At 65.4% G+C, this 57,671-nt stretch carries 51 protein-coding genes (2 of these 51 cut by a window edge); 34 read left to right on the plus strand and 17 right to left on the minus strand.

What is annotated here, in order from left to right:
• From ML401_RS34005 to ML401_RS34030, 6 genes are all read left to right on the plus strand, one after another.
• Positions 1-102 carry the end of a sigma-70 family RNA polymerase sigma factor gene (locus tag ML401_RS34005; protein WP_194404933.1) on the plus strand. Its footprint begins 510 nt before the window's first position, so only the last 102 of its 612 coding nucleotides appear in the window; the start codon falls outside the window, past its left edge; it ends in the stop codon at positions 100-102.
• Positions 103-449: 347 nt separating this feature from the next.
• Positions 450-1,148 carry a cytochrome c biogenesis CcdA family protein gene (locus ML401_RS34010; RefSeq protein ID WP_194404934.1) on the plus strand — a complete coding sequence of 233 codons (699 nt, stop codon included), beginning with the start codon at positions 450-452 and terminating at the stop codon, positions 1,146-1,148.
• Positions 1,149-1,176: 28 nt separating this feature from the next.
• Complete coding sequence (locus tag ML401_RS34015; protein WP_285808558.1) at positions 1,177-1,740, plus strand: thioredoxin family protein; 564 nt, start codon at positions 1,177-1,179, stop codon at positions 1,738-1,740.
• Positions 1,741-1,842: 102 nt separating this feature from the next.
• A complete protein-coding gene (locus ML401_RS34020; protein ID WP_285808559.1) occupies positions 1,843-2,817 on the plus strand; it encodes a hypothetical protein in 975 nt (324 codons plus the stop codon).
• Positions 2,818-3,172: 355 nt separating this feature from the next.
• Entirely contained in the window at positions 3,173-3,766 is a 594-nt protein-coding gene (locus tag ML401_RS34025; RefSeq protein ID WP_211415499.1) for a L,D-transpeptidase, read from the plus strand.
• A gap of 86 nt (positions 3,767-3,852) precedes the next feature.
• A complete protein-coding gene (locus ML401_RS34030; protein ID WP_194408492.1) occupies positions 3,853-4,890 on the plus strand; it encodes an amino acid ABC transporter substrate-binding protein in 1,038 nt (345 codons plus the stop codon).
• Between the two features lie 223 nt (positions 4,891-5,113).
• Here the strand turns inward: ML401_RS34030 and ML401_RS34035 are convergent, their stop codons facing one another.
• On the minus strand, positions 5,114-6,253 hold the full coding sequence (locus ML401_RS34035) for an acyl-CoA dehydrogenase family protein (RefSeq protein ID WP_259218014.1): 1,140 nt from the start codon (positions 6,251-6,253) through the stop codon (positions 5,114-5,116).
• Positions 6,254-6,382: 129 nt separating this feature from the next.
• A complete protein-coding gene (locus tag ML401_RS34040; protein WP_285808566.1) occupies positions 6,383-7,582 on the minus strand; it encodes an acyl-CoA dehydrogenase family protein in 1,200 nt (399 codons plus the stop codon).
• Positions 7,583-7,719: 137 nt separating this feature from the next.
• On the opposite strand from ML401_RS34040, the gene ML401_RS34045 reads away from it, so the two are divergent.
• Both ML401_RS34045 and ML401_RS34050 read left to right on the plus strand, forming a co-directional pair.
• Positions 7,720-8,265, plus strand: coding sequence for a carboxymuconolactone decarboxylase family protein (locus ML401_RS34045; RefSeq protein ID WP_285808567.1), 546 nt, complete (start codon positions 7,720-7,722; stop codon positions 8,263-8,265).
• A 110-nt stretch (positions 8,266-8,375) separates the two neighbouring features.
• Entirely contained in the window at positions 8,376-8,870 is a 495-nt protein-coding gene (locus tag ML401_RS34050) for a VOC family protein (RefSeq protein ID WP_285808569.1), read from the plus strand.
• Between the two features lie 88 nt (positions 8,871-8,958).
• Here ML401_RS34050 and ML401_RS34055 read toward each other — a convergent pair whose 3' ends face one another.
• Together ML401_RS34055 and ML401_RS34060 are read right to left on the minus strand one after the other, a co-directional pair.
• Positions 8,959-10,188, minus strand: coding sequence for an MFS transporter (locus ML401_RS34055; RefSeq protein WP_285808571.1), 1,230 nt, complete (start codon positions 10,186-10,188; stop codon positions 8,959-8,961).
• A gap of 140 nt (positions 10,189-10,328) precedes the next feature.
• Positions 10,329-11,576: an MFS transporter gene (locus ML401_RS34060; RefSeq protein ID WP_212065029.1), complete on the minus strand. Its 1,248-nt coding sequence runs from the start codon at positions 11,574-11,576 to the stop codon at positions 10,329-10,331.
• 188 nt (positions 11,577-11,764) lie between these two features.
• On the opposite strand from ML401_RS34060, the gene ML401_RS34065 reads away from it, so the two are divergent.
• On the plus strand, positions 11,765-13,834 hold the full coding sequence (locus ML401_RS34065; RefSeq protein ID WP_285808573.1) for a prolyl oligopeptidase family protein: 2,070 nt from the start codon (positions 11,765-11,767) through the stop codon (positions 13,832-13,834).
• A 109-nt stretch (positions 13,835-13,943) separates the two neighbouring features.
• Here ML401_RS34065 and ML401_RS34070 read toward each other — a convergent pair whose 3' ends face one another.
• Positions 13,944-14,615 carry a DUF938 domain-containing protein gene (locus ML401_RS34070; RefSeq protein WP_211415491.1) on the minus strand — a complete coding sequence of 224 codons (672 nt, stop codon included), beginning with the start codon at positions 14,613-14,615 and terminating at the stop codon, positions 13,944-13,946.
• A 245-nt stretch (positions 14,616-14,860) separates the two neighbouring features.
• Here ML401_RS34070 and soxX point away from each other — a divergent pair, with 245 nt between their 5' ends.
• The 11 genes from soxX (at position 14,861) to ML401_RS34125 (ending at position 24,265) form a co-directional block, all read left to right on the plus strand.
• Positions 14,861-15,208: a sulfur oxidation c-type cytochrome SoxX gene (gene soxX, locus ML401_RS34075; protein ID WP_371746372.1), complete on the plus strand. Its 348-nt coding sequence runs from the start codon at positions 14,861-14,863 to the stop codon at positions 15,206-15,208.
• 25 nt (positions 15,209-15,233) lie between these two features.
• Positions 15,234-15,722 carry a thiosulfate oxidation carrier protein SoxY gene (gene soxY, locus ML401_RS34080; RefSeq protein ID WP_212065026.1) on the plus strand — a complete coding sequence of 163 codons (489 nt, stop codon included), beginning with the start codon at positions 15,234-15,236 and terminating at the stop codon, positions 15,720-15,722.
• 13 nt (positions 15,723-15,735) lie between these two features.
• On the plus strand, positions 15,736-16,047 hold the full coding sequence (soxZ, locus tag ML401_RS34085) for a thiosulfate oxidation carrier complex protein SoxZ (protein ID WP_194404948.1): 312 nt from the start codon (positions 15,736-15,738) through the stop codon (positions 16,045-16,047).
• Entirely contained in the window at positions 16,047-16,910 is an 864-nt protein-coding gene (gene soxA, locus ML401_RS34090) for a sulfur oxidation c-type cytochrome SoxA (RefSeq protein WP_259218024.1), read from the plus strand. The genes soxZ and soxA overlap by 1 nt, the downstream gene beginning before the upstream one ends.
• Positions 16,907-17,212: a hypothetical protein gene (locus ML401_RS34095; protein WP_211415488.1), complete on the plus strand. Its 306-nt coding sequence runs from the start codon at positions 16,907-16,909 to the stop codon at positions 17,210-17,212. The genes soxA and ML401_RS34095 overlap by 4 nt, the downstream gene beginning before the upstream one ends.
• A gap of 117 nt (positions 17,213-17,329) precedes the next feature.
• Positions 17,330-19,081 (plus strand): thiosulfohydrolase SoxB, encoded by a 1,752-nt coding sequence (gene soxB, locus ML401_RS34100; RefSeq protein ID WP_285808577.1) that lies wholly within the window; start codon positions 17,330-17,332, stop codon positions 19,079-19,081.
• Complete coding sequence (locus ML401_RS34105) at positions 19,078-19,536, plus strand: hypothetical protein (protein WP_285808578.1); 459 nt, start codon at positions 19,078-19,080, stop codon at positions 19,534-19,536. The genes soxB and ML401_RS34105 overlap by 4 nt, the downstream gene beginning before the upstream one ends.
• Positions 19,537-19,806: 270 nt before the next feature.
• On the plus strand, positions 19,807-20,844 hold the full coding sequence (locus tag ML401_RS34110; RefSeq protein WP_211415485.1) for an MBL fold metallo-hydrolase: 1,038 nt from the start codon (positions 19,807-19,809) through the stop codon (positions 20,842-20,844).
• Between the two features lie 99 nt (positions 20,845-20,943).
• Entirely contained in the window at positions 20,944-21,126 is a 183-nt protein-coding gene (locus ML401_RS34115; RefSeq protein ID WP_285808580.1) for a hypothetical protein, read from the plus strand.
• Positions 21,127-21,248: 122 nt separating this feature from the next.
• Complete coding sequence (locus ML401_RS34120; RefSeq protein WP_211415483.1) at positions 21,249-22,469, plus strand: MFS transporter; 1,221 nt, start codon at positions 21,249-21,251, stop codon at positions 22,467-22,469.
• An 80-nt stretch (positions 22,470-22,549) separates the two neighbouring features.
• Positions 22,550-24,265 (plus strand): amidohydrolase family protein, encoded by a 1,716-nt coding sequence (locus ML401_RS34125; RefSeq protein ID WP_285808583.1) that lies wholly within the window; start codon positions 22,550-22,552, stop codon positions 24,263-24,265.
• 184 nt (positions 24,266-24,449) lie between these two features.
• Here ML401_RS34125 and ML401_RS34130 read toward each other — a convergent pair whose 3' ends face one another.
• Positions 24,450-25,799, minus strand: coding sequence for an MFS transporter (locus ML401_RS34130; RefSeq protein ID WP_285808584.1), 1,350 nt, complete (start codon positions 25,797-25,799; stop codon positions 24,450-24,452).
• Between the two features lie 144 nt (positions 25,800-25,943).
• Between ML401_RS34130 and ML401_RS34135 the strand changes: the two genes are divergently transcribed.
• From ML401_RS34135 to ML401_RS34150, 4 genes are read left to right on the plus strand one after another with little or no spacing between them, the layout of a single operon-like run.
• Positions 25,944-26,597: an ABC transporter ATP-binding protein gene (locus tag ML401_RS34135; protein WP_211415480.1), complete on the plus strand. Its 654-nt coding sequence runs from the start codon at positions 25,944-25,946 to the stop codon at positions 26,595-26,597.
• Positions 26,594-29,056, plus strand: coding sequence for an FtsX-like permease family protein (locus ML401_RS34140; RefSeq protein ID WP_285808588.1), 2,463 nt, complete (start codon positions 26,594-26,596; stop codon positions 29,054-29,056). The genes ML401_RS34135 and ML401_RS34140 overlap by 4 nt, the downstream gene beginning before the upstream one ends.
• Positions 29,046-30,128, plus strand: a complete 1,083-nt coding sequence (locus tag ML401_RS34145) for a lipocalin-like domain-containing protein (protein ID WP_285808589.1) — start codon at positions 29,046-29,048, stop codon at positions 30,126-30,128. The genes ML401_RS34140 and ML401_RS34145 overlap by 11 nt, the downstream gene beginning before the upstream one ends.
• Before the next feature lie 29 nt (positions 30,129-30,157).
• Positions 30,158-30,547, plus strand: a complete 390-nt coding sequence (locus ML401_RS34150) for an MAPEG family protein (RefSeq protein WP_285808590.1) — start codon at positions 30,158-30,160, stop codon at positions 30,545-30,547.
• 159 nt (positions 30,548-30,706) lie between these two features.
• Here the strand turns inward: ML401_RS34150 and ML401_RS34155 are convergent, their stop codons facing one another.
• From ML401_RS34155 to ML401_RS34165, 3 genes are all read right to left on the minus strand, one after another.
• Positions 30,707-31,900, minus strand: coding sequence for an ABC transporter substrate-binding protein (locus tag ML401_RS34155; RefSeq protein WP_211415476.1), 1,194 nt, complete (start codon positions 31,898-31,900; stop codon positions 30,707-30,709).
• A 315-nt stretch (positions 31,901-32,215) separates the two neighbouring features.
• Positions 32,216-35,386 (minus strand): efflux RND transporter permease subunit, encoded by a 3,171-nt coding sequence (locus ML401_RS34160; protein ID WP_211415475.1) that lies wholly within the window; start codon positions 35,384-35,386, stop codon positions 32,216-32,218.
• Positions 35,383-36,594 (minus strand): efflux RND transporter periplasmic adaptor subunit, encoded by a 1,212-nt coding sequence (locus tag ML401_RS34165; RefSeq protein WP_211415474.1) that lies wholly within the window; start codon positions 36,592-36,594, stop codon positions 35,383-35,385. The genes ML401_RS34160 and ML401_RS34165 overlap by 4 nt, the downstream gene beginning before the upstream one ends.
• A 270-nt stretch (positions 36,595-36,864) precedes the next feature.
• On the opposite strand from ML401_RS34165, the gene ML401_RS34170 reads away from it, so the two are divergent.
• The 7 genes from ML401_RS34170 to ML401_RS34200 all read left to right on the plus strand — a co-directional run bounded on the left by ML401_RS34170 (position 36,865) and on the right by ML401_RS34200 (position 45,303).
• A complete protein-coding gene (locus ML401_RS34170; protein ID WP_285808594.1) occupies positions 36,865-38,019 on the plus strand; it encodes an iron-containing alcohol dehydrogenase in 1,155 nt (384 codons plus the stop codon).
• Positions 38,020-38,036: 17 nt separating this feature from the next.
• Complete coding sequence (locus ML401_RS34175) at positions 38,037-39,587, plus strand: AMP-binding protein (RefSeq protein ID WP_211415472.1); 1,551 nt, start codon at positions 38,037-38,039, stop codon at positions 39,585-39,587.
• 227 nt (positions 39,588-39,814) lie between these two features.
• The gene (locus ML401_RS34180) at positions 39,815-41,413 is read left to right on the plus strand and encodes an ABC transporter substrate-binding protein (RefSeq protein WP_194404967.1); all 1,599 of its coding nucleotides are present in this window, start codon (positions 39,815-39,817) and stop codon (positions 41,411-41,413) included.
• Between the two features lie 40 nt (positions 41,414-41,453).
• Positions 41,454-42,401, plus strand: coding sequence for an ABC transporter permease (locus ML401_RS34185; RefSeq protein ID WP_211415470.1), 948 nt, complete (start codon positions 41,454-41,456; stop codon positions 42,399-42,401).
• 9 nt (positions 42,402-42,410) lie between these two features.
• Complete coding sequence (locus ML401_RS34190; protein WP_194404969.1) at positions 42,411-43,304, plus strand: ABC transporter permease; 894 nt, start codon at positions 42,411-42,413, stop codon at positions 43,302-43,304.
• Positions 43,304-44,311, plus strand: coding sequence for an ABC transporter ATP-binding protein (locus ML401_RS34195; protein ID WP_285808595.1), 1,008 nt, complete (start codon positions 43,304-43,306; stop codon positions 44,309-44,311). The genes ML401_RS34190 and ML401_RS34195 overlap by 1 nt, the downstream gene beginning before the upstream one ends.
• Positions 44,308-45,303, plus strand: coding sequence for an ABC transporter ATP-binding protein (locus tag ML401_RS34200; protein ID WP_211415467.1), 996 nt, complete (start codon positions 44,308-44,310; stop codon positions 45,301-45,303). Before ML401_RS34195 ends, ML401_RS34200 begins: the two co-directional genes overlap by 4 nt.
• Before the next feature lie 74 nt (positions 45,304-45,377).
• On the opposite strand, the gene ML401_RS34205 is transcribed toward ML401_RS34200, so the two are convergent.
• Complete coding sequence (locus tag ML401_RS34205) at positions 45,378-46,163, minus strand: hypothetical protein (RefSeq protein WP_259218038.1); 786 nt, start codon at positions 46,161-46,163, stop codon at positions 45,378-45,380.
• Positions 46,164-46,464: 301 nt separating this feature from the next.
• On the opposite strand from ML401_RS34205, the gene ML401_RS34210 reads away from it, so the two are divergent.
• The gene (locus ML401_RS34210) at positions 46,465-46,986 is read left to right on the plus strand and encodes a hypothetical protein (RefSeq protein WP_211415465.1); all 522 of its coding nucleotides are present in this window, start codon (positions 46,465-46,467) and stop codon (positions 46,984-46,986) included.
• Positions 46,987-47,043: 57 nt separating this feature from the next.
• Here ML401_RS34210 and ML401_RS34215 read toward each other — a convergent pair whose 3' ends face one another.
• From ML401_RS34215 to ML401_RS34245, 7 genes are all read right to left on the minus strand, one after another.
• Positions 47,044-49,020: an acetyl-CoA carboxylase biotin carboxylase subunit gene (locus ML401_RS34215; RefSeq protein WP_285808599.1), complete on the minus strand. Its 1,977-nt coding sequence runs from the start codon at positions 49,018-49,020 to the stop codon at positions 47,044-47,046.
• Positions 49,017-50,633, minus strand: coding sequence for an acyl-CoA carboxylase subunit beta (locus ML401_RS34220; RefSeq protein ID WP_285808601.1), 1,617 nt, complete (start codon positions 50,631-50,633; stop codon positions 49,017-49,019). The genes ML401_RS34215 and ML401_RS34220 overlap by 4 nt, the downstream gene beginning before the upstream one ends.
• 100 nt (positions 50,634-50,733) lie before the next feature.
• Positions 50,734-51,600, minus strand: coding sequence for a 3-keto-5-aminohexanoate cleavage protein (locus ML401_RS34225; RefSeq protein WP_212065007.1), 867 nt, complete (start codon positions 51,598-51,600; stop codon positions 50,734-50,736).
• Positions 51,601-51,752: 152 nt separating this feature from the next.
• Complete coding sequence (locus ML401_RS34230) at positions 51,753-52,553, minus strand: helix-turn-helix domain-containing protein (protein ID WP_194404977.1); 801 nt, start codon at positions 52,551-52,553, stop codon at positions 51,753-51,755.
• Positions 52,554-52,727: 174 nt separating this feature from the next.
• Positions 52,728-53,384, minus strand: a complete 657-nt coding sequence (locus ML401_RS34235; protein WP_194404978.1) for a glutathione S-transferase family protein — start codon at positions 53,382-53,384, stop codon at positions 52,728-52,730.
• Positions 53,381-54,547: an acyl-CoA dehydrogenase family protein gene (locus ML401_RS34240; RefSeq protein ID WP_285808604.1), complete on the minus strand. Its 1,167-nt coding sequence runs from the start codon at positions 54,545-54,547 to the stop codon at positions 53,381-53,383. The genes ML401_RS34235 and ML401_RS34240 overlap by 4 nt, the downstream gene beginning before the upstream one ends.
• 39 nt (positions 54,548-54,586) lie before the next feature.
• Positions 54,587-55,723 carry an acyl-CoA dehydrogenase family protein gene (locus ML401_RS34245; protein ID WP_194404980.1) on the minus strand — a complete coding sequence of 379 codons (1,137 nt, stop codon included), beginning with the start codon at positions 55,721-55,723 and terminating at the stop codon, positions 54,587-54,589.
• A gap of 232 nt (positions 55,724-55,955) precedes the next feature.
• Here ML401_RS34245 and ML401_RS34250 point away from each other — a divergent pair, with 232 nt between their 5' ends.
• Both ML401_RS34250 and ML401_RS34255 read left to right on the plus strand, forming a co-directional pair.
• On the plus strand, positions 55,956-57,506 hold the full coding sequence (locus ML401_RS34250) for a long-chain fatty acid--CoA ligase (RefSeq protein WP_285808606.1): 1,551 nt from the start codon (positions 55,956-55,958) through the stop codon (positions 57,504-57,506).
• A gap of 71 nt (positions 57,507-57,577) precedes the next feature.
• On the plus strand, positions 57,578-57,671 hold the start of the coding sequence (locus tag ML401_RS34255) for an ABC transporter substrate-binding protein (RefSeq protein WP_211415458.1). It continues 1,130 nt past the right edge of the window; 94 of the gene's 1,224 nt are visible here — the first part of the coding sequence; its start codon is at positions 57,578-57,580; the stop codon falls past the right edge of the window.

Genomic DNA, 57,671 nt, shown 5'->3' on the forward strand with positions numbered 1-57,671 from the left:
ATCGGCATCCCCCAGAGCACCGTGAAGACGCGGATGTTCTACGCCCGCAAGCAATTGGCCGAATTGCTTAAAGGCGCCGGCGTCGAGCGTTTCGCCGCCTGAGGCCAACGATTTCAAAGGGTTGGGGCCCGCCAGGCGGCCCCGCCCCGGGACACGGAAGTGTTACCGCCGACGAAACAATTGAAACAAAGCACAACATCAGGCGGAAAAACTTCCTCCCTATAAAGCTCACATACGGTTTTGCTTAAACCTCCCAAGGACCTCCAGCGACCCGGACGGGATGCCCCCCTCCGGGTCGTTTTGTGTTTGGGGGTCGCAGACGCTGGAAGCCACGGCTGCTTCCGCATCGTCATGGCCGAGATTCGACCCCCGTCACGAAGGCGTGACGGTGCGTAACGACCACCCCACCGCGCCCGAACTGCCCTCGTGATCTTCCTCGCGAGTGCGCCATGCTCGAACTGCTCTTCGCTCTCCTTGCCGGCATCCTGACCATCGCCGCGCCTTGCACGCTGCCGATGCTGCCGATCCTGCTCGGCGCCTCGATCGGGCGCGACGGTCGGCTGCGCCCCCTGATGATCGCGCTCGGCTTCGTCGTCTCGTTCTCGGCGGTCGCGCTGCTGCTCGGCGCACTGACGCGGCTGTTCGATTTCGATCCGAACGTGCTGCGCGAGGCCGCCGCGATCCTGCTGCTCGGCTTTGGCCTGTTGATGCTATGGCCGGCGCCGTTCGAATGGCTGTCGATCCGGCTCAATGGCTGGCTCGATCTCGGCAGCGCAGGCGGCGCGCCACGCGAGGGCGCGCTCGGCGGGCTGATCCTCGGCACCACGCTGGGCCTGGTCTGGACGCCCTGCGCCGGCCCGGTGCTCGGCTCGATCCTGACACTGGTTGCGACCTCGAAGAATCTGGCCTGGGCCGGCACGCTGCTGATCGCCTATGCGATCGGCGCGGCGATCCCGATGCTGGCGATCGCCTATGGCGGACAGGCCGCGACCACCCGCGTGCGCAGCCTTTCGCGGATCACCCCACGCCTGCAGCAGGGCTTTGGAATCGTCGTGATCGCCTTCGCCCTCGCCGCCTATTTCCAATACGACACGCTGATCGTGGCGTGGCTCACCGGCTTCTACCCGACCGGCCAGATCGGCCTGTAATCCCTCATCTTCACCGGAGGACTCGCCCATGACGTTCAAACTGCTCGCCGTCTCAGCTGCACTTGTCGGCCTCACTGCCACCGGCGCCGTCATCCCCGGCTTCTGCGACGAAGCCGCGCCCGCCGTGCCGATCACCGTCGCCGCAGCAAGCCAACAGGCGGCGCCCGACTTCGCCGGCATCAACAACTGGTTCAACTCCAAGCCGCTGAGCATGGCCGACCTCCGCGGCAAGGTCGTGCTGGTCGACTTCTGGACCTATGGCTGCGTCAACTGCGTCAACACGCTGCCGCACGTCACCGAGCTCTATGCGAAGTACCGGGACAAGGGCCTCGTCGTGGTCGGCGTGCACACGCCGGAATTCCCGTTCGAGCGCTCGGCCTCCAACGTGCAGGCCGCGCTGAAGCGCCACGGCATCACCTATCCGGTGGCGCAGGACAATGATTCCAAGACCTGGAACGCCTACCGCAACCAATATTGGCCGGCGCAATACATCATCGACCAGAACGGCAAGATCGTGTTCCAGCACGCCGGCGAAGGCCGCTATGACGAGATCGACCGCACCGTGGCCAAGCTGCTGAACGCCAGCAGCTGATGCCGCACGGACGCCGCGCGGCGGGTTTCGGTTGTCGCCCTTGTTGCTTGACTCCACGGACCCGTCCGTGGAGGTTCGCGGCATCGGAATCAGCCGCCCGCGATGGACGACACAACGACCGCTCCCGACATCCGCCTTCGTGAAGGCTCTTCGATCGCGCAGCGGCTGGTCGTAGCCGGCTTCGCGGCAGCCGTTGCGCTGTGCTTCACGCCGGGCCTGTTCACGCACGACACCCTGGAAATCATCATATCGGTGGTGGCGCTGCTCATCGGGGCGGGATTCGTCGTCGGCATCATGATCGCGCCGGCGGTGGTGTGGATCATCACGGCGAACGAGATCCTGATCGGGCGGCAAAGTCCGTTCGGCAGGCTGCGCACGCGGGTCGTCGCGAAAGACGACATCACGGCGTTGCAGGTTCCCGGCAGCAAGCGGGTGAAGGCGCGCTTTCAACTCGTGTTCACGCTGGCCTCGGGAGAGCGCTTGACGTCGCCGCCGATCTCCGACGTCACGCATGTGCGCGACACCGTGGCCCGGATCGCGGCGCAGTTCGAGGTTCCCAATGTCGAGGAGCCCGTCAATCCGCTCGATGCCAGCAATCCGGAGATGCATCTCGGCGAGCCGCTGGAGGCGTTTCCCACGCGGGACATCAGGATCGTCTCGCTGATCGTCGTCACTCTGTCCGCCGTGCCCTACGCCTATAAGCTCTGGCGCGGATGGCCGCCCAGCCATGTCGACATCCTGCTGCTGCCGCTCGGCGTGCTCGCGGCGTTCGCCGTGCATCGCTATGCCAACCTCCTCACCGGCGCGCTCTGGATCATCCGCGAGCGCGACATCCGCGTCGAACGGCTGTGGGGCGACGGCACGCCGCGCGCCGACCACATCGCAGGACCCGACGTGAAGACCATCACGGTCGAGCGCCGCGGCCGGTCCGAGGACGAGCATTGCATCGTCGTGATTCGACTGCATTCGGGGCGAAGGTTTCGCAGCCCGCGGATCGGCTCGCGGGTGGAGGCGCGCGCGGTGGGGGCGGAGATCGTGCGGCGGCTGGGGATCGCGGCGGAGAGCAACAAGATCTGACTGGCTTCCGATGACGATGGTCGATGTAAACATCAACGCGGGCTCGGTCTGAGCCTCTCCCGCTTGCGGGAGAGGTCGCGCGGGTGAGGGTTCTTTCCTCTGGGGGAGAATCCCGTTGCGGAGACACCCTCTCCCCGGCCCTCCCCCGCAAGCGGGGGAGGGAGCGCAGCCCCGTTGCCGCCGCGACCTAAGCTTTTCGCGCCATCCCCTGTTTGTGGCATTGCCCGGCACCGTTAAAAAACCATAGGCATTCTCGTGACATATCAGGGCGGCGCGCCATCAACTTGCCATGAACCTGCCCCTCAGGTTTGATGCTTCTGAATGATTTGCGCTGTGGCAGCGGGGAGAGCTTGAGATGACGGATTTTCGTCGCCTGACCGGGATGTTCATGGCTGCGGTGGGGCTCATTCTGTCCACGCCCTCCGCCTTCGCCCAGCAGCCTGACCGCGGCGACGAGCCGGGCCTGGTCGCCGACGACGGCTACCAGCTCGAGCCGGAATGGCAGAAGCAGGTCGTCTATTTCCGCACCACCGAGGCGCCGGGCACGATCATCGTATCGACCGCCGAACGGCATCTCTATCTGGTGCAGCCGGGCGGGCGAGCGATCCGCTACGGCATCGGCGTCGGCCGCGACGGCTTTCAGTGGCAGGGCCTCGTGACCATCACGAACAAGAAGGAGTGGCCGGACTGGACGCCGCCGCCGGAGATGATCCAGCGCCAGCCCTATCTGCCGCGCTTCATGGCCGGCGGCCCCGGCAATCCGCTGGGCGCCCGCGCCATGTATCTCGGCACCACCGTGTACCGCATCCACGGCACCAACCGCCCCGACACGATAGGCACCAAGGTGTCCTCAGGCTGCTTCCGTCTCGTCAACAACGACGTCGCCGATCTCTACGACCGCGTGCCTGTCGGCACCAAGGTCGTCATCCGTCAGAAGCCTGAACTGTAAGGCTATCGTTGGAGCATGATCCCCGGGGATCATGCTCTGCGCCCTCCTCCCAATTCCTTTTCCCGATTTTTCGAGAGAGCAACATGATGCGCACTTTTCGAGGCGGCCTGCTGATCGGGCTCGCGGTCGCCGTGCTGGTCGCCGTTCTGGCCATCATCTACGAATTCTACGACACCCGCACCCTGAAGCGCACCGTGCGCCGCGGCGAGGTGCTGTGCGGCGTCAACAAGGGCCTGCCGGGCTTCTCGATCCCCGACGACAAGGGCAACTGGACCGGGTTTGACGTCGATTTCTGCCGGGCGGTGGCCTCGGCGATCTTCAACGATCCCGGCAAGGCCAAGTTCGTTCCGCTCGACGCCAACGAGCGCTTCAAGGAATTGCAGAGCCGGAAAGTCGACATCCTCTCGCGCAACTCGACCTGGAGCATGGCGCGCGAGCTCGACTATGACCTCTATTTCCCGGCCGTGGCCTATTACGACGGCGTCGGCTTCATGCTGCCTCGCGCTCGCAACAAGGAAACCTCGCTGGACCTCGCGGACAGCAAGGTCTGCGTGCAGAGCGGAACAACAACGGCACTCAACGTCTCCGACTACTTCCGTGCCAACAACATGAAGTATGAGGAGGTCAAGCTCGACAATCTCAACGACGTCGTGAAGGCCTACGACAGCGGCAAGTGCGACACGCTCTCGGCCGACGTCTCGCAGCTCTACGCGCTCAGGCTGAACCTGACCAAGCCCGGCGACCACATGATCCTGCCGGACATGATCTCCAAGGAGCCGCTCGCTCCGGTCGTGCGCCAGCGCGACGACGACTGGATGATGATCGTGAAGTGGACGCTCTACGCGATGATCAACGCGGAGGAATTAGGGGTGACCTCGGAGAACATCGACGAAGCCCTGAAGTCGAAGAAGCCGGAAGTAATGCGCCTCGTCGGCACCGAGGGCAATTACGGCGAGCAGCTCGGCCTCACCAAGGACTGGGTCGTCCGCATCATCCGCCACGTCGGCAATTACGGCGAGATGTACGAGCGCAATATCGGCGAGAAGTCGAAGCTGAAGATTCCGCGCGGCATGAACCAGCTGTGGAACGCCGGCGGCGTGCAGTACGCACCGCCGATGAGGTAAGGCGGCGATCCAGCCGCGTCATGCGAGCGTAGCGAAGCAATCCAGACTGCCTCCGCAGAAAGATTCTGGATTGCTTCGTCGCAAGCGCTCCTCGCAATGACGGGGCGCGAGCTTCCATCCTCGCGAAGGCCTGTAGCCCGGATGGAGCGTAGCGAAATCCGGGGCAGTCTCGCGGACAGAATCCCGGATTTCGCTTCGCTCCATCCGGGCTACAGGTTCCCGATCAATACCCCCGCGCCCGTGCGAGCTGCTCGGTGTGGTAATTGGCATCGCCGAACAGCTCCTCGCAGACCCTGGCGCGCTTCATGAAGAAGCCGATGTCGAACTGGTCGGTCATGCCCATGCCGCCGTGCATCTGCACGCCTTCCTGCACCGCGCGCGTGGCGGTGGTGCCGGCCTTCGCCTTGGCGACCGCGACGGCTGAGGCCGCCTTCGCGACATCGGCGTCCAGCGCTTGCAGCGCCTTCATGGTGGCGGCGCGGGTGATCTCGATGTCGACATAGAGCTCGGCGGCGCGGTGCTGCAGCGCCTGGAATTCGCCGATCAGCTTGCCGAACTGCTTCCTGTTCTTGAGGTACTCGACGGTGCGGTTGAAGACCTCCTCGCTGAGCCCGACCATCTCGGCGGCGACCGCGCCGCGGCCGATGTCGAGCACGCCTTCGAGCAGGCCGGCCGCCTGATCGACTTCGCCGAGCACGCTGTCGGCGGTGACCTCGACATTGGAAAGCTCGATCCGCGCCGCATTGTGCGCGTCGACCATGATGGTACGCTCGACCGCAACGCCCTTGGCCTTGGGGTTGACCAGGAACAGCGTCAGGCCGTCCCGCTCGCCGGCAGCGCCGGACGTGCGCGCGGCGACGATCAGGAGATCGGCGACGTGGCCGTCGACCACCAGCGCCTTGGCGCCGGAAAGTTTAAAACCGTTGCCGGCGCGCACGGCCTGCAGGCTGGTCTGCAGCGGACGATGTTTTGCGCCCTCGTCGATCGCGAGCGTGGCGAGCAGCGAGCCGTTCGAAATCTTCGGCAAATATTCCGATTTCTGCGCGGCACTGCCGCCGCGGGTCAGCGCCGAGGCCGCGACCACCGAGGTCGCGAGGAAGGGCGACGGCATCAAGGTGCGGCCGATCTCCTCCATCACGATTCCGGCTTCCATGACGCCGAGGCCGCTGCCGCCGAATTCTTCCGGCACCAGCAGGCCCGCAAAGCCCATCTCGGCGAAGGAATGCCAGAGCTCCTTGGAGAAGCCGGTGGGGTCCTTGCTGTCGCGCAGATGCCGCAGGTGCGACACCGGCGCCTTGTCGCTGATCAGCCCGCGCGCGCTATCGCGGAGCATCGATTGTTCTTCGGTGAGGACGAGGGCCATGGTGCTTAAGTCTCTAATATCGCGTGACGCATATTGTTGGTGTCATTCCGGGGCGATGCGCAGCATCGAACCCGGAATCTCGAGGTTCCGGGGTCGATCCTTCGGACCGCCCCGGAGCGACGGAAAGGCTCACGCCCCCGGCAAATCCAGGATGCGCTTGGCGACGATGCCGAGCATCACCTCCGTCGTGCCGCCCTCGATCGAGTTGGCCTTGGTGCGCAGCCAGGCGCGCGGACGAGCGCCCTGCCTGGAGCGCTCGCTCTCCCATTCCAGCGCATCGACGCCGCCGGCCGACATCAGGATCTCGTAGCGGCGCTTGTTGAGCTCGGTGCCGTAATATTTCATCGCCGAGGAAAACGCCGGATGCGCCTGCCCCGCCTTGGCGAGATCGACCGCGCGCTCGGCGCAGGCCGCGAGTGCGGCTTCATCGACGTCGAAGGTGGCAATCTTTCCGCGCAGCATGGCATCGTCGAGCTTGCCCTGCGTATCGGTGCCGACGGAATCCGCCGCGATCTGGCCGAGCGGACGGCCGACGCCGCGCTCGCCCATGCCTGAGATCATCGCGCGCTCGTGCTGCAGCAGATATTTGGCGACGTCCCAGCCGCGGTTGACGGTGCCGACCACATGCGACTTCGGCACGCGGACGCCGTCGAAGAAGGTCTCGCAGAACGGAGAACAGCCGGAAATCAGAAGGATCGGCTTGGTCGTCACGCCCTTCGAGGTCATGTCGAACAGGATGAAGCTGATGCCGTCGTGCTTCTTCGCCGTAGGATCGGTGCGGACGAGGCAGAAGATCCAGTCGGCGTAATTGGCGTAGGAGGTCCAGATCTTCGAGCCCGTGATGACGAAATCGTCGCCGTCGCTCTCGGCGCGGGTCTGCAGCGAAGCCAGATCGGAGCCGGCATTCGGCTCGGAATAGCCTTGGCACCAGCGGATTTCGCCGGCCGCGATCTTCGGCAGATGCTCCTTCTTCTGGGCCTCATTGCCGTATTTCAAGAGCGCCGGCCCGAGCATCCAGATGCCGAAGCTCGACAGCGGCGGACGCGCGCCGATTTTCGCCATCTCGGCGCGCAGCACCTTGTGCTCGGCCGCGCTCAAGCCGCCGCCGCCATACTCCTTCGGCCAATCAGGCACGGTCCAGCCCTTGTCGCGCATGCGCTCGAACCAGATGCGCTGCGGCTCGGAGGAGAATTTTGCGTTGCGCCCGCCCCAGAACACGTCGGCATCCGAGGTCGCGGGCTTGCGCATCTCCGGCGGGCAATTGGCCTCCAGCCAGGCGCGCGTCTCGCTGCGGAAGGTTTCGAGCTCGGTGGAGTCAGTGTCACTCATGGTCGTTTCCATCAATCAAATCGACTTGTTGGGCACGACTCTGGGCCAAGCTCCTGCGGAATTCAACCACTTCCGCGCGCCCGCATTCCGCTATAGTCGCGGCCAAGACGGTGCTTGAAAACAAAGAGGAAACGACGATGCGCCTGAAACTTCTTTCGCCTGGCGAAATGAACGAGAGCCAGCGCCAGACCTATGACGAGTCGATTGCCGGCAAACGCGGCAAGCCGCCGGCGCCGATGATGGCCTGGCTGAACAGTCCCGACATGGCCCGCCACGCCACGCGGCTCGGCGAGGTCTTGCGCTACGACACGATCTTTCCGGCAAAACTCTCGGAGATCGCGATCCTGGTGACAGCGCGGCACTGGACCGCGCATTACGAATGGTACGCCCATAAGCGCCTCGCGCTCGCGGGCGGCATGGCCCCTGAAATCATCGACGCCATCCGCGATCGCCGCACGCCCGAGTTCGACGACCCCAAGGGGAAGATGATCTACGATCTCGCGAAATCGCTGCACGAGGGTCACGGCGTCGAGAAGGGCCTCTATGATGAAGCGGTGAAGCTGCTCGGCGAGCGCGGCGTGGTCGAGGTGATCGGCCTGTGCGGCTATTACACGATGGTGTCGATGACGCTGAACACCTTCGAGTTCGAGCTGCCCGAGGGCGAGGTGAAAGAGCTGGCTTGATTGCCTATCCTGATGCGCAATTGCGCATCAGGAAACGCTGGGTTTCAGGATAGGCCAATAGCAGTGTCCCGAGGTCCACCCTATGTGGAGTGCATCAACGGAGCATTCACATGTCGCAAAGCCCAGCCGTCGTCGCCGGCACCAGGATCGGCCACGTTCACCTCAAGGTCGCCGATCTCGATCGTGCGCTCGGCTTCTATTGCGGCGTGCTCGGCTTCGAGCTGATGCAGAAGATGGGATCCGGTGCGGCCTTCATCTCGGCCGGCGGCTATCACCACCACATCGGGCTCAACACCTGGGAGAGCAAGGGCGGCTCGCCGCCGCCGCCGGGAACGACCGGGCTCTATCACACCGCGATCCTCTATCCGACGCGGCCAGCGCTGGCCGATGCGCTGCACCGGGTGCTCGCGGCCGGCATCGCGCTGGACGGCGCCAGCGACCACGGCGTCAGCGAGGCGCTGTATTTGCGAGATCCGGATGAGAACGGCGTCGAGCTGTATTGGGACAAGCCGAGGGAGCAATGGCCGTTCGGAGCGGACGGCAGGCTTGCGATGTTCACCAAGCGGCTGGACGTGGAGGGGTTGTTGGCGGCGCGGGAGGCCTGATGCCGTAGGGCGGATTAGCGAAGCGTAATCCGCCGCGCTCCAGCACATGCGAAACGAAGTTGGCGGATTACGCTTTCGCTAATCCGCCCTACTGGACCTGCTTTCCCCGCACCATGATCAACGCCGCGGCCGCCAGCTCCAGCGCGATGCAGAGATAGAACGGCAGCGCATAGCCACCGGACCAGTCGCGCAAGGCGCCGACCACGCCGGGGCCGAACGCATACGTCACCTGGTTGATCGCGGTGTTCAGGCTGATCAGCACGCCGAACGCGGCGCTGTCGAACTCCTGTTGCACGATCAGCGACGGCAGCGTGATGAGATTGCCGACCGAGAAGCCGAACAATGCGCAGGCCGCGATCAGCACGTAATCATTGTGCAGGTTGATGACGACCAGAAGCGCCGCGGCCTGGCTGAGGAACGACAGCGCCGAGGCGAGGCGCTGGTTGAGACGGTCGATCACCAGCGAGAACAGCACGCGGCCGACCACCGCCATCGCGGTCAGCACCGCGACCGCCACCGCGGCGCGCTCGCGGCCGATCACGGGATCGAGGAACGAGATCAGGTGCACGATGAAGCCGACCTGCGCGAACAGCACGAGCGCGAATGCAATCGTCACCGAGAGGAAGCCGACGTCACGCAGCGCCCAGGCGCGGATCTGCGCCGATGATTGCACCTTCGTCTTCGTCGCCGCGTGCCGGCCGTGGGACGCGGGCGGCCGGCCGACGACGAGCAGGATCACCGGCAGAAGCAGCACCAGCATGGCGCCGGCCGCGGCGTACATCGCGCTGGCGAAGCCGACATGACCGATCAGGGTGACCAGCAGCGGCACGCCGACGATGCCGCCGAAGCTGGCGCCGTTGAGCGCGAGGCTGATCGCCATGCCGCGCTTACGGTCGAACCACAGGCTGATCGTGTTGGTGATCATGGCGAGGCTGGTGCCGGCCCAGCCGAAGGCGAGCACGGCATCGGCGAGATAAAGCTGCCACGGCTCGCGCACCGCGCCGATCGCGACGCTCGCTGCCGCCATCGCCAGCGTGCCGGCGACTAGGCTGAAGCGCGGACCATATTTTCGCACGGCTTCGCCGACGAAGACGACGAGCAGCGCGCCGAACAGATAGAAGAACGTCGTCCCGGAGGAGATCAGCGTGGTCGGCCAGCCCCGCGCGCGCTGCAGCTCGGCGACATAGACGCTCTGGCCGTAGAAACCGAGCCCCCAGCCGAAGGTCGCGAGCAGGAAGCAGACCGCGACGATGCGCCAGCCTTCGTAACGGAGGGAGGATTCGTCGATGGGCGCGGCGGTGTGGGGATTGTCGAGCATTTGCGCCGGTCTTTCATTCCCCCGCGAGCGCCGTGCTTTCGCGCTCGCTGTTCATGACAAGCATCACGTAACAACCGAGCGTCCGAAAATCACTTCGACGGCGATCGAACTGTCAACGCTGCTGACAACCTCCTGCCAGCTCACACCGCGTCCGGGAACTCGCCCATCGCGGTCTCCAGCCGCGCCCTGCGGCGGCGGGCCCAGGAGACCAACGAGAGCACGACGAGACCGAGAATCACCGGCGGGAACACCACCAGGTTCACCGCCGACCAGCCGTAGCTGGCGAGCAGCTGCCCGGAGGAGAATGAGCCGATCGCCATCATGCCGAACACCAGGAAGTCGTTGAAGGCCTGCACCTTGTTGCGCTCCTGCGCGCGGTGGGTCTCCAGCACCAGCGCGGAGGCGCCGATGAAGGAGAAATTCCAGCCCACGCCCAGCACGACCAGCGTCGCCCAGAAATGCATCGCCGTGAGGCCGGAGAGTCCGATGCCGGCAGCACCGGCTTCCAGCAGCAGGCCGGCGGCCACGACCTTTGGCGCGCCGAAGCGGGCGATCAGCGTGCCCGTGAAGAAGCTCGGCCCGTACATGGCGACGATGTGCCATTGAATGCCGAAATTGGAATCGGACACGGACAGGCCGCACATCTTCATGGCGAGCGGCGCCGAGGTCATCACCAGGTTCATCATGGGATAAGAGATGACGCCGCACAGCGCCGCGGCGATGAAGCGGGGCTGGGTCACGATGGTGAGCAATGGCCGGCCGCCATGCAGATCGGCCGGCGCGGGCTTCGGGATATCGACGCCGGCGACGATGCCCATCGCGACAAGCGCCACAGCGGCCTGCACCAGGAAGCTGAAGGCGAACAGATAAGGCTGCCAGACATCCATGGTCCATTGCACGAGCTGCGGACCGAGCACGCCGGCGAATACGCCGCCCGCCATCACCCAGGACACCGCCTTGGGCCGGTAGGCCGCGCTGGCGCCGTCGGCGGCGGCGAAGCGATAGGATTGTGCGACGGAGCCGTAGAGGCCGCCGAGGAAGGTCGCGAGGCAGAACAGCGCGAACGAGCCGTGCAGGATCGCGAACGAGCCGAGCAGCCCGGTCAGCGCGCCGAGGCCCGTGCCGATGACGAAGGCCACGCGGCGGCCGAAACGGCGCGAGATCGCGCCGGTCGGCAGCGTGCCTGCTGCGAGTCCCAGCACGTACATCGACAGCGGCACGGTCGCGAGCGACATGTCGGGTGCCAGCGTCGCGCCGACGATCGAGCCGGTGGCGAAGATCACTGCCGAGTTGGCGCCGGTCAGCGCCTGTGCGGCGGCCAGGCGCACCACATTGGCGCGCGCGCGGGCGTCGTCGGCGATCTCGTGGGTTGAAGTCACGTCAAGCATCGGCTGTTCCGCCCAACGGGCTTGGTTGATTCCCGGGCACTATGGAGGGACGCAACTGGGCGGGCAACCGGCGCAAACGGGCGCAGGCCATGCCTGTGGCGCAATCGGCTGGATGATAGCGGGCCCGCGCGCTTGACGGCTTGCGCTCGATCAAATCCTATTCTCCGCGACTTCCAGGAGTTTCGCTCATGACCGTCGACGACAGGCCCACGCTCAACGCTCCCGACGACGATCCCTTCCTGTGGCTGGAGGAGATCGAGGGCAAGCAGGCGCTCGATTTCGTCGAGCGGCAGAACGAGCTGACGCTGCAGGCGTTCGGCGGCAAAGCCTACGAGCACGACCGCGATGTGCTCGCGGCGATCTACGATCGGCCGGACAACATTCCCTATGTCACCCGGCGCGGCAATGATCTGCACAATCTCTGGAAGGACGCCGTCAATCCGCGCGGCCTGTGGCGGCGGACGACGCTTGCGGAGTTTCGTAAGGCAACTCCTGCGTGGGAGACCATGCTGGACATCGACAAGCTCGCAGCGAGCGAGGGCGAGGACTGGCTGCTGAGCGGCATCGCCACGACGCCGGGAAGCTCGCGGGCCATTCTGAGCCTGTCGCGCGGCGGCAGCGACGCGGTGACATTGCGGGAATTCGACCTCGGGACGAAGAGCTTTGTGGCGAACGGCTTCACGCTGCCGGAGGCCAAGGGCGGCGTCGATTGGCTCGATGCCGACACGCTGCTGCTGTCGAGCGCCCATGGCGAGGGCATGGCGACGAGCTCGGGCTATGCGCGGACCGTGCGGCTGTGGCGGCGCGGCCAGCCTGTCGATCAGGCCGAGGTGATCATCGAGACCACCGCCGACCACATGGTGATCTATGGCAGCACTGACGACACCGGGCCCGAGCCGCGCGTGTGGATCGTCGACCAGATCGACTTCTTCAATGGCGCGATCTGGCTGCGCGATGCGGCCGGCAGCATGACGAAGCTCGATCTGCCGACCGGCGTCTGGATGCAGGCCCATGGCGACTGGTTCGCGATCAAGCTGCGCAAGGACTGGCAGGTCGAGGGACGGACCTACGCTACCGACACCGTGCTCGGCATCTCGCTCTCGGCGTTCCTTGCCGGCCGCCGCGATTTCGCGGTGCTGTTCGAGCCGGCGCCGCGGCGCGCTCTGCAGGGTCTGTTCTGGGCCGCGGGCAAGCTCGTGCTGTCGATCCTCGACGAGCTGCGCCCGCACTTCGAGATCTGCACGCCGTCGGCCGCCGGCTGGCGCCGCGAGACGCTTGCTGGCCTGCCCGAGATCGGCGTCGTCGACGTCTGGGCGCTCGATCGTCATCCCAGCGAGAGCAACGGCGATCTCCTCGCCAATGTGCAGGATCCGCTCACACCGCCCTCGCTGCTGCTGCTCGAACGCGGTGTCGTCAGCCCGACCGTGCTGAAGCAGGCGCCGAAGACCTTCACCGCCGACGGGCTCGTGGTGACGCAGCACGAAGCAATATCGATCGACGGCGAACGGATTCCCTATGTGCAGACCGGCCCGGCCAAGGAGACCGGCGATGCGCCGGTCTATATGAGCGCCTATGGCGGCTTCGCGCTTGCGGTGAAGCCGTATTACAATTCCTCGCTCGGCAAGCTGTGGCTGGAGCGCGGCGGTACGACGGTGCAGGCGAATTTGCGCGGCGGCGGCGAGTTCGGCACGCGCTGGCACGACGCCGGCCGGCTCGCCGGCAAGAAGCTCTCGCACGACGATTTCGCCGCGGTCGCCGCCGATCTCGTCCGCCGCGGCGTGACGCAGCCGAAGCGCATCGCAGCCCAAGGCGGCTCGAACGGCGGCATCCTCATCACCAACATGCTGGTGCGCTATCCCGAGCGCTTCGGCGCGCTGTTCTGCACCATCCCGCTGATCGACATGCGCCGCTACACCAAGCTGCTCGCGGGCGCGAGCTGGATCGCGGAATATGGCGACCCCGACAAGCCCGAAGAATGGGAGTGGCTGAAGACCTACTCGGCCTATCACAACGTGAAGGCCGACCAACCCTATCCGCCGATCCTGATCGCCACCACGCGGCGCGACGACCGCGTCCATCCCGGCCACGCGCGCAAGATGGCGGCGAAGCTGCAGGCGATGGGCTACGAGGCCTGGTTCTACGAGCCGGCCGCCGGCGGTCACGGCTACGGCAAGGACAACAAGGAGCGTGCGGGATTCGAGGTGCTAGGCTTCCGGTTCTTGAAGGAGAAAATCGGGTGGAGGGATGGTGAGGGCTGACGGCCGCTTGATGCGTAAACGCGAGCGTCGCGGGTGGGGCACCTCTCCCGCTTGCGGGAGAGGTCGACGTGCGAAGCACGGCGTGTGAGGGAGCGCACCTCCCACGTAGCTAGCGCGCAAACACCAGCGTCAGATTGTTCGCGGGCATGTCGGTGGAATCGACGAGGCGGAGGCCTGTCGCCTTCGCGAGCGCCTCGACGTCACTGACGTCGCGGACGCCCCATTCCGGATTACCTTCACGCAAGGAGGTGTCAAACACCGCATTGCTGAGCGCGGTGTGCTTGCCGTCGCGCTTGAAGGGGCCGTAGAGGAACAGCTTGCCGTCGGGACGCAGATAGCGGCCGGCCCCGGCGAACAGGCCCTCGGCCACCGCCCAGGGCGCGATGTGGATGACATTGGCGCAGAACACGGCGGCAAGACTCGTCGGTGCCTGCCCGTTCTTCATCTCCACGCACCAGTCGGGATCGGTAAGATCGATGCGCAGGGGCGGGCGGATATTCGGCAGGCCCGCATACACGCGCCAGGCCTCGATGCTCCTGAGATGGCGCTGATTGAGGTCGCTCGGCCACCAGATCAGGCCGGGCGTGTGGCGGGCGAAATGGACCACGTGCTGGCCGGTTCCGCTGCCGAGCTCGACCACGTTGCCGGTCAACCCGGCGAGGTGCTTTTCGAGCGCCGCCCAGATCGGCACGTGATTGCGATGGAACGCCGGCGCATCGAGCCGCCCGTCCGACTCGACCCGCCCACCATCCCTGCCAAATTCGACGACATATTCAGCCAAGCGAGATCCCCAAAATATGTGAAACAACAACGAAGGCCTAAGGGCCAAACGCCCCTAGAATAATTTGCTAGCGCCAACCCGCTGGATGAACGAACTATCTCATCGGTTGCAATGCGCAGGATATTAACTCCATTTTGCTGCGTGCATAGTCTTGATTGTCAGGCGGTGCCCTTTGTGCTTTGGAACGCCTGTATTTCCACAAACGAGATCATCGACATAACGCTCGGGACGATGCCTTGACCGCCATTCCTTGCAAGCCTGCCATCCTGGTGGCGCTGGCCTTCGCCGCCGCCGCTTCCGTGGCCCCGGCGCAGGCGCAATCCGCTGTGGCCGACGGCCAGAAGCTCGCTTTCGACCGCGGCAAGGGCAATTGCCTGACCTGCCACGTCATCAAGGGCGGCGACCTGCCGGGAACGATCGGCCCGGAACTGAAGGACCTCAAGGCCAAGTATCCCGATCGAAACGAGCTCACCGCGATCATCTTCGACGAGACCAAGCGCAATCCGCAGACCATGATGCCGCCGTTCGGCCGGAACCGGATTTTGACCGAACAGGAGATCAGCGCGATCGTTGATTTCCTGCAGACCCTGTAACGGCCGGCTGCCCAGGAGATTTGAGATGACCACGACCACCGGCCCGCTTGCGACGAGGCGCCTGATCCTTCAGGGCGCGGCCTCCGTCGCACTGCTCGGCCTCGGCAATCTGCCGTTCGCGACGCCCGCGCGTGCCGCAGCCAACGACAAATATCCGGAAGAGGCCTTCAAGCAGAAGAACGAGGCCGATGCGATCAAGGCGCTCTATGGCAAGACCGCCGAGCCCTCCGACAAGGTCAAGCTGGATGCGCCGGAGATCGCCGAGAACGGCGGCGTGGTGCCGGTGTCGGTGACGACGACGCTCGACAAGGTGAGCTCGATCTCGTTCTTCGTAACCGAGAACCCATACGCGCTCGCGGCGTCCTACAAGATCGCCGAGGGCACGATTCCTGCTGTCGCCAACCGATTGAAGATGGCCAAGACCACCAAACTGGTCGCCATCGTCGAGGCGGACGGCAAGCTCTACAGCGCGACCAAGGAAGTGAAGGTCACCGTCGGCGGCTGCGGCGGCTAGGAGGATCGGTCCGATGGCATCAAGCATTCGCGTGCGCGCAACATCCAACGGCGACATCACCGAGGTGCAGGCGCTGATCCAGCACCCCATGGATACCGGCCTCGTCAAGAATCCCGCCGGCGAACTGATCCCCGCGCATTACATCCAGCAGCTGAAATTCGAATGTAACGGCAAGGACGTCTTCGTCGCCGATTGGGGCACCGCGGTCTCCAAGGACCCCTATGTGAAGTTCAGCTTCAAGGGCGCCAAGAAGGGCGACGAGCTCAAGATCTCCTGGACCGACAACAAGGGTGCGTCGGATACGACCACCGCGAAGATCGCGTGATGAAAACCCGCACCTCCTTGCTGCTTGGCTCGCTCAGCGCCGCGCTCGTCGCGTTCGCCCTCACCTCTCCGCGCGTCGTCGCGGCCGACAAGGTCGATCCCGTCGCAGACGCCAAGGCGTTCCAGAACTTCTTCTTCCAGAAGTTTCCTGATGTGAAGCACGAGGACTTCGTCAACGGTCCCTATTCCATGAACGCCGATCTGAAGCGGCAATGGCAGGAGAAGGAAGAATTCCCGCCTTACGAGTTCGCGCTCGATGCCGGCAAGGAGATGTTCGCGACGCCGTTCAAGAACGGCAGGACCTATGCCGACTGCTTCCCGAATGGCGGCGTCGGCATCCGCCAGAACTATCCCTATTTCGACACGAAGGAAGGCAAGGTCGTCACGCTGGAGCTCGCGCTCAACCGCTGCCGCGAAGCCAATGGGGAAGCGCCCTACTCCTACGTCAAGGACGAGATGGCCTCGCTCACCGCGTACATGGCCTACACGTCGCGCGGCAAGCCGATGGACATCAAGATCCCCGATGATCCGCGTGCGCTCGAAGCCTTCGAAAACGGCAAGCGCTATTTCTACACCCGCCGCGGCCAGATGAATTTCTCCTGCGCGAGCTGCCATGTGCAGAGCCCGGGCGAGCGCATCCGCGCCGAGATCCTGGCGCCGGCGCTCGGCATCCTGAACGCGATGCCGATCTACCGCTCCGAATGGAGCGGCATGGGCACGACCAGCCGCCGCTTCGTCACCTGCAACAGCCAGACTCGCGCGGTTCCGCTGGAGCCGCAGGCGGATGAGTATCGCGACGTCGAATATTTCCTGTCCTACGTCGCCAACGGCCTGCCGATTTCGGGCCCGGGAGCGCGGCCATGAAGCGGACACTTGCCTTGGCCATGCTGCTCGCGCTCGGCCTCGCGGCCACGGCGCGCGCGGCAAATGAAGCGGACTACAAGGCGGCCTACACCGCCGCCGAAGCCGCATCGAAGGAGGCTGCCGGCTTGCGCAACCAGTGGACCGTGACCGTCTCTGCGCTGGCCGCGGCCAAGAAAGCGGCGGATGGCGGCGATTTCGACCGCGCCACCGCCGCGGCCAAAGAGGCCGAGGCGCTGGCAAAGGCGTCGATCTTCCAGGCGACGTCCGAAAAAGAAGCCTGGAAGGCGATGGAAATCCGCTAGACTGTTCGCTAGAGCTTCTTTTTGACGCGTTTTCTTCACGCGAAGCGGTATCCACTTCGCTCGAAAACGCTCCGGTGCAACAGCCTTGCGATCACTGAGGGCGCGGAGAATTTTTGGATGGCGATCCGCCGCCGCGATTTCCTGAAGTCTGCCGGCCTTGCCGCCGCATCGCTCAGCCTGCCGCGGCTTGCGCGGGGCACCGAGGCCGTGAGCCTTTACGACCTCGAGCGGTTCGGCAATGCGCGGATCCTGCACATCACCGACACGCATGCGCAGCTCAACCCGGTCTATTTCCGCGAGCCCAGCATCAATATCGGCATCGGCGAGATGGCCGGGCGGCCGCCTCATCTGGTCGGCCGCGCCTTTCTCGACCGTTTCGGCATCCGTTCCGACAGCGCAGATGCCTACGCCTTCACCTGCGTCGAGTTCGAGAAGTCGGCAGGCCGCTTCGGCAAGCTCGGCGGATTTGCCCATCTAAAGACATTGGTCGACCGCCTGCGTGCCGATGTCGGCGAGAAGCGTTCGCTGCTCCTCGACGGCGGCGATCTCTGGCAGGGCACCGGGCTTGCCAATGTCATGCAGGGCCGCGACATGGTCGAGGTTGCCAATCTGCTCGGCATCGAAGCGATGACCGGCCATTGGGAATTCACCTATGGCGAGCAGGTGCTGCGCGACAATCTCGAGCGCTTCAAGGGCGAGTTCCTGGCTCAGAACGTCTTCCTGACCGAGGAGGCCGCGTTCAACGACGCCGCCGCCTTCGACAAGGCCAGTGGGCGCGTGTTCAAGCCATCCATGATCAGGGAGATCGGTGGCCACCGCGTCGCGATCGTCGGTCAGGCCTTCCCTTACGTGCCGATCGCGCATCCCAAGCGGTTCACGCCGGACTGGACCTTCGGCATCCGCGAGGAGGAATTGCAGAAGCATGTCGATGCCTTGCGCGGCACCGAGAAGGTCGATGCGGTCATCCTGCTGTCGCACAACGGCATGGATGTCGACCTCAAGCTCGCAAGCCGCGTCACCGGGATCGATGTCATCCTCGGCGGCCACACCCATGATGCCGTTCCGCAGCCTATGCCAGTGAAGAACGCCGGCGGCACCACGCTCGTCACCAATGCCGGCTCCAACGGGAAATTCCTCGCCGTGCTCGATCTCGCGATCGACAAGGGCAAGGTCAGCGACGTGCACTACCATCTGCTGCCGGTTTATTCCGAGCTGTTGAAGCCCGACCCCGCAATGGCCGAGCTGATCGGCCGGCTGCGCGCACCGCATGTGGCCGACTGGTCGGCGAAGATCGCAACGCCGGACCGCCTGCTCTATCGCCGCGGCAATTTCTCCGGACCGGTCGACGAGCTGATTTGCACCGCGCTGCGCGCCGAGCTCGACACCGAGATCGCGCTGTCGCCGGGATTCCGCTGGGGCGTCACCGCGCTGTCCGGCCAGGCTCTGACCATGGAGGATCTGCTCGCGGAGACGGCGATCACCTATCCCGAGACCTATGTGCAGGAGATGACGGGCGCAGAGATCAAGGACGTGCTGGAAGACATCTGCGACAACCTCTTCAATACCGATCCCTATTACCAGCAGGGCGGCGACATGGTGCGCGCCGGCGGGCTCAGCTACACCTGCACGCCGAACGCCGCGATCGGCAGCCGCATCTCGGAGCTGAAGCTCAATAGCGGCAAGGCGCTCGGCGCCAGCCACCGCTACAAGGTCGCGGGCTGGGCTTCGGTCACCGGCCGGCAAGGCGCTCCGGTGTGGGACGTCGTCGGCAAATATCTGAGCTCGGGCCGGATGTTTCCGGAACGGCTCGGCTCCGGCGTCACGCTGAGGGGCGTCGAAGACAATCCAGGCATTACGGGACAGGGATGAGGCGCGCGCAGATCCTCTCCGCGCTGATGCTGGCGCTGCTCTCCTTCGCCGCCGTCGCGCCGGCCTCGGCACAACAGGTACCGCTGCAGGACAAGCCGTTCGCCGAGCACAGGATCGTGCTGCAGCTCTCCGACGGCGATGCCAGGAAGCAGGCGCTGGTGCTGAGCGTCGCCAACAACCTGCTGAAGGCCTACGACCCCGACAAGATCGCGGTCGAAGTGGTGGCGTTCGGCCCCGGCATCGATCTCCTGCTGTCCGGCAACGAGCGTCGCAAGCAGGTCGAAAGCCTGATCGCGCAAGGCGTGCGCTTCGACATCTGTCTCAACACGGTGGATACGATCGAGCGCGAGACAGGCAAGCGGCCGGAGTTCATTCCCGCGGCGACGCCGGTGCAGGTGGGCGTCGGGCAGATCCTGTTCCTGGCGGAGAACGGGTACACATTGGTGCGGCCGTAGGGCTGTCTGACCGTCCCCACAGTGTAACGCCCCATTCGGGGTCATTCCCCGCGCAGGCGGGAATCCAGTCCTCCGCAGCACCTCCGTATCCCATCTCGGCCTCTGGACGATTGGATCGCCCGCCCCTGTGCGCAATTGCGCACTGGGGGCGACGACAGCACACAACAATAATCTTCCATATTTTGCTCGCCTCGCAGCAAAATACTTCTCTCTCCGACCCCTGTTGTAGTAGAATCCTCGACTATCAGTTCCACTGCCGGACCTCCTGCCATGATCTTCCGTCAGCTCTTCGACAGCGTTTCGGGCACCTACAGCTATCTCCTTGCCAGCCGTCCCGGCGGCGAGGCGCTGATCCTCGATCCCGTGCTGGAGAAGGTCGACCGCTACTGCCAATTGCTGCGCGAGCTCGACCTCAAGCTCGTCAAGGCGGTCGATACCCATCTGCATGCCGACCACGTCACCGGCCTCGCCGAGCTGCGCGACCGCACCCATTGCATGACGGTGATGGGCGACCAGACCAAGGCCGACGTCGTGGCGATGCGGGTCGCCGACGGCGACAAGGTGACGATCGAGGGCCTGTCGCTCGACGTGATGTACACGCCCGGCCACACCGACGATTCCTACTCCTATCTGATGGGCGACCGCGTCTTCACCGGCGATACGCTGCTGATCCGCGGCACCGGTCGCACCGACTTCCAGAACGGCTCGTCGCGCGCACAATACGATTCAATCTTCAACCGGCTGCTCAAGCTGCCTGATGAGACGATGGTATTCCCTGCGCACGACTACAAGGGCGACACCGTCTCCACGATCGGCGAGGAGAAACGCTACAACCCGCGCCTCCAGGTGCGCTCGGTCGACGAATATATCGAGCTGATGGCCAATCTGAAGCTGCCCAATCCGAAGATGATGGACGTGGCGGTGCCCGCCAATATGCATGTCGGCCTGCATCAGGAAGAGCTGGAGAAGGAAGGCCGCGCGCTCAGCGCCGTCGAGGCGATCCGTGCGCTCGGCCGGCCCGACATCCTCCTGGTCGATCTGCGCGAGGCCAACGAGCGCGCCAAGCACGGCATGCTCGAAGGCGCGCTGCACACGCCCTATCCGTCCGTCGAGGACAGCCTCAAGCCCGGCGGCATGCTGCGCGAGGTCGCGGCCGCGACGGGACGCCGCGTGGTGTTCTTCTGCGCCTTTGGGGAGCGCTCAGCGATGGCGGTGGCGGCCGCCAAGGCGGCCGGCCTCTCCAACACGGCGCACATCGCCGGCGGCGTGGATGCCTGGAAGAAGGCAGGCGGGCCGCTCGTGCATTGACGGGCTTGGCCATCGCCACGCGCGGTCCTTGCGCTAGGTCAGGGACCGCTCATATTTCCAGGGTAGGATCGGGTGCAGCATCACCATCCGGGACCAGCCATGACCAAGATTTGCAAACCGGGCGAGCCGCCCAAAATCGCCGAGAAGAACACCGTCGGGAAGAAGCCGGCAGACAACAAGGCGAAGCTCCCCTCGCCTTCTCTCGATGACGACGATTACGAGGACGGCGACATCGCAACGCCCAAACGCGATCGCTACGGTGTCGACGACGAGCCGTTGTGAGGGGTGACCTCAAACTCCGCTGTCGTCGCCACCCGCACTACCTGCCATGCGCCCGCGTTCATGGACAAATAACCGCTCTCCCCGATAGTTTCCGCCTCCATCGGGAGTGAAACGGAACTGCAATGGTCGACGTTCTCGCCGCACCGCAGCAAGGCAAGGCGGACAGCGCGCTGCGCACGCTGACGGGAATCTCGATCGCGCATTGGGTCAGCCATTTCCATCTGCTGGTCCTGCCGATGCTGTTCCCGTTCCTCAAAGCGCAGCTCGGCGTCGGCTATATCGAGCTTGGCTTCGCGCTCACCGTGTTCGCCGTGGTGTCGGGGCTGACGCAGGCGCCGACCGGCTATCTCGTCGACCATTTTGGCGCGCGCAAGATCCTGCTGATCGGGCTGACCCTCGGCGGCTGCGCGCTGATCCTGCTTGGCCTGCATCTCAGCTATGTCTCGCTGATCGCCTGCGCCGTGCTGTTGGGTCTCGCCAACAGCGTCTATCACCCCGCGGATTACGCGATCCTCGCCGAGCACATGGACGAGGCGCGGATGGGCCGCGCCTTCTCGATCCACACCTTTGCCGGCTTTCTCGGCGGCGCGGTGGCGCCCGCGATCGTGGCTGGCCTCGTCACGATGTCCAGCGGCGTCGGCGCGCTGATCGCGTCCGGCGCGATCGGCATTCTGGTGGCGCTGCTGCTGCTCAGCATGAACATTCCCGACGCCGGCGCCAGCAAGAAGAAGCCCGGCGCTGCGAACGCGCCGAAGCAAGCCGTCATCACCCCGGCGCTGATCACGCTGACGGCGCTGTTCATGCTGCTCAGCCTGTCGGTCGCCGGCATCAACAATTTCGGTGTCGTCGCGCTGATGAGCGGCTACGGGACGTCCTATTCGGCGGCCAACGTCATGCTGACGGCCTTCCTCGGTGCCAGCGCCGCGGGCGTGCTCGCCGGCGGCTTCCTCGCCGATCATACCGAACGCCACGGCTATGTCGCGGCGGCCTGCTTTGCCGTCAACGCGGCCATCGTGCTGCTGATCGCGCTCGTGACGCTGCCCGGCTGGATCCTGACCGCAGCGATGACGCTCGCCGGCTTCCTCTCCGGCGTGATCGCGCCCTCGCGCGACATGCTGGTGCGCAACGCCGCGCCCCCGGGCGCAGCGGGCCGCGCCTTCGGCATCGTCTCCACCGGCTTCAATCTCGGCGGCATCGTCTCGCCGCTGCTGTTCGGCTGGATCATGGACCAGGGCGCACCGCACTGGGTGTTCGGCGCGTCGGTGATCTTCATGGTCGCGACCGTGGTGCTGTCGCCGTTCACGGAGCGGAAGCGGGAAGCCAACGCGGCGACGCAACCCTGAGCGCACTTCCCCGCGGTTGACACTGCGCAGGCGCGCCTGAAAATGCGCCCAAGCAAAACAACCATTCGGGAAGAAACACTATGAGCACCCCTGATCTCGTGATCCGCGGCGGCACCGTCGCGGACGGACGCGGCGGCGAGCTGTTCGAGGCGGACGTCGCCATCACCGGAGGGAAGATCAGCGAGGTCGGGAAGGTCGCCTCGAAGGGACACGAAGAGATCGACGCGCGCGGCAAGCTGGTGACGCCGGGCTTCGTCGACGTGCACACGCATTACGACGGCCAGGTCACCTGGAGCCAGGACATCACGCCGTCGTCGCAGAACGGCGTCACCACCGCGATCATGGGCAATTGCGGCGTCGGCTTCGCGCCTTGCAAGCCCGCCGACCACACCCGCCTGATCCAGCTCATGGAAGGCGTCGAGGACATTCCCGAGCCGGTGCTGAGCGCCGGCATTCCCTGGGCCTGGGAGAGCTTTCCGGACTACATGGACTGGCTCGCCAAGCGCGATTTCGACATCGACGTCGGCGCGCAGTTGCCGCATGCCGCGCTGCGGGTCTATGTCATGGGCGAGCGCGGCGCGCGCCGCGATCCTTCGACCGCGGAAGACAATGCCGCGATGGCAAGGCTCGCGAGCGAAGCGGTGCGCTCGGGCGCGCTCGGCTTCTCGACCTCGCGCACGCTCAACCACCGCACCTCGACCGGCGATTTTACGCCGACGCTGAAGGCCGGCGAGGACGAGCTCACTGCAATTGCCGGCGCCATGCATCGGCAGGGGCGCAGCGTGCTGCAATTCGTGCTGGATCTCTCCACCATCCACGAAGACCTGCCGACGATGCTGCGGGTGGCGGATGCCACCAAGTGCCCGATCTCGTTCTCGATCACGCAGAACGACAAGGCGCCGAACCGCTGGCGCCAGACGCTGGACGAGATCAACGCCGCGGCCAGGCGCGGCCTTTCCATCACCGCGCAGATCGCGGCGCGCCCGGTCGGCCTGCTGCTGGGCCTCGAGCTGTCGCGCAACCCGTTCCAGACCCATCCGAGCTACAAGGCGATCGCGCATCTGCCGCTTGGGGAGAGGCTCGCGCGGCTGCATCAACCCGAGGTGCGCAAGGCGATCCTGAGCGAGACGGCGACCGCGACCGACGATCCGCTGTTCTTCCGGCCCAATTACGACAAGATGTTCCTGCTCGGCGATCCCCCCGATTACGAGCAGCCGCCGGAGAACGCGCTGGGGCCGCAGGCGCGCAAGCGGGGGCGCCAGCCGGAGGAGCTCGCCTATGACGCGATGCTGTCGGACCAGGGCCGCGGCATGCTCTACGTGCCGTTCCTCAATTATGCCGACGGCAATCTCGACGCCACGCGCGAGATGCTGATCGACCCGCAATCGGTGCCGGGCCTGTCCGACGGCGGCGCGCATTGCGGCATCATCTGCGATGCGAGCTTCACGACCTATCTCTTGACGCACTGGACGCGCGACCGCACGCGCGGCGAGAAGCTGTCGATCCCGTTCGTGGTCGCGGCGCAGTCGCGCAAGACCGCGCTGTCGGTCGGCCTCACCGACCGCGGGCTGATTGCGCCCGGCTACAAGGCCGATGTCAATGTGATCGACTATGACCGCCTGCACCTGCATCCGCCCAAGGTGCACTACGATCTGCCGGTCGGCGGGCGACGGCTGCTGCAGGATGTCGACGGCTATGATGCCACGATCGTGTCGGGCGTGGTGACGCGGCGGCACGGCGAGGCCACCGGCCGGCGGCCGGGGAAGCTGATCCGGGGCGCGAAGGGGATGAACTAGGTGGAGTTGTGAGGCGCGCAGCGCCTCACTTTCAGTGTCGTCCCTGCGAACGCAGGGACTCACAACAACAGGGAGCGGTGTGCTGGAGGATCGCGGTTCGGTACTGCGATCTATCGTAACCGAGGGATCACGCGGTATGGGTCCCTGCGTTCGCAGGGACGACAGCGACGTGTGAGGCGCCCTCTTACGTCAGCGTCACCGCGCCCTTCAGCTCGGCGCTTTGCGCCGCGGCACCGCGGCTCAACCTCGCCTTTTCCGTGTTCGGCCAGAGCAGCAGCAGGCCGAGCAGGCCGGAGCCGACCATGATCACGGCGTTGATGGTGAAGCCGGTCATGTAGCCGTCGATCGTGCTGCCGGCACGCTGGATCATCGCCCCCATCACGGCCGGCGCGACGATGCCGGCCAGCGTGTAGAGCGCGCCGTATATGGCGAGGATCGCGCCGCGCTGCGACGTCGGCGTGAACTCGCCGAGCATCGGCGGGCAGACGACATAGATCGCCCCGCACAGGCCCGAGCCGACCACGAGCAGCGCGATCTGCAGGCCCGCGCCCTGGACATGCGGCATCATCGCCAGGATCAGCCCGCCGATCACTAGCGGCACCGAGCCGAGCACGCCGCGGGCCGCGCGGGTGTTGTAGCCGCGCGCCATCATCACCTGCGAGATCCATCCTGTGAGAATGACGATGGTGGCGCCGAACACCCAGGGCAGGATCGAGATGAAGCCGGCCTGGCTCTGCGAGAAGCCGAGCCCCTTGACGATGAACGGCGTGAACCAGGTCAGGCCGAGCGACAACGCCCAATAGGCGCCGAAGGTCGCCGCGACGCAGCCGATGAAGGTGCGCGAGGTGAGAAGCTGCAAATAGGGAATCTTCGACTCGGTCGCGGCCAGGACCTGCGTGTCCTCCAGCGGTCCTTCCTTGCCGAGCGCGAGCCAGGCACAAACCCACATCAGGCCGACGACGCCGAGCGCGCCGAAGGCATAGTGCCAGGAATGATTGACGATGACCCAGTTCAGCGCGGGCACGGCGAGGATCACGCCGAAGGCCGAGCCCTGCGACAGGATCGCGGTCGGCAGCGTACGCTTCTCGTCGGGAAACCATTTGTAGATCGCGTGCGCGGCGACCGAGAAGGCCGGGCCTTCGCCGGCGCCCAGCACGATGCGGCAGATCAGGAGCGTCGTGAAGGAGACGGTGCCGACCATCGGAAATTGCGCCAGCGCCCAGACCACCGCGAGCGCCAGCAGCACCCAGCGCGTCGGCACCTTGTTGACGATGAAGCCGACCACGATCGCGGCGATCGAAAACAGGAAGAAGAACGAGGAGCCGAGCAGGCCGAATTGCTCCGGTGAGAGCTTCAGATCGGTCATGATCGGCACGCCGGCGAGGCCGACGACGATCTTGTCCGCGAAGTTCACGACCATGAAGAGAAAGAGGAGAAAAGTGACGGTCCAGGCGCCCTTCGGCGTCGGCTTTGCCGAAGCCTTGGAGTTCCCCGCCGTGCTGCCCGCCGTATCAGGCGTTCCCTGAGCGCTCATCGTTCTCCCCGCATGTCTTTTTGGCACTTTTTTGATTTGGCCGTCTTGGGAGCTAACAACGGCTTCGAGACCAACGCAACCCGGCATTTCTGGAGCAAGTGTGCTACGCAACAAGTCCGCTAATTCCGTCCGGCGCCATTCATCGTGCTGAGCATCCGTAATCTTTCCAAGACCTTCTCCTCGGCCGGCGAACCGGTCCATGTGCTGCGCGGCGTCGATCTCGACCTCGCCGACGGCGAGCGCGTCGCGCTGACCGGCGAGTCTGGCAGCGGCAAGAGCACGCTGCTGCACCTGATCGCGGGGCTCGATGCCGCCGATGGCGGCTCGATCCGGCTGGGAGACGCCGAGGTCACCAAGCTCTCTGACGCGGGGCGCGCCAGCTTGCGGCGCGACCGGATCGGCCTGGTGTTTCAGCAATTCAACCTGATCCCGAGCCTGTCGGTCGCGGACAATCTGATCTTTCAGGCGCGGATTGCGGGCCGTCATGATGCGGCCTGGACCGGCGAGCTGACCGAACGTCTCGGGCTCGGCGCTCTTCTGAAGCGCTATCCCGAGCAATTGTCCGGAGGTCAGCAGCAACGGGTCGCCATCGGCCGAGCGCTGGCGACGAAGCCGTCGCTGCTGCTGGCGGACGAGCCGACCGGCAATCTGGACGAAGACACCGCCGAGGATGTGCTGGCGCTGACGCGCGACCTCGTCGCGCGCACCGGCTGCGGCTTCCTGATGGTAACGCACAGCCTGCATCTGGCCGCTCAGCTCGACCGCCACCTGACCTTGCATGCGGGACGGATCGCATGAGACGCGCGCTGTGGATTCTCGCGGTGCTGCTCAGCCATTGGCGACGTCACAAGATGCAGTTCGCGACGCTGCTGATCGGGCTGATCGCGGCGACCGCGCTGTGGAGCGGCGTGCAGGCCATCAACCAGCAGGCCCGCACCGCCTATGACCGCGCCGCGGCGACGTTCGGCGGCAGCCGCACGGCCATGCTGGTCGCGCCGCATGCCGCAACCTTCTCGCAGGACCTGTTCGTCAAGCTGCGCCGCGCCGGCTGGCCGGTGTCGCCGGCGCTGGAGGGCCGGGTCCAGATCAACGGCCGCTCGGTGCGGCTGCTCGGCATCGAGCCGGTGACGCTCCCGGTCGATGTCGGCAATGCGCCGCGCCTTGGTGCCGCGGATCTCGGCAGTTTCGTTGCACCGCCGGGCCAGACGCTGGTGGCACGGGAAACGCTGCGCGATCTGCGGGAGCAGGAGGGCGCGGCGCCTCCGACCAGCGACGGCGCAACATTGCCGCCGCTGCGCGTGCTGCCGCAGCTGGTGCCCGACGTGCTGGTGGTCGATATCGGCGTGGCGCAGCGTCTCCTCAACAAGCCGGACCAGGTGTCGCGGCTGCTGATCGGCAAGCCACGAAGCAAGCCCGCGCCGCTGGCCAGCGTTGTCGGCGATCAGTTGCAGCTGATCGAGCCGAGCGCAGAGACCGAGCTGGAGCACCTCACCGACAGCTTCCATCTCAACCTCACGGCGTTCGGCCTGCTGTCGTTTTTCGTCGGCCTCTTCATCGTCAACTCAGCCGTCGGCCTCGCCTTCGAGCAGCGGCTGCCGATGCTGCGCACCTTGCGCGCCTGCGGTGCCTCGGCGCGGCTCGTCAACAGCGTGCTGGTGGTCGAGCTGGTGGCGCTGGCCCTCATCGCCGGGCTGATCGGGCTTGTTTGTGGCTATTTCATCGCGGCCGTGCTCCTGCCCGATGTCGCGGCCTCTCTGCGTGGGCTGTATGGCGCGCAAATCCCCGGGCAGCTCAGCTTGCGGCCCGAATGGTGGCTCGCCGGCATCGGCATCAGCATTGCGGGTGCGCTCGTCGCGGCGGCGACCAGCCTGATCAAGGCGATCCGGATGCCGGTGCTGGCAACGGCCCAGCCACATGCCTGGCAGCAGCGGCAGCGCCGCTGGCTGATCCTGCAGAGCCTGGCCGCCTGCGCCGTGTTCGCGGTCGCGCTGTTGCTGCTGCGCTATGGCGAATCGCTGATTGCGGGCTTTGGCGTGCTGGCGGCCCTGATGCTCGGCGCGGCCCTGATCCTGCCGGCCTTCCTCGAACTGCTCCTGCTGGCCGGCCAACGTGCCGCGCGAAAACCGCTGGCGCTGTGGTTCTGGGCGGACAGCCGGCAGCAGCTCTCGGGATTGTCGCTGGCGCTGATGGCGCTCCTGCTCGCCCTCGCCGTCAATGTCGGGGTCTCCACCATGGTGGGGACGTTCAGCCGCACCTTCATCGGCTGGCTCAACGGACGGCTCGCCGCCGACGTCTACATCAGCGCCTCCGACAACGCGCAAGGCACGGAGATCCGCAACTGGCTGAAGCAGCGCAGCGACGTTGAGGCGATCCTGTCGGGCGGCCGCGCCGAAGCGCAGGTCCAGGGCCAGCCGGTGGAGCTGCTCGGCCTGCCCGATCATGCACTCTATCGCGAGCGCTGGCCGCTGCTGGACGCCGCGCCCCGCGCCTGGACCCGGCTCGTGCCGGGGAATGCCGCCTTCATCAGCGAGCAGCTCAGCCGCCGCCTGAATGTGCGCATTGGCGACGTGGTCGAGGTGCCGGCACCTGGCGGGACCTGGGAGCTCGACATCGTCGGCATCTATGCCGATTACGGCAATCCCAAGGGACAGCTCGCGGTGAATGTCGCGGCGCTGATGCGGCAGTTTCCCCAGACGCCGCAGACGCGGATGGGCCTGATCGTTGCCAGGGAGAATATCCCCGGCCTGGTCGCGGCGCTGCAGAAGCAGTTTGCGCTCGACGACCGCAGCGTTGCCGACCAGGCGACGGTGAAGGCAGAATCGATCCGCATCTTCAACCGCACCTTTGCGGTCACGTCCGCGCTGAATGCGTTCACGCTCGGCGTCGCCGGCATCGCGCTGTTCACGAGCCTATTGACGCTGGCGAACTCCCGCCTGCCGCAACTCGCGCCGCTATGGGCGATCGGCATCACGCGGCCGCGCCTCGCCGCGATCGAACTGACCAAGACGCTGTCGGTCGCGCTGTTCACATCGCTGCTGGCCGTGCCGCTCGGCCTCCTGGTGGCGTGGTGCCTGATCGCGATCGTCAACGTGAAGGCATTCGGCTGGCGGCTGCCTTTCCATGTGTTTCCGGCGCAGCTGATCGGGCTCGTCGCGGTGGCGCTGCTGGCCTCGTTGCTCGCGGCCCTGTTGCCGGTCGTGCGGCTCGCACGGATGCAGCCGGCCAGCCTCGTCAAGGTGTTCGCCAATGAGCGCTGATCGCATCTCGCGCCGCGCCTTCGCCGGCGGCATCGCCGCGCTGGCGCTCGCACGCCGCGCCGGCGCGCAAGGCTATGCCGGCCTCGGCGAGACCGCGGACGGCTTTGCACAGGTGACGCCGGGAAAGACATTCGCATTTCCGGCCGATCACGGGCCGCATCCGGAGTTTCGCATCGAGTGGTGGTATCTGACGGCAAATCTCGTCGATGGCAGCGGTGCGGCGTGCGGCCTGCAATGGACGCTGTTCCGCCAGGCATCACAGCCGGGTCCGCAAGGCGAAGGCTGGGCCAATCGGCAGATATGGATGGCGCATGCGGCGGTGACGCGCGCCGACACCCATCGCTTCAACGAAGTCTTTTCACGTGGTGGTGTGGGCCAAGCAGGGGTCACGGAAAAACCGTTTGCAGCCTGGATCGACGATTGGGAGATGAAGGGGCTTGAGCACGCCGACGATCGCACCCTGGCACCGCTGACGCTGAAGGCGTCCAGCACGGATTTCAGCTACGCCCTGACGCTGGAAGCCGACCGTCCCGTGGTGCTGCAGGGCGATCACGGCTACAGCCGCAAATCGGAGCGCGGGCAGGCGTCCTATTATTACAGCCAGCCGTTCTACCGCGCGCGCGGCACGCTCACCATCGACGACAAGCCGGTCACCGTCTCAGGGCAAGCCTGGATGGACCGCGAATGGAGCAGCCAGCCGCTCGACGCTGACCAGACCGGCTGGGACTGGCTGTCGCTGCACCTGTCGTCCGGCGACAAGCTGATGCTGTACCGGCTGCGGCAGAAGGACGGCAAAGACTATCCGTTCGGCAATTGGATCAGCGCCGCCGGCGAGACGCAGATGATCGCAGGCGGTGACATCCAGATGATTCCGAAAGCGACCGCGCAGGTCGCGGGACGCGGGCTGCCGGTGGAATGGCAGATCGCGATCCCGTCGCGCTCGTTCTCGATCCTCTGCAGGCCGCTCAATCCCAGGGCCTGGATGGGCACCGGCTTTTCCTATTGGGAGGGACCGATCAGTTTTGCCGGGAGCCATGACGGCGTTGGCTATCTCGAGCTGACCGGGTATTGAAGCCGCGACCTCGTCAAAGGATTTCCGCGATGTATCACCTCACCGCCCTCGTCACGCTGCTGGCGATCGCATTTTATTTCTTCACCGCCATCAACGTCTCCCGCTCGCGCACCAGGACCGGCGTCAAGGTGCCGGCGATGTCGGGCCATCCGGATTTCGAGCGCGCCTTCCGCATCCAGATGAATACGCTGGAATGGATGCCGATTGTCCTGCCGGCGCTCTGGCTGTTCGCGGTCTATATCGGCGATGCCGCCGCGGCCGGACTCGGCGCGGTCTGGATCGTCGGCCGCGTCGTCTACTTCATCGGCTATTCCAAGGCGGCGGCCAAGCGCGGTCCCGGCTTCATGATCCAGGGCGTCGCCGCGATGGCGCTGTGGGCGGGCGCACTGGGGGCGGTGGTGTTGCGGCTGGTGAAGTGAAGCATGGCATCACACCTGCTCGTGTCCCGGGCGCGGTGCAGCGTATAACGCTGCGCCGCTGAACCGGGACCCAGCAGGCGGCACGCTGTGCGGAGAGATGGGCCCCGGCTCTGCATCGCACCGCTACGCGCTGCGATGCGTCCGGGGCACGAGAGAGCTTCACTTCGTCAGCGGGCAGCCGCTGTCCTTGGCGGTGAAGAATGCTTTGTCGCCGGGGACGGTGGCGAGCAGCTTGTAATAGTCCCAGGGCTTCTTCGACTCCGCCGGCTTCTTGACCTCGAACAGATACATGTCGTGGACCATGCGGCCATTCTCGAGCACCTTGCCGCCTTGCGCGAAATCGTCGTCGACCGGCAGCTCCTTCAGCTTCTTGGCGACGGCATCGGGATCCTTGGTGCCGGCGGCCTTGACTGCCTTGAGATAGCTCAGCGTCGCCGAATAGGTGCCGGCCTGGATCATGTTCGGCATCCGGCCGGTGCGCTTGAGGAAGCGCTCCCCGAGATTGCGGCTCTTGTCGTTGACGTCCCAGTAATAGCCTTCGGTCAGCACCAGGCCCTGTGCGGCCTGCAGTCCGAGGCCGTGCACTTCGGCGAGCGTCATCAACAGACCCGCGAGCTTCTGGCCGCCGGAGACGATGCCGAATTCGGACGCCTGCTTGATCGAGTTGGTGGTGTCGAGGCCGGCATTGGCGAGGCCGACGATCTTGGCCTTGGAGCTCTGCGCCTGCAGCAGGAAGGAGGAGAAGTCCGAGGAGTTCAGCGGCACGCGCACCGAGCCGACCACCTTGCCGCCATTGGCGGTGACGATCTCGCTGGTGTCCTTTTCCAGCGCATAGCCGAAGGCGTAGTCCGCGGTGAGGAAGAACCAGGTGTCGCCGCCGGCCTTGGTCAGCGCGCCGCCGGTGCCGACGCCGAGTGCGCGGGTGTCGTAGGCCCAGTGGAAGCCGTAGGGCTGGCAGGCATCGCCCGTCAGCCGCGAGGTCGCGGCGCCGACGACGATGTCGATCTTCTTCTTTTCCTTGGACAGCTCGTGGATCGCGAGCGCGACCGAGGAGGTCGTGAGCTCCGTGATCATGTCGACGTTCTCGACGTCGTACCAGCGCCGCGCGATCGACGCCGCAAGGTCGGGCTTGTTCTGGTGATCCGCGGTGACCAGCTCGATCTTCTGGCCGAGCACCTCGCCGCCAAAATCCTCGATCGCCATCCTGGCCGCCTCGACCGACCATTTGCCGCCGTAATCGGCATAGACGCCGGACTGGTCGTTGAGGATGCCGATCTTGACGCCTTGCGCGCCAGCCGGCGCCGCCAGCACCAAAGCAGAGGTTGCGACGGCGGCCAAAAGTGCTGATTTCATCTGTTAGCTCCCAGCAGTTTTCTGTTTTGAAATCGCGCGGATATTAGGGAAGAACCCCGGCCCTGCCCATCCATTTCAAGTTGGTCGTTAGTATGGGATTCTGCGCGCCAAATAGCCGCTGTCGTCCCGGACGAGCGGAGCGAAGATCCGGGGCCTCCGCGCGAGCGCTTGCGCGCGTCGCGAGAACCACAGGAAGTGGTTCGGCGAAGACCCGTGGTTACCCATTTCGCCCCGCACGTCTCCCCGGGGTTATGGGTCCCGCCTTCGCGAGGACGACACCGTAAGAGAGGGAACGCGAGGGGTCATCACCAACGCTTAAGGGGCCACCATCTCTGGCTTCTTCCCCTCGTTCCGCCCCTCCGCCAGGTTCCGCACCACCACATAGAAGATCGGCGTGAACAACAGGCCGAACAGGGTGACGCCGATCATGCCGAAGAACACGGCGACACCGACCGCCTGTCGCATCTCGGAGCCCGAGCCGGTCGAGACCACGAGCGGCAGCACGCCGAGGATGAAGGCGAAGGAGGTCATCAGGATCGGCCGCAGGCGCAGCCGGCAGGCCTCGATCACGGCCTCCAGCCGCGGCTTGCCTTCGTTCTCGATGTCGCGCGCGAATTCGACGATGAGGATCGCGTTCTTTGCGGCTAGCCCCACCAGCACGACGAAGCCGATCTGGGTGAGGATGTTGACGTCCTGTCCCATGAGACGCACGCCGATGGTGGCGGCGAGCAGGCACATCGGCACGATCAGGATCACCGCGAACGGCAAGGTCCAGCTGCCATATTGCGCGGCGAGCACGAGATAGACGAACAGCACGCAGATCGGGAACACGTAGAGGCCGGCATTGCCGCCGGTGATCTGCTGATAGGAGAGGTCCGTCCATTCGAAGGTGAAGCCGCTCGGCAAGGTGTCGTCCGCCAGCTTCTTGATGGCGTTGAGCGCCGTGGTCGAGCTGGTGCCCGGCGCCGGCTCGCCCTGGAGCTCGGACGCGGCATAGAGATTGTAGCGCGCGACGCGGTCGGGACCCGAGACATCCCTGAACTCGACCACGCTGCCGAGCATCACCATGTCGCCGGAGGCGTTACGCGTGCGCAGGCGCGCGAGATCGCTGGGCTCCTTCCGGAACGGGAAGTCGGCCTGCGCGGTGACGTGATAGGTGCGGCCGAACAGGTTGAAGTCGTTGACATAGGTCGATCCGAAATAGCTCTGGATCGTGTCGTTGATGTTCGAGATCGGCACGCCGAGCTTCTGCGCCTTGGTGCGGTCGATGTCGACGAAGAGCTGTGGCGTGTTGGCGCTGAACGGCGAGAACACCGAGGGGCCGAGCAGCGAGGGCGATTTGCGCGCCGCGGCGACAAGCTCGTCGGTGGCCGCAGCGAGCATTTCGGGCCCGCGGCCCTGGCGATCCTGGATGCGGATGGTGAAGCCGCCGCCGGTGCCGATGCCGGGCACGGCCGGCGGCGGAATCACGATGATGAAAGCACCCTGGATCGCGGACAGGCGCTTGCGCAGCTCGACCGTGATGGCGTTCGCGGACAATCCCTTCTTGATCCGCGCCTCGGGCTCGTCGAACACGGGGAACAGAGCCGCTGCGTTACCGGCCTGCGTGCGCGTCGCGCCGGAGAAGCCGGCAAAGGCGGCAACGCGGACGATGCCCGGCGTATCCAGCGCGATCCGCTCGATCTCGCGCACGACCTCGGTGGTGCGCGCCAGCGAGGCCGCACCCGGCAATTGCACGGACACGATGACGTAGCCGCGATCCTGCGCCGGGATGAAGCCTTGCGGCGTGGTCGCGATCAGCCAGCCGGCGCTGCCGATCAGCACGACGTAGATCAGCAGCATCAGGACCGAATGCCGGATCACGAAATTGGCGAGGCCGGCATAGCCGTGCGCCAGCCGGTCGAACACGCGGTTGAACACGCCGGTGAAGGCGCCCCATGCCCGCGCGACGACATTCCAGCTCGCCGGCGGCCGCTTCGCCTCGTGCGGGGTGAGGATCTGCGAGGCCAGCGCCGGCGACAGCGTCAGCGAGCAGAAGCAGGAGATCGCGGTCGCAACCGCGATGGTGACGGCGAATTGCTGGAAGAACTGCCCGGAAATGCCGCCGAGAAACGCCGTCGGCACGAACACCGCGCACAGCACCAGCGCGATCGAGACCAGCGCGCCGCCGACCTCCTCCATGGTTTTCAGCGCGGCGTCGCGCCGGCTCATGCCGTGCTCGAGATGCCGCTCGACATTCTCGACCACGACGATGGCGTCGTCGACCACGATGCCGACGGCGAGGACGAGGCCGAACAGCGTGAGATTGTTGATGGAGAAGCCGAGCGCCGCCATCACCGCAAATGTGCCGACCAGCGACACCGGGATCGCGATGATCGGAATGATCGCGGGCCGCCATCCCTGCAGGAACACAAGCACCACGATGACCACGAGCAGCATGGCCTCGTAGATGGTCTTGATCAGCTCGTGGACGGACTGCGCGATGAACTCCGTCGGATTGTAGCCGATGTTGTAGTCGAGACCTCTGGGGAAACTCTCCTTGAGCCTCGTCATGGTGTCGTTGATGTTCTTCGCCGTGGCGAGCGCATTGGACCCGGGCCGCTGCGTCACCAGCATCGCAACCGCGGATTTACGCAGCAGGAAGCTGTTGGTGGAGTAGGCCAGCGCCCCGAGCTCGATGCGGGCAACGTCGCGGAGCCGCACGACGCGGCCGTCGGAGCCGGCCTTGATCAGGATGTCCTCGAACTGCTTCTGGTCCTTCAGGCGGCCGGTGAAGGTCAGGTTCGGCTGGAAGGCGCGGTCGGCGATCGGCGGCTCGGCGATCTGGCCGCCCGCGATCTGCACGTTCTGGGCGCGGATCGCCGCCAGCACCTCGGCCGAGGTCAGGCCGAGATTGGCGATCCGGTCAGGGTCGAGCCACAGCCTCATCGAATAGTCGCGCGCGCCAAAGATCTGGATGTCGCCGACGCCGTCGAGGCGCAGCAGCTGGTCGCGGACCTGGAGCAGCGCGTAGTTGGAGATGTAGAGCTGGTCGAACGTGTCGTCGGGCGACAGCATGAACACGACCATCAGGATGTCGGGCGAGTTCTTGCGCGTGGTAACGCCGTTGCGCTGGACCTCCTCGGGCAAGCGCGGCTGCGCGATCGCGACGCGGTTCTGCACCAGCACCTGGGCCTTGTCGAGATCGGTGCCGAGCTTGAAAGTGACGGTGATGGTGAGCTGGCCGTTCGACGTCGCCTGGCTGTAGAGATACAGCATGTCCTCGACGCCGTTGATCTCCTGCTCGATGGGCGCTGCGACCGTGTCGGACACGGTCTGCGCGGAGGCGCCGGGATATTGCGTGGTGACGACCACGGTCGGCGGCACCACCTGCGGATATTCGGAGACCGGCAGCGTGGTGTAGGCGAGCGCGCCGACGATCAGGAGCACGATCGACAGCACCATCGCCAGGATGGGCTGGTTGATGGAGAGACGGCCGAGATTCATGACTTGTCACCCGGCTTGCCACCGGCGGGCGCGCTCTGCGGCGCGACCTTGGCGCCGACGCGGGCGCGCTGGATGCCGTTGACGATGACGCGGTCCTCCGCCTTCAACCCTTCGCGGATCACGCGCAGGCCGTCATCCAGCGGCCCGAGCACCACGGGACGCGCCTCGACGGTGTCGTCGGGCTTCACCACGAACACGATCTTGCGGGACTGGTCGGTCGCGACGGCAACATCCGGAATCAGCAGCGCCTCGTAGGGCGCGCTGCCGATCAGCCTGACACGCCCGAACTGGCCGGGCAGGATCGACAGATCGGTGTTCTTGATCACCGCGCGGCTGCGTAGCGTGCCGGTGGAGACGTCGAGCCGGTTGTCGAGGAAGTTGATGGTGCCCTCATGCGACGGCTTGGTTTCGCCGGCGAGCGTCACCTGCACCGGGTTCGCCGTGTCGCGCGAGCTCGGGCGCCGGCCTTCGAACCACAGCTTGCTGTATTTGATGAAGGTCGCCTCATCCATGTCGAAATAGACATAGATCGGATCAAGGGTGACGATGGACGTCAGCAATGTCGACGTGCCGCTGTCGCTGCCCTGCACGAGATTGCCGGGACTGACGAGATGACGGCTGACGCGGCCCGTCAGCGGCGCCGTCACATGGGTGAACTCGATATTGAGCTTGGCGGCCTTCAGCGCGCCCTCGGCCTGCATCTCGGCGGCGTGTGCCGCCTGCAGGGCCTGACGGCGCTGGTCGACGGCTTGCTCGGAGACGGCGCTGCTCTGCACCAGGCTGAGGCCTCGATCGAGCTCGCGCTTGGCAAGCTCCACCTTGGCGCGCGCGTCCGACAGCTGGCCCTCCGCTTGCGTCGCCACCGCCTCGAACGGGCGCGGGTCGATCACGTAAAGCAAATCGCCCTGACGCACGATGGCGCCATCCTGGAATTCGACCGAGTTGACGAAGCCGCCGACGCGCGGCCGCACCTGCACCTCCTCGACCGCCTCGAAGCGCCCGGTGAATTCGTCCCAATCGGTGACGGTGCGCTTGACCGGCTGGGCGACGGTCACGGGCGCTGGCGGGGGAGCAGCGCCTTGCGAGGCCGGCTGCCCGCAACCGGTGAGCGCGAAAGTCGCACCGACAAACGCGGCGATTGCGCCCAGTCGAGCCAGAACGAGATCGTGCTTTTTGACAAACCGCTCGCTTCCATCCGGTCCGCTCATCCCAAGTCCTCGCCAGTCCTCGTGCAAAAGCCGCAGAAAATGCAGGGTACGCCTCTACCTGCGGGCGCCACAAGATGGGTGGCAAAGATGAACTCTTCAAGACCGCGGTGCGCGCAATGCTCGGACGAACGCCCTGGCCGGATGGCGGGTTGACAGCCCGATAGCCGGCTTCGCGCGTGGCGATGGCCAGCGTCTTCGCGCATGACGCCCGCAATGGGCTCGGCTAAGCTCTCCCTACAAAAACAAGGCAAATTGTCCGGGAGGACAGGCGTGCACCAGGGACGTGTCGTTTTCGGCGCGATCGAGGAGGTCGTGTTCGGCCATCCCTCAGCCGGCGCCATTGTCGCGCAGATGGACCGGCTGGGAACGCGCCGCGCCTTCCTGATGGTCTCGGGCACGCTCAACCGCCAGACCGACGAAATCGAGACAATCAAACAGGCGCTGGGCTCCCGCTGCGCAGGCCTGTTCGACGCCATGCCGGCGCATACGCCGCGCGAGGCGGTGATTGCGGCCACAAATGCAGCCCGCGAGGCTGGAGCTGATCTGATCGTCACCGTCGGCGGCGGCTCGATCACCGACGGCGCCAAGGCGGTGCAGCTTTGCCTTGCCAATGGCATCACCGACATCGACGGCATCGAGCGCATCCGCGTCCGCAAGGGCGTCGCGCCCGAGATGATCGCCCCTCACGTGCGGCAGATCAGCGTGCCGACCACGATCGCCGGGGGCGAGTTCAGCGCGATCGCCGGCGTCACCGACCGCAGCACAAATGTGAAGCAGATGCTGCGGCATCCGCTGACGGTGCCGCGTGCCACCATCCTCGACCCTGCCATTACCGTCCACACGCCGGAATGGCTGTTCCTGTCGACCGGCATCCGCGCCATCGACCATTGCGTCGAGGCGATCTGCTCGCATGAGACGCATCCCTATGCCGACGCGCAATCGGTGAAGGGGCTCGCCATGCTCGCCGACGCGCTGCCGCGGGTGAAGGCGGACCCTTCCGACCTCGACGCGCGGATGGACGCGCAGATCGGCACCTGGCTGTCGATGGGCGCCCTTGCCGCCGGCGTGCCGATGGGCGCGAGCCACGGCATCGGCTATGTGCTCGGCGCGGCCTTCGACGTGCCGCACGGCTACACCTCCTGCATCATGCTGCCGGCGGTGATGCGCTGGAATGCGCAGGACAATGCCGAGCGGCAGATGATCGTCGCCGCCGCCATGGGCTTTCCCGGCCACAACGCCGCCGACGTGCTCGACGCCTTCATCCGCTCGCTCGGCATGCCGCGCAGCCTCGCCGAGGTGCATGTGTCGTCCGAGCATTTCGAGACGATCGCCGAGCAGGCGATGCGCACGCCCTGGGTCCCGCGCAATCCGCGCAAGATCGAAGGCCCGGCGCAGGTGCGCGAAATCCTGCTTCTCGCCGCATGATCTGAACCGGAGGATCGATGTACACAGGTACACACGCCCGCCTGCGCCCGCTGCAGCCCGCCTTCATCATGGCGTCCACCGGCGAGGCGGTCACCTATCGCGAGCTGGAGGCGCGCAGCAACCGGCTGGCGCATCTGTTCCGCAAGCACGGCTTGAGGCGGCTCGACCATTATTCGATCTTCATGGAGAACAATTCGCGTTACCTGGAGGCCTGCGGCGCGGGCGAGCGCTCCGGGCTGTACTACACCTGCATCAACTCCTTCCTGACGCCGGGCGAGCTCGCCTATCTGCTCGTCAACAGCCAGTCGAAGATCCTGATCACGTCGGTGGCCAAGCTCGACATCGCGCGCGAGGCGATCCAGGCCTGCCCGGATATCAAGCTCTGCATCGTCGCCGATGGCCCCGGCGAGAGCGAGCGCATCGTCGGCCTTGCGGAGGTGACCGCTGGTCTGCCGGCGACGCCGATCGCCGACGAATGGCTCGGCACCGCCATGCTCTATTCGTCCGGCACGACCGGGCGGCCGAAAGGCATCCTGCGGCCGCTGCCGGAGGAGCCGCCGAAGCACAATCTGCAGCTGTTCGATTTCCTGACCAAGCTCTGGCACTACCGTGAGGGCATGGTCTACCTCTCGCCGGCCCCGCTCTATCATTCCGCGCCGCAAGCTGCCGTGAACCTCACGATCCGCATGGGCGGCACCGTGATCATCATGGAGAGTTTCGATCCCGAGCGCTATCTCGAGCTGGTCCAACGATGGGGCATCACGCACACCCAGCTGGTGCCGACGATGTTCTCGCGCATGCTGAAGCTGCCGGAAGAGGTGCGCAAGCGCTACGACCTGTCCTCGCTCGAGATCGCGATCCACGCCGCCGCGCCCTGCCCTGCTCTGGTCAAGGACGACATGATCAAATGGTGGGGACCCATCATCCACGAATATTACGGCGCGACCGAAGGCCTCGGCTTCACCGCCTGCAACAGCGAGGAATGGCTCGCGCACCGCGGCACCGTCGGCAAGGTGCTGCTCGGCGATCTCCACATCCTCGACGAGAACATGCGGGCGTGCCCGACCGGGACGCCGGGCCAGGTCTGGTTCAAGACGGGATCGCCGTTCGAATATTTCAACGACCCTGAGAAGACCAGGGAGGCGCGCTCGGCCGACGGCAGCATGAGCACGGTCGGGGATGTCGGCTATGTCGACAAAGACCGCTTCCTGTATTTGACCGACCGGGCGACCTTCATGATCATCTCCGGCGGGGTGAACATCTACCCGCAGGAATGCGAGAACCTGCTGATCACCCATCCGAAGGTCGCCGATGCCGCCGTATTCGGCGTGCCCAATCCCGATCTCGGCGAGGAGGTGAAGGCGGTGGTGCAGCCGATGCCTGATGTCGTGCCGGACGCGGCGCTGGCCGAAGAGCTGATCGCGTTCTGCGCAAAATCGCTGTCGCGGCAGAAGGTGCCGCGCTCGGTCGATTTCGAGAAGGAATTGCCGCGGCTGCCGACCGGGAAGCTCTACAAGCGCCTGCTGCGGGACCGGTACTGGGGAAACAAGGCGTCAAGGATCGTGTGAGGGCGCGGCTCCACTCGCTGTCGTCCCGGCGCGCAACTTCTGCACGCAGCACAGGACCCATCTCTTCGCACCTGCACTCTCACATTGTGAGATATGAAATCCCCTGCAGCCTCCGTCATCCGAATTGTCGAGGCGGCATGAGGCGCTATCGGGGTTGCCTCGCTCGGCTTGCGTGCTATCGTCCGGTCAAACAGGCCGCAAAAGGCCGATGTCCAGGGAGGATGAGCATGCGGAGCGTGTGGGCGCTCGCCGTAACGGCGGCGCTATCTGTGCTGACAACCTCAACCACCACGCTCGCCGGCGAGCCCAAGCAGGGCGGAACCTTGCGGATGTATCACCGCGACAGTCCGGCCAACGCCTCGATCCTCGAAGGCGCGACCTATTCGGTCAACGTGCCGTTCATGGGGGTCTTCAACAATCTCGTCATTTACGACCAGCACATCGCGCAGAACAGCCCTGACACCCTCAGGCCCGAGCTCGCCGAAAGCTGGTCCTGGAGCGGCGACAACAAGAAGCTGACATTCAAGCTGCGCCAGGGCGTCAAATGGCACGACGGCAAGCCGTTCACGTCGGCCGACGTCAAATGCAGCTTCGATCTCTTGATGGGCAAATCGCAGCAGAAGCTGCGGCAGAACCCGCGCAAGGCCTGGTACAACGAAGTCAATGAGATCACGACGAATGGCGATTTCGAGGTCTCCTTCGACCTGAAGCGGCCGCAACCCTCGCTGCTGGCGATGCTCGCGTCCGGCTACACGCCGGTCTATCCCTGCCACGTCTCTCCGGCGGACATGCGCACCCATCCGATCGGGACCGGGCCGTTCAAATTCGTCGAGTTCAAGGCCAATGAATCGATCAAGCTGACGCGAAATCCTGACTATTGGAAGAAGGGCCTGCCTTATCTCGACGGCGTCGAGTATACCATCATCACGAACCGCTCGACCGCGATCCTCGCTTTCGTCGCCGGCAAGTTCGACATGACATTCCCGACGCACATCACGATTCCGCTCTTGAAGGACATCAAGTCGCAGGCCCCGAACGCGACCTGCGTCGTCGAGCCGACCAATGTCTCGACCAACATCATCGTCAACTCGACCTCCGCGCCGTTCGACAACATCGATATTCGCCGGGCGGTGTCCCTTGCGCTCGACCGCAAGGCCTTCATAGACATCTTGTTCGAAGGCCAGGCCGATATCGGCGGCACCATGCTGCCGCCGCCTCAAGGCATCTGGGGCATGCCGAAGGACAGGCTGGAGACCATTCCGGGCTACGGCCAGGACGTGAAGGCGAACCGCGAGGAAGCGAAGAAGCTGATGCAGAAGGCGGGCTACGGCCCCGACAAGCATCTTGCGGTGAAAGTCTCGACCCGCAATCTCGCGGAATATCGCGACCCCGCCGTGATCCTGATCGACCAGCTCAAGAGCATCTACATCGACGGCGAGCTCGACGTCGTGGAAACCGCGAACTGGTTCCCGAAAGTCGCGCGCAAGGACTACATGCTCGGCCTCAATCTGACCGGCAATTCCGTCGACGATCCCGACCAGTCCTTCTACGAGAACTATTCCTGCGGCTCCGAGCGGAACTACACCAATTACTGCAACAAGGAGATCGAGAAGCTGTTCGACGTGCAATCGCAGGAGATCGACATCGCCAAGCGCAAGCCGCTGGTGTGGGAGATCGACAAGAAGCTGCAGGAGGATGTCGCCCGCCCGATCATCTTCCACGCGCGGGCCGGCACCTGCTGGCAGCCTTACGTCAAGGGCGTCACGATCATGTCGAACAGCTCCTATAACGGCTTTCGCTACGAGGACGTGTGGCTCGACAAGTAGCACGCCTGGCTGAAGATTAACGGCTCGCGGAGGGCGAAGGATGTTTGCCTATCTGGTGCGACGCCTGTTCCTGATGCTCGTGACCCTGTTCGGGATCTCGGTCGTCATCTTCGTTCTGCTGCGCATCGTGCCCGGCAATATCGTCGACATCCTGTTCGCCGCGGCCGGCTATGTCGATCCCGCCGACAAGGCCAATCTGGAGAAGGAGCTCGGCATCGACCAGCCGATGATCGTGCAATATTGGCACTGGATCAGCGGTTTTCTGCGCGGCGATCTCGGCTATTCCTATGTTTCCGAGAAGCCGGCGCTGCAGGAAATCCTGCCGAGGATCCCGATCACGGCCAAGCTGGCCGGCCTCGCGCTGCTGTTCTCAGCCTCGATCGGCATTCCCCTGGGCGTCATCAGCGCAGTCAAGCAGGGCACGCGGCTCGATTACGCCCTGCGCGTGGTGAGCCTGAGCGGATTGTCGCTGCCCTCGTTCTGGCTCGGCCTGCTCATCCTCACCGCGGCGGTCGCGATGTTCGGCCAGATACCGATCTTCAATCCAAACCCGAAGACCTGGCTCGAGGCGTTCGCGACCTACGCCGTGCCGGCCGCCGCCGTCGGCTTCCGCAGCGCGGCGCTGACCATGCGCATCACCCGGTCCTCAATGCTGGAGGTGCTGCGGCAGGATTACATCCGCACCGCGCGCGCCAAGGGCGCCTCCGAGACGGCCGTGAACTATCAGCACGCGCTGAAGAACGCGATCCTGCCCGTCATCACCGTGATCGGCATCGAGGCGGCGTTCCTGATCGGCGGCCTGATCGTCACCGAAACGGTGTTCAACATCCCCGGCGTCGCGCGCTTCCTGGTCGAGGCGATCCGCTGGCGCGACTATCCGATCGTGCAGAACCTGGTGATGTTCATCGCCGTGGTCGTGGTGGTCGCGAATTTCATCGTCGACATGCTCTACGCGGTGTTCGACCCGCGGATCAGGTACACGGATTAGGAGAGCTGTTTGGCCGCAATCGACTACGATCTCGAACTGCGGCGCGCCGGCGCGCATGCCACCGGTGGATGGCGGCGCGTGCTGTTTTTGGCGCAGCGGCACGTGCTTGGCGCGGCCGGGCTCATCATCATGGGTGTGTTCGTGTTCACCGCGATCTTTGCCGACTTCATCGCGCGCTACGACCCACTGACCGTCGATTCCGCGAGCGCGCTCGCCCGGCCGAGCTGGGCGCACTGGATGGGGACCGATTCCTTCGGCCGCGACGTGTTCAGCCGCATCATCCATGGCGCGCGGATCTCGCTCGCGGTCGGCATCGGCTCGACCGCCCTCGGCGGCACGATCGGCGTCATCGTCGGGCTCACGTCGGGCTATCTGTCCGGCTGGGTCGATCTCGTCTTCCAGCGCGTCTCCGACGTGCTTCAGGCGCTGCCGCTGCTGGTGCTGGCTTTGATCATGACGGCGGCACTCGGTCCGTCCCTGCCGAACGTCATCATCGCCATCGCCATTCCGCTGATCCCGACGGTGTCACGCGTGATCCGGGCCAACACGCTGGCGCTGCGCGAGCTGCCCTTCGTCGAGGCCGCCAAGTCGATCGGCATGAGCGAGGTGCGGATTGCGCTCCGCCACGTGCTGCCGAACACGCTGGCCCCACTGATCGTGCTCGCAACCGCCCAGCTCGGCTCGACCATCCTGACCGAGGCCTCGCTGTCCTTCCTCGGTCTCGGCATTCCCGAACCTTATCCGTCATGGGGCCGCATGCTGTCGGAATCCGCCGCCGAATATGTCCGCACGGCGCCGTGGCTGGTGATCTTCCCGGGCATCGCCATCAGCCTCGCCGTGTTCGGCGCCAATCTGTTCGGCGACGCGCTGCGCGATATTCTCGATCCGAGGCAACGCGGCTGATGGCGGACAAATCCGATCTCGTGCTCGAGGTGAAGAACCTGAAGACGGTGTTCTTCACCAACTCTGGGCTGTTCAAGGCGGTCGACGACGTCTCCTTCACCGTCAAGCGCGGCGAGACGCTGGCGATCGTCGGCGAATCCGGCTGCGGCAAGAGCGTCACCGCGCTGTCGCTGATGCGCCTCGTGCCCGACCCGCCCGGCCGCATCGTCGGCGGCTCCGTCACGCTCGAAGGCACCGATCTGCTGGCGCTGAATGAGGCGGAGATGCGCGCCGTCAGAGGCAACCGCATTTCCATGATCTTCCAGGAGCCGATGACCTCGCTCAATCCGGTGATGCGGATCGGCGATCAGATCGTCGAGGCCGTGCGGCTGCACCGGAACATCCCGGCCAGGGAGGCACAGACCATCGCCGTCGAGATGCTGCGCCTGGTGCGCATTCCCGAACCGGCGCGACGCGCGAAGGAATATCCGCATCAGCTGTCCGGCGGCATGCGCCAGCGCGCGATGATCGCGATGGCACTGGCCTGCCGGCCGGCGCTCTTGATCGCGGACGAGCCGACCACCGCGCTCGACGTCACTATCCAGGCGCAGATCCTGGCGCTGATCCTCGACCTTCAGAAAGAGCTCGGCACCGGCCTCGTGCTGATTACGCATGATCTCGGCGTCGTCGCGCAGACCGCGCAACGCGTGATCGTGATGTATGCGGGGCGGAAAGTCGAGGAAGCCAGCGTCGAGGCGCTGTTCGCCGCGCCGAAGCATCCCTATACGCGCGGGCTGATGGCCTCGATTCCGGCGGTGCCGGCGCCCGGCATCGTCGCACCGGCGCGGCTGAACGAAATCCCCGGCACGGTGCCGTCACTGGTCCGCTTGCCGAAGGGTTGCGCCTTCGCGCCGCGCTGCAAGCTCGCGATCAAGCGCTGCGAGGCCGAATATCCGCCGCTGGCGGATTGGGGTGGCGGCCACCTCGCGGCCTGCTGGCGCGCGGAAGAAGTCGCGGAGGTGGCATGACCGGGGCACTGCTCGAGGTCACCGACCTCAAGAAATATTATCCGGTGCGCGCCGGCGTGCTGCGCCGACAGGTCGGCACCGTGCACTCGGTCGACGGCGTCTCGTTCTCCCTTCAGGCCGGCGAGACCCTCGGGCTGGTCGGCGAATCCGGCTGCGGCAAGTCGACGGTGGCGCGCAGCGTGCTGCGGCTGGTCGAGCCGACCTCAGGGCAGATTCGCCTCGACGGCGAGGACATCACGCATCTGTCCAAGGCGGCGCTACGCCCGCACCGCCGATCGATGCAAATCGTGTTCCAGGACCCGTTCGCCTCGCTCAATCCGCGCATGACCGCCGGCGACATCGTCGGGGAGCCGCTCGCGGTGCACGGGCTCGCGAGCGGCAAGGACCTTGAAGCGCGCGTCGCAAGACTGTTCGAGCAGGTGGGCCTCAGGCCCGACCAGATGCGCAACTTCCCGCATCAATTCTCCGGCGGCCAGCGCCAGCGCATCTGCATCGCGCGGGCGCTCGCGCTGGGGCCGCGCCTGATCGTCTGCGACGAGCCGGTCTCCGCGCTCGACGTCTCGATTCAGGCGCAGGTGATCAATTTGTTGATCGACCTGCAGCGGCAGCACGGCTTCTCCTATCTCTTCATCGCGCACGACCTCGCCGTGGTCGCCCATATCAGCCATCGCGTCGCCGTGATGTATCTCGGCCGCATCGTGGAGATCGCCGACAAGGACGAGCTGTTCCGCAATCCCAGGCATCCCTACACGCAGGCCCTGCTCGCTTCCGTGCCGGTCGCCAATCCGCTGGCGAAGAAGCTCGCGCCGCTGGTGGATGGCGACGTGCCGAGCCCGGTCAATCCGCCTCCCGGCTGCGCGTTTCACACCCGCTGCCGGTTCGCGATGGACCGGTGCAAGATCGAGCGGCCGGCGCTGCTGGACGCGGGCGACGGGCATCAGGTGGCGTGTCTGCTCAACGACGGGACGGGTCGGAGCAACGCGGCGCTGTAGACCTGTGGGGTGGATTAGCGTCAGTGTAACCCACCAACTTTGCCATTACGCAACGAAAAGTGGTGGGTTACGCCCTACGCTTGCCGATCATGCCGCAACGCGCGGATCACCGGCCAGGCCGCCAGCGCGGCAGCCAGATGCTTGAGCGTGTGGCCCGAGACGAAGTGCCCTGTCGCTTCGAAAACGATCTCGTCGCCCAGTTCGAAAAGCTTGGCGAGCACATAAAAGAAGATCACGCCGCCGAGCGGCACGCCGAGCGCGCCGGGTCGAGGACGCGTCAATGCCAGTCCCACGGCGAGCGCCATGCCGCCGAACTGCACGACCACCCATGGCGTGAGATTTTCGCGTGCCACCCAGGCAGCCAGCAGGCCCGCAATCATCATCAGGACCAGCACGGCTTCACCGGCACGCACGCTGATGCGCTCACCGGCGGCGATACCTAGAAAGCCCGCGAACGCGACCGCCATGCCAAGACGATCGGCGACGAGCCGCTGCGGCATGTCGGGATCCAGGTGATAGAAGCCTGAGCCCAAGCACGTGAGGATCAATCCCACGAAGAACCAGCTTGCGCCCACGGGTGCGTCGTGGCGCGCGCGCAGTCGCTCCGAGCCCCAGACGGCCATCGCGAGAAACGCGAGATTGCTGAGCACGTCGCCGGCGTTGGGCACGCCGAGCCAGGTGCGAGTGTCGATGAAGTGCGGGATGTGCCAGTTGGCGGCGGGCAGCGCGGGCGCGAGGAGCGTCACCAACACCAGCGCCGAGACTGCGCCGATCAGATATTTTTCGCGTGGCTGTGGTGCGGCAAACGAGAATCGGCGGGTTAAAGCCTGTATTGCGGCGTGACCGTCGGCGCGAGACATGTGAACCTCGAATTGAACAATGTTCAATATTAGTAGACGCGACGTGAGCAATGTTCAAGGTACATTTTGAGCGTCTGGGCCCTCGTTCAAATCTCATTGTAATGACTTGGGTTTTTCCCTTTGATCGGGATCAAGCATCAAAGGTGGGCAAGTCGAAGCGCGCCATGCGTCCTCCCATGGAGAGATCGCGAACAGCAGCTCCATCGCCGTGCTGTGCTAGCCGGTTAATCCTGTTCCGGCCGACCAGTTGAGAACGTGACCCCGCCCGGGCTAGATCGGCGTTTTCCAGGGAGGCGTTATTATGATGATTATGATCGCTACGAGATCGTTGATCGCTTCCGTGCTGCTGGCCTTGATGGCGTCTTCGGCCTTCGCCGCTCCGCCCGCCAGCTGCGCCTCCAAATTCGTCGGCGAATGGCGCCATTCGGGAAGCGGCAACCGAGGGTCCGTCTTGCGCGACGGCCGCGCGCTGTGCAGCGAGCATCCGGCTTGTGTGCAGGGGACCTGGACCTGCTCGGGCAACGTCCTGATCTACACCAACAGCCTCGGCAGCTGGAACTACACGCTGGCCCCCGACGGCCGGACCATGTCGACCGGCACCGCCGTCTCGACCCGCATCGGCCCCGTGCCGGCCAGCGCGCGTTCGGCCGCGCCGATGCCGTCCGCACAAAGCCCTTCATCCGATCACCCGGTGAACCCCGGCAACCCGGTCATGCTCTGGATGATCGACAAGGTCCAAAAGACGTTTCCTTGCGACCCCAAGACGGACAGGCATAAGTGCAGGCCGCGGTCCCCCGAGGGCACCACCGGATCGAGAGGGTAGTCCCTCTCTGCGGGGCGGTCGCGGCACCGCGCTTTGCGTCTTTGCCCCGATACTGCGCTAGCCGGCGCCGATCTCCGCCACGATCCTGCCCGTGGTCACCTGCTCGCCCTCGGCAACGTCGATCGCGGCGACCACGCCGTCGATGCCGGCCTTGTGGACGTGCTCCATCTTCATCGCCTCAAGTGTCATCACGGGCTGACCAGCCGTCACGCGATCGCCCGGCTTGACCAGGACGGCGACGACGCGGCCGTTCAGGGCCGCGCGGACCTTGCCGTCGCCGCCGTTGCTTGCGGCGGACTTCGGCGCGGCGAGCGTGACATCGGCGATTGCGAGAGGGGTACCGCGATGCTGCACATACAGCCGGTCGCCATCGCGCAGGAATCTTGCGCTGTCCATCACACCGTCATGACGGAAGCGGACCGTATCGGCGTCGAGCTGCTCGATCTCAAACCTGTCCTGGCGATCGCCTGTCGCGACGATGTAGCTGCCGTCGCGCTCGCGGGTGATTTCGAGGTCGAGCGTCTGGCCCGCGATCTCGAGTTTTGCCGGCAGCGGGAACGTTGCCGACAGGCTCCGGCCACTCTGCCAGGACGGCGCGCGGGGATTGGTGACGTAGAGCAGCAGGCCCGCCAGCGCCGTATCGAATGCCGCGTCCGCGCGCGGCGCCAGCAACTCGTCGCGGTGCACGCCGATAAACGCCGTCGTCGCCTCGCCCTTGGCAAAACCGGGATGACGCAGGCACGACATCAGGAACGACTGGTTTGTGGTGACGCCGAACGCGGTGAGCTGCTCCAGGCCGACAATCAGCCGTCCCCTCGCCTCCTCGCGCGTGGCGCCGTGGCTGATCACCTTCGCGATCATGGAATCGTAGAACGGCGGGATCTCCGAGCCTGAATGCAACGCGTGCTCGACGCGGATGTTGTCTGGCACCTGCCAGCGCGCCATGCGGCCGGACTGCGGCATGAAATCGTGCGCGGCATCTTCCGAGCACAGGCGCACCTCGATGGCGTGGCCGGAGAACTTGATGTCCTGCTGCTTCACCGGCAGCGGCTCGCCGCGCGCAACGCGCAACTGCAGCTCGACGAGATCGAGGCCGGTGATCGCCTCGGTCACCGGATGCTCGACCTGAAGACGCGTGTTCATCTCCATGAAGTAGAACTCGCCGCTGGCATCGAGCAGAAATTCCAGCGTGCCGGCGCCCTCGTAACGCAGCGCCTTCACCGCGGCGACCGCGACCTCGCCCATTCTAGCGCGCAGCTCCGGCGTGACCGCCGGCGACGGTGCCTCCTCGATCAGCTTCTGGTGCCGCCGCTGCACCGAGCAGTCGCGCTCGCCGAGATGGATGGCGTTGCCATGACTGTCGCCGAACACCTGGATTTCGATATGGCGGGGATTCTGGATGGCGCGTTCGAGGATCACGGTGGGATCGCCGAACGCCGCCTTCGCCTCCGACCGCGCGCTGCGCAGCGCATCCGGGAACGACGCGGCGTCGGGCACGAGCCGCATGCCGCGGCCGCCGCCGCCGGCCACCGCCTTGATCATCACGGGGAAGCCGATCTTTTTGGCTTCGGCGAGCATGACCTCGTCGCCCTGATCGGCGCCCTGATAGCCTGGCACGACGGGGACGCCGGCCTTCTTCATGATCTCCTTGGCACCGGCTTTGTTGCCCATCGTTTCGATCGCCTGCGGCGACGGGCCGATGAAGACGAGGCCGGCATCCTTGCAGGCTTGCGCGAAATCCTCGTTCTCGGCGAGGAAGCCGTAGCCGGGGTGAACGGCATCCGCGCCGCTCGCCTTGGCGGCGGCGATGATCGCAGCGATGTTGAGATAGGACTGGGCCGGCAAGGCTTCGCCGATGCGCACGGCCTGGTCGGCCTGGCGCACATGCAGCGCATCGCGATCCGCATCGGAATAGACCGCGACGACGCCGAGGCCGAGCTGCCGCGCGCTTCGCATCACGCGCAGCGCGATCTCGCCGCGATTAGCGACCAGGACCTTGAAGAACAGCCGGTGCTGCACTGATCCGTTCCTCATGGGCGGGCCACCGAAAACTGCATGCGCTGAGGCGTGCGCGCATCGCCCTCGCGGCAGATCGCGAGCACCTCGGACAGCACCGCGCGGGTATCGCGCGGGTCGATCACGCCGTCGTCGAGCACGCGCGCGCTGGTGGAGAACACGTCCATCTGGCCGTCGAAGACGCCGATGATCTGCGCCTTCATCGCGTCCAGCTTGTCCTTCTCGATCGGCTTGCCCCGCCGCGCCGCAGCCGCCTCGGTCACGATCGCCATGGTCTCGGCCGCCTGCTCGCCGCCCATCACAGCGGTCTTGGCGTTGGGCCAGGAGAAGCAGAAGCGCGGATGGAAACCGCGGCCGCACATGCCGTAATTGCCGGCCCCGAACGAAGCGCCGCAATAGATGGTGATCTGGGGCACCGTGGCCGAGGTCACCGCCTGGATCATCTTGGAGCCGTGCTTGATCATGCCGGCTTCTTCATAGGCCTTGCCGACCATGTAGCCCGTGGTGTTGTTGAGATAAAGGATCGGCGTGCGGGTCTGGCAGCAGGCCTGGATGAAATGCGTCGCCTTGTTGGCGCCGGCGGGATCGAGCGGCCCGTTGTTGGTGATGATGCCGATCGCCTGGCCCTCGATGCGGGCATGGCCGCAGACGGTGGCCGGGCCGTAATTCGGCGCCATCTCCGTGAAGTCGGAATCATCGACGATGCGGGCGATCACCTGCTTCATGTCGACGGTGCGCTTGTGGTCCATCGGCATGATGCCGAGCAGCTCGTCCTGGTCGTAGCGCGGCGGCTTGAACTCCCGCGCCGTCCGGCCCGGCCGCTCCCATTCCAGCGCCGCCATGATCTCGCGCGCGATGCGAAGGGCATCGCGGTCGTCCTCGGCGAGATAATCGCCGAGGCCGGAGACCTGCGTGTGCATCTCGGCGCCGCCGAGCTCCTCCTCGGTCGCGATTTCGCCGGTCGCCGCTTTCAGCAGCGGCGGGCCCGCGAGGAAGGCACGCGTGCGGCCGCGCACCATCACGATGTAGTCGGACAGGCCGGTCTGATAGGCACCGCCGGCGGTCGAGGAACCGTGCGTGACGGTCACGACAGGCAGTCCCGCCGCCGAGAGCCGCGCCAGATTGCGGAAGATGTTGCCGCCACGGACAAAGTCCTCGACGCGGTAGCGCAGGAGGTTGGCGCCGGCGCTTTCGACGAGCTGCACGTAAGGCAGCCTGTTCTCCAGCGCCAGCTCCTGCACCCGCAGCGTCTTGTCGAGGCCGAAGGGCTGCAGCGCGCCGGCGTCGATGCCGGAATCACTGGCGCTGACCATGCAGCGGATACCCGAGACGAAGCCGATGCCGGCGATGACACCGCCGCCAGGCACGCTCTTGCCGGCATCCGGCACGTCGAACATGTAGCCGGCGAGCGTGGAGAGCTCGATGAAGGGCGCACCGGGATCGAGCACCAGCGCGACGCGCTCGCGCGGCAGCAATTGGCCGCGCTTGTGGAAGCGGTCCTTGGCCGCGGCGGATGCGGCGCGCGTGCGCTCTTCCAGCGCGCGCATGCGGTCGATCAGGCCGAGCATGCCGTCGCGGTTGGCGTGGTAGGCGGCACTGCCGGGGGAGATGGTGTTTTCGATGGTGGACATGACAGACCTTGATCGTCATTCCGGGGCACGCGAAGCCTGACACCGGAATATCGAGGTTCCGGGCTCGATGCTTCGCATTGCCCCGGAACGACAGTGATATTCAGCGATTCGTCCCAAATATCTTCCGCGCTTCCGCCGGGCTCGCGATCTCGCGGCCCGCACGCCTTGCGCAGGCGGCGATGGCCTCGATCAGCTGGCCGTTCGACGTCACCTTCTTGCCGTCGGCGAGATAGAAGGTGTCCTCCAGCCCGGTGCGCAAATGGCCGCCGAGCTCGGCGCAACGCTGATGCAGCGGCCAGATCTCCTCGCGGCCGATAGCGGTGACCTGGAAATGCGCCTCGGGACGCTTCAGCTTGATCAGGATCGGCAGCAATTCAGGGTCGGCGGGCATGCCGGAGGCGACGCCCATCACGAAGTTATATTCGAGCGGCCCCTTGTACATGCCGACCTGGTGGTACATGCCGACGCAGCGGACGATACCGACGTCGAAGCATTCGAACTCGGGGATGGTGCCGACCGCGTTCATGACGTCGAGATAGTCCTTCACCTTCTCGACCGCGTTGTCGAACATCATCGGCGGCCAGGCCCAACTGTTGTCGGACTTCACCTTCAGATAGTTCAGCGAGCCCGCATTGCAGGCCGCGATCTCGGGCTTGGTCTCGCGGATGCAGTCGAGCGCGCCGGAGTAGTTCGGACCTGACACGCCCGATGTGTGGTTGATGATGACGCCGGGGCAGGCTTCGCGGATGGCCTGCTGGATCTCCTTGCTGACAGCGACCTCCCAGGACGGCAGGTGCCCCTTGCCCGGCGCCTGCTGGCGCAGATGGATGTGCATGATGGACGCGCCGGCATCGAACGCAGCCTTGGCCTCCCGCGCCATCTCTTCGGGCGTCACGGGCACGTTGTGCTGCTTGGGGTCGGTGAGCACGCCGTTCAGCGCGCAGGTGATGACGGCCTTGTCGCTCATGCCAATGATATCTCGCACGTTGAGAATTCAACGATTGCGATCATGTGATGGGCGGCATGCGGCTTCTTGCGCGGAGAAGCTGGGAAAAACGACGAATCGTAGGGCGGGTTAGCCGAAAGCGTAACCCGCCCTACCAAGGATAACGAGCGGAGTTAACTCGCTTCCGCCAGCCGCACCGTCTCGGTGCTGCGATAGATTGCAAGATCGCGCGAGCCGACGAAGATCGCGCGCGGCTTCAATCCGTAGAAGCGGCGGATCGAGTGGCTGAAATGGGTGGAGTCGGGATAGCCGATGTCCTGCGCGAGATGGGCGAGGTTGAGATCCTGATTGGCGAAGTGCAGCAAATGCCGCGCACGCTTCCAGGCACGGAAGGAGCGGAAGGAGATGCCCGTCTCTTCCTTGAACAGATGCAGGAAGCGCGAGGCCGAGAGGCCTGCTTCCGCCGCACAAGTGTCGGCCGTCACCGGCTCACCGGAGAAACGCTCGATGCGGGCGACGGCGCGGGTCACACGCGGATCGAGCACGCGGCGCGGCAGCGCCTCGCCAAAACACATCTCGTCGAACTCGGCGGTGGTGATGTCGCCATAGCGGCGCTGGCGGAGCAGCGCGTAGGCGGCCAGGATCTTGCGGGCATAGGCGGCCTTGTCCGGCCCCCGCAGCCGCTCGGCCAAGGCCTCGATCACGCCGTCCGGCATGCTCTCCGGCTCCAACGTCACGCTGATGGCGGTGCGATAATCGCTGGCAATGGAGTGTCGCTGGTTCGGCAGGGTGACGAACAGCTCGCCGGTGGCAAGCGTGTCATCGATCGTGAGATGCAGGCTGCCCTTCACCGCGACATAGACATGGCAGCAACCGGGGGTTCGCTTCCGGGGCCGTCCGAGCAGGCCGGCGTAAAATACCCGCTCCGGCGTGATCAGCATGAGATGGTCGGATTCGCGACCTTTATCTTCCATTGGGGTCCTCCTCGCGCGGCTCTCTGGCCGCTGCGGACGGAGGTCACCTTAGCCGAAATTTGGGCGCTGTCACGACGCGATAGCGCTGTCATGGAGCGCAAAGCGTTGGCATTCCAGGACGGCGGCGAGCCGTCCGGGACCATCGCGGGTCTGTAGTTCCCGACGTGTGAAGGCTCACGCCCTCACGCGCGGTGCAACATTCTGCTCGGCGCCGGCCCTTTGCTCCGCAGCAACGGCACGCTTGAAACCGTCGCGCTGCTGCAGGCGTGCCCAATAGGCTGCGACATTTGGCCCAAAATCCTTGGCGAGCCCGATATTGTCGGCCAGCCGGAGGGCATAGCCGATGACAATGTCAGCGGCAGTGAAACGTCCTGCGCACAAGGTTTCGGCATTCGCGGTCGCTGCCTCAACGGCGCGCAAGCGTCCCAGGAACCATTTTGCGTAGTCGGTTGCGACCTGCGGATTGCGACGCTCCTCCGGCTCGAGCTGGGTGTATCGGAGCACCAGCGTCTGCGGGAAGGTTAACGTGGCATCGCTGAAATACATCCAGTTCAGGAACGCGCCATAGGCGGGATCTTCCGGCCCGACCATCAGCGGCGTCGGCCCGTGCTTGATGCCGAGATAGTGGCAGATGCCCGAAGACTCCGTCATCTTGGTCTCGCCGTCGACCAGGAATGGAATCGTGCCTAGCGGATTGAGCGCCAGATATTCCTTGGCAAAGACCCGCGGCGGGAACGGCAGCATCTTCAGTTCGTAAGACAGCCCCATCTCCTCCAGCATCCAGAGCGGACGGAACGAGCGCGCGGCGTCGCAATGATAGAGCGTGATCATCTGGCGTTTCCTTTACTCCCCGGCAGCGTGCCCATCATCTTGCACAGGACCATCAGCATGACCTCGTCGGCACCGCCGCCGATCGAGGTCAGGCGGCTGTCGCGATAGGCGCGGCTGACCGGCGTCTCGTTGGTAAAGCCCATCCCACCCCAATATTGCAAGCAGGCATCGGTGAGCTCGCGGCCGAGCCGGCCGGCCTTCAGCTTGGCCATGGTCGCGAGCCTTGTCACATCCTCGCCCGCGACCAGCTGCTCGGCAGCGCGATAGATCAGCGCGCGCAGCAGCTCGACCTCGGTCTGCATCTCGGCGAGCTTGAAGTGCACGACCTGGTTGTCGAGAATACTTTGGCCGAAGGCCTTGCGATTGCGGGTGTATTCGATGGTCTGGTCGATGATGTATTCGTGCGACTTCAGGCAGGCCGCCGCTCCCCAGAGCCGCTCCTCCTGGAATTGGATCATCTGGTAGGTAAAGCCCTTGCCCTCTTCGCCGATCCGGTTGCGCTTGGGCACGCGGACATTGTCGAAGAAGATCTGCGCCGTGTCCGACGAGCGCATGCCCATCTTGTCGAGCTTTCGCGCGATGGTGACGCCCTTGCTTTTCATGGGCACGCAGATCAGCGATTTGTTGCGGTGAACGGGCCCGTCGCCGGTGTTGGCGAGCAGGCAGATCCAGTCGGCTTGCGTGCCGTTGGTGATCCACATCTTGCCGCCGTCGATCACGTAGTCGTCGCCATCGGAGCGCGCCTGCGTCTTGATCGAGGCGACGTCGGAGCCCGCGCCGGGCTCGGAGACGCCGATGCAGGCGACGAAATCGCCCGAGACCGAGGGTGCGAGGAATTCGCGGCGCACCTCGTCCGAACCGAAGCGCGCCAGAGCCGGCGTCGCCATGTCGGTCTGCACCCCGATCGCCATCGGCACGCCGCCGCAGGTGATGGCGCCAAGTTCCTCCGCCATCATCAGCGCATAGGAATAATCGAGGCCGGAGCCGCCGAATTCGACCGGCTTGTTTAGCCCGAGGAAGCCGAGGCTGCCCATCTTCTTGAACAGCTCGTGCGCCGGGAAGATGTCGGCCCTTTCCCATTCATCGACGTGCGGATTGATCTCATTGGCGATGAATTTCTGCAGGGAACGGCGGATGTCGTCGTGGTCGGCGGTGAATAGCATTTCTTCCTCTTCGTCATTCCGGGCGCGCGCAGCGCGAAGTCACAACCCCATCTGCCGTGACGCCAGATCCTTCATGATCTCCTCGGTGCCGCCGCCGATGGCGTTGACCTTGACCTCGCGGTAGATGCGCTCGGCCTTGATGCCGCGCATGAATCCGGCGCCGCCAAAGATCTGCACGGCTTCGGAGGCGCAGAACGCCATGGTCTGCGTCGCCTGGTTCTTCATCATGCAGATTTCCGCGACCGGGCTCTCGCCCTGCTCGAGCCGCCAGGCCAGCATCTCCAGCATCGCCTGACTTGCCGCGACCTTCTGCGCCATGTCGACGATCTTGTGGCGGATGACCTGGTGCTGGGCAAGCGGCTTGCCGAAGGTCTTGCGCTCCTTGGCATAGGCGATGGCCTCGTCGAGGCAGACCCGGGCGAAGGCGGTGCAGCCCGCCGCCATGCCCATGCGCTCGCTGTTGAAATTCTGCATGATGATCTTGAAGCCCTGGCCCTCCTCCCCGATCAGGTTTTCGGCCGGCACGCGGCATTCGTCGAAATGCAAGGTCGCGGTGTCGGAGGCCCACCAGCCCATCTTCTTCAGCTTGGTGCGCGACAGGCCCGGCGTATCGCCCTCGATCAGGAGCAGGCTGACTCCGCCGGCACCCTCGCCGCCGGTACGCACTGCGACGGTCAGATAATCGGCGCGCATCCCCGAGGTGATGAAGGTCTTCTCGCCGCTCACGACGTAGTGATCGCCGTCGCGCCGCGCCCTCGTGCGGAGGTTTGCAACGTCAGAGCCGCCGCCCGGCTCGGTGATCGCGAGCGCGGAGATCTTCTCGCCTGCCAGCACCTGTGGCAGCACGCGCGCCTTCACCTCGGGCCGTGCCGCCCGCGCGATCGGCGGCGAACCGATGGTGTGGCTCATCAGGCTGGCGCTGACGCCGCCGGCGCCGGCACGCGCGAGCTCCTGGCTGGCCACGATCTTCATGAACTGATCGGCGGCGATCCCGCCATATTCCTCGGGGAATCCCAGGCCCAACAGACCGATCTCGGCGGCCTTGCGATAGAGCCCGCGCGGGAATTCACCGGCCTCGTCCCACTCATGGGCGAACGGCGCGATCTCCTTGTCGACGAAGCGTCGCATCACGTCGCGAAACGCATCGTGCTCGGCGGTATAAAACGGGCTCTTCATCGCTTTCGTCTCGCAGCCGGATTCGCTTCGGCTACCATCGCTGGAACATGGCCGGTTCACTTGCGCGCAGTGGCTGACAGGAGCCGGCGCTTCGGGAAAGGCTGCAAGCCAGCAACTCAACGCAAGACGATTTTCCCCGCTCGCAGGCCAACTCTGGCGCAAAAAACGTTGCTGCACAGACTCCGGCTGGCCCCAGGGCCATGCCGGGCATGGTGCGCCGAGGGAGGTATTCTTGGCCGTTCGCTACTACGACTGGATCGTCCATCATGGCCGCCGCACGCCTGACAAGGTCGCGGTCATCGACCTCGCGAGCGAGCGCCGTTTCACCTATTCGCAGCTCGATGCCCGCGTCTCGCGCCTCGCCTCGTTCCTGCGCCACACGCTCAACGTCTCCCGCGGTGACCGTGTCGCGGTGCTGGCGCTGAACACCACCGATACGCTGGAGGTGCAATTCGCCTGCGGGCGGCTTGGTGCTATCTTCGTGCCGCTGAACACCCGCCTCACCGTCCCCGAACTCCAGTTCATCACGGCTGACTGCGCGCCGAAGGTGATGATCCACGACACCGATCTGGCCGAGACGGCGCTCAGCGTCGCGAAGCTCTGCGGCATCGCCAAGAGCCTGCTGCTCGGCCCCGGCGGGTCCTATGAGGCCGGCATCGCCGCCGCAAAGCCGCTCGACCGCGCCGAAGAGGTCACGCTCGATGATGTCTCGACCATCATGTACACCTCGGGCACGACGGGCCATCCGAAGGGTGCGACCATCACCCATGGCATGACCTTCTGGAATTGCGTCAATCTCGGCGGCCCCGCCTGCATCGGGCCGGCCTCGGTGCTGCTCACCGTGCTGCCCCTGTTCCACACCGGCGGGCTGAATTGCTACACCAATCCCGTGCTGCACGCCGGCGGTACCGTGATGATCATGCGCGCCTTCGATCCCGGCGCCGCGCTAGGCCTGATCAACGATCCCGCGCAGGGCATCAACGTGTTCTTCGGCGTGCCCGCGATCTACCAGTTCATGGCGCAGCATCCGGCCTTCGCGACCACCGATCTCAGCCGGCTGATCGTCGGCGGTGTCGGCGGCGCACCGATGCCGGTGCCGCTGCTCAAAGTGTGGGAAGCGCGCGGCGTCGCCCTGCAGCAGGGCTACGGCATGACTGAGACCTCGCCGGCCGTGCTGGTGCTCGATCGCGAGGATGCGGCGCGCAAGGCAGGCTCCGCCGGGAAACCGGTGCTGCATACGGAAGTGCGCATCGTGCGCCCCGACGGCAGCGATGCCGATGTCGGCGAACTCGGCGAGCTCTGGGTCAAGGGACCCAACATCACGCCGGGCTACTGGAACAGGCCGGAGGCGAACAAGACCTCCTTCACCGACGGCTGGCTGCACACCGGCGACGCAACGCGCATGGATGAAGAGGGCTTCTACTACATCGTCGACCGCTGGAAGGACATGTACATCTCCGGCGGCGAGAACGTCTATCCGGCCGAGGTCGAGAACGTCCTGCATCAGCTCAATGCGATCGCCGAAGCCGCCGTGATCGGTATCCCGGATCCGCAATGGGGCGAGGTCGGCCTTGCCATCATCGCGGTCAAGCCAGGGCAGAAGCTGACCGAGGCCGATGTCTTCACGCACTGCATGGCCAATCTGGCGCGCTTCAAATGCCCGCGCCAGATCCGCTTCGTCGACGCGCTGCCGCGCAACGCTACCGGCAAGATTCACAAGCCGACCTTGCGCAAGGCGTTCTCGGTGGCCTCCGAGGTCGACAAGAAGGTCGCCAACGCCTGACCAGAGCGCCCCTCGCGGGCGCCTTTCTTTTTGAAGTGCCTGCCAACCCACAAGAAACCCAAGGAATTTCCATGAAGAACAAGAAACTCTCCCTGCTCGCGGCGGCGGCAGCCCTGACATTGCTCTCGGCCCAGAGCGTCCAGGCGCAGAAGAAATACGATACAG

Source organism: Bradyrhizobium sp. 62B, assembly GCF_030272265.2.
Classification (GTDB): domain Bacteria; phylum Pseudomonadota; class Alphaproteobacteria; order Rhizobiales; family Xanthobacteraceae; genus Bradyrhizobium.

Bases quoted from the DNA above. Each gene is read 5' to 3' on its own strand.
- soxY (WP_212065026.1), top strand. From the start codon at position 15,234: ATGACCACGACCACCGGCCCGCTTGCGACGAGGCGCCTGATCCTTCAG.
- ML401_RS34140 (WP_285808588.1), top strand. From the start codon at position 26,594: ATGAGACGCGCGCTGTGGATTCTCGCGGTGCTGCTCAGCCATTGGCGA.
- ML401_RS34200 (WP_211415467.1), top strand. From the start codon at position 44,308: ATGACCGGGGCACTGCTCGAGGTCACCGACCTCAAGAAATATTATCCG.
- ML401_RS34060 (WP_212065029.1), bottom strand. From the start codon at position 11,576: ATGCTTGACGTGACTTCAACCCACGAGATCGCCGACGACGCCCGCGCG.
- ML401_RS34165 (WP_211415474.1), bottom strand. From the start codon at position 36,594: ATGAGCGGACCGGATGGAAGCGAGCGGTTTGTCAAAAAGCACGATCTC.
- ML401_RS34030 (WP_194408492.1), top strand. From the start codon at position 3,853: ATGCGCACTTTTCGAGGCGGCCTGCTGATCGGGCTCGCGGTCGCCGTG.
- ML401_RS34235 (WP_194404978.1), bottom strand. From the start codon at position 53,384: ATGATCACGCTCTATCATTGCGACGCCGCGCGCTCGTTCCGTCCGCTC.
- ML401_RS34110 (WP_211415485.1), top strand. From the start codon at position 19,807: ATGATCTTCCGTCAGCTCTTCGACAGCGTTTCGGGCACCTACAGCTAT.
- ML401_RS34230 (WP_194404977.1), bottom strand. From the start codon at position 52,553: ATGGAAGATAAAGGTCGCGAATCCGACCATCTCATGCTGATCACGCCG.
- ML401_RS34040 (WP_285808566.1), bottom strand. From the start codon at position 7,582: ATGAGTGACACTGACTCCACCGAGCTCGAAACCTTCCGCAGCGAGACG.
- ML401_RS34020 (WP_285808559.1), top strand. From the start codon at position 1,843: ATGGACGACACAACGACCGCTCCCGACATCCGCCTTCGTGAAGGCTCT.
- ML401_RS34240 (WP_285808604.1), bottom strand. From the start codon at position 54,547: ATGCTATTCACCGCCGACCACGACGACATCCGCCGTTCCCTGCAGAAA.
- ML401_RS34065 (WP_285808573.1), top strand. From the start codon at position 11,765: ATGACCGTCGACGACAGGCCCACGCTCAACGCTCCCGACGACGATCCC.
- ML401_RS34130 (WP_285808584.1), bottom strand. From the start codon at position 25,799: ATGAGCGCTCAGGGAACGCCTGATACGGCGGGCAGCACGGCGGGGAAC.
- soxA (WP_259218024.1), top strand. From the start codon at position 16,047: ATGAAAACCCGCACCTCCTTGCTGCTTGGCTCGCTCAGCGCCGCGCTC.
- ML401_RS34220 (WP_285808601.1), bottom strand. From the start codon at position 50,633: ATGTCCACCATCGAAAACACCATCTCCCCCGGCAGTGCCGCCTACCAC.
- ML401_RS34205 (WP_259218038.1), bottom strand. From the start codon at position 46,163: ATGTCTCGCGCCGACGGTCACGCCGCAATACAGGCTTTAACCCGCCGA.
- ML401_RS34185 (WP_211415470.1), top strand. From the start codon at position 41,454: ATGTTTGCCTATCTGGTGCGACGCCTGTTCCTGATGCTCGTGACCCTG.
- ML401_RS34035 (WP_259218014.1), bottom strand. From the start codon at position 6,253: ATGGCCCTCGTCCTCACCGAAGAACAATCGATGCTCCGCGATAGCGCG.
- soxZ (WP_194404948.1), top strand. From the start codon at position 15,736: ATGGCATCAAGCATTCGCGTGCGCGCAACATCCAACGGCGACATCACC.
- ML401_RS34045 (WP_285808567.1), top strand. From the start codon at position 7,720: ATGCGCCTGAAACTTCTTTCGCCTGGCGAAATGAACGAGAGCCAGCGC.
- ML401_RS34175 (WP_211415472.1), top strand. From the start codon at position 38,037: ATGTACACAGGTACACACGCCCGCCTGCGCCCGCTGCAGCCCGCCTTC.
- ML401_RS34010 (WP_194404934.1), top strand. From the start codon at position 450: ATGCTCGAACTGCTCTTCGCTCTCCTTGCCGGCATCCTGACCATCGCC.
- ML401_RS34025 (WP_211415499.1), top strand. From the start codon at position 3,173: ATGACGGATTTTCGTCGCCTGACCGGGATGTTCATGGCTGCGGTGGGG.
- ML401_RS34050 (WP_285808569.1), top strand. From the start codon at position 8,376: ATGTCGCAAAGCCCAGCCGTCGTCGCCGGCACCAGGATCGGCCACGTT.
- ML401_RS34055 (WP_285808571.1), bottom strand. From the start codon at position 10,188: ATGCTCGACAATCCCCACACCGCCGCGCCCATCGACGAATCCTCCCTC.
- ML401_RS34210 (WP_211415465.1), top strand. From the start codon at position 46,465: ATGATGATTATGATCGCTACGAGATCGTTGATCGCTTCCGTGCTGCTG.
- ML401_RS34160 (WP_211415475.1), bottom strand. From the start codon at position 35,386: ATGAATCTCGGCCGTCTCTCCATCAACCAGCCCATCCTGGCGATGGTG.
- ML401_RS34195 (WP_285808595.1), top strand. From the start codon at position 43,304: ATGGCGGACAAATCCGATCTCGTGCTCGAGGTGAAGAACCTGAAGACG.
- ML401_RS34115 (WP_285808580.1), top strand. From the start codon at position 20,944: ATGACCAAGATTTGCAAACCGGGCGAGCCGCCCAAAATCGCCGAGAAG.
- ML401_RS34145 (WP_285808589.1), top strand. From the start codon at position 29,046: ATGAGCGCTGATCGCATCTCGCGCCGCGCCTTCGCCGGCGGCATCGCC.
- ML401_RS34015 (WP_285808558.1), top strand. From the start codon at position 1,177: ATGACGTTCAAACTGCTCGCCGTCTCAGCTGCACTTGTCGGCCTCACT.
- ML401_RS34105 (WP_285808578.1), top strand. From the start codon at position 19,078: ATGAGGCGCGCGCAGATCCTCTCCGCGCTGATGCTGGCGCTGCTCTCC.
- ML401_RS34150 (WP_285808590.1), top strand. From the start codon at position 30,158: ATGTATCACCTCACCGCCCTCGTCACGCTGCTGGCGATCGCATTTTAT.
- ML401_RS34155 (WP_211415476.1), bottom strand. From the start codon at position 31,900: ATGAAATCAGCACTTTTGGCCGCCGTCGCAACCTCTGCTTTGGTGCTG.
- ML401_RS34125 (WP_285808583.1), top strand. From the start codon at position 22,550: ATGAGCACCCCTGATCTCGTGATCCGCGGCGGCACCGTCGCGGACGGA.
- ML401_RS34225 (WP_212065007.1), bottom strand. From the start codon at position 51,600: ATGAGCGACAAGGCCGTCATCACCTGCGCGCTGAACGGCGTGCTCACC.
- ML401_RS34215 (WP_285808599.1), bottom strand. From the start codon at position 49,020: ATGAGGAACGGATCAGTGCAGCACCGGCTGTTCTTCAAGGTCCTGGTC.
- ML401_RS34120 (WP_211415483.1), top strand. From the start codon at position 21,249: ATGGTCGACGTTCTCGCCGCACCGCAGCAAGGCAAGGCGGACAGCGCG.
- ML401_RS34095 (WP_211415488.1), top strand. From the start codon at position 16,907: ATGAAGCGGACACTTGCCTTGGCCATGCTGCTCGCGCTCGGCCTCGCG.
- ML401_RS34180 (WP_194404967.1), top strand. From the start codon at position 39,815: ATGCGGAGCGTGTGGGCGCTCGCCGTAACGGCGGCGCTATCTGTGCTG.
- soxB (WP_285808577.1), top strand. From the start codon at position 17,330: ATGGCGATCCGCCGCCGCGATTTCCTGAAGTCTGCCGGCCTTGCCGCC.
- ML401_RS34245 (WP_194404980.1), bottom strand. From the start codon at position 55,723: ATGAAGAGCCCGTTTTATACCGCCGAGCACGATGCGTTTCGCGACGTG.